The following is a 57,671-nucleotide window of genomic DNA, read 5'->3' as shown; positions in this document are numbered from 1 at the left end:
GCCGTCCGGGCGAGGTCGTGCCGGATCTGTCGGGCGCGCTTCGCCGGCAACAGCCGGACGCGGGGCGTCTGGCCGTTGCCGGCCGCGCCGCTTGCTTGTCCTAGGGGAGGGATATCGTTGGCGAGTCGCCCGCACAGGGACTACGACACTCCGCTTGGGTTCACCCAGCAGGACACGATCGGCGTGCACATGCCGAGCATGCTCGAAATTGGGTGACCGGCGAAAACACCACGGCCTTCGGGCCGCCGCCCTTTGACGAGCAAGGACACCCCTGACTGATGGCAGTCACCCAGCAGGAGATCGAGAGCCGGTTGTGGGACGCCGCCGATGAGTTGCGCGTGGCGATGCCTGAAGCGCAGTACTCCTCGGTCGTCTTCCCGCTGATGTTCTGGAAGTACCTGTCGGACACCTGGGAGCACCGTCACCAGGAGTTCTTGGCTGAAAACGAGGGCCTGGACGGTCTCTCTGTCGAGGAAGCCCGCGAGATCGAGTATCGCGACTACCAGTCGTTCGATATCCCGCTCATCCACCCCGGCACCGTCCAGGAGCGTCGAGCCTCCTGGGCGTCGATCCTCGGCACCATCACCCAGCCAGGTATTGGTCAGCGGGTCCGCGCCTCCCTGCAAGCCATCGAGACGGCTAATCCTGACAAGTTCTCCCGCATCTTCGGGTCCATGACCTGGGCCTCCGAAGAGGTGCTGTCAGGCGAGGTGTTGGCGGCGGTCATGCAGGCAATGGACCGCACCCCGAAGATGCACGAGGGCAACATGTCCTACGACGTGCTCGGTGGGGCGTACGAGTACCTGTTGAAGCGGTTCTCGGACGGGTCCGGCACCCGCGCCGGCCAGTTCTTCACCCCGCGCGAGGTCGTCGAGCTGATCGTTGAGGTCCTGGACCCCAAGGGCTTCGAGTCGGTGTACGACCCGACATGTGGGTCGGGCGGCATGCTCATCGCCTCCGCGAATCTCCTGAAGACCCACAACAAGCGTGGCTACACGCTCAAGCTGTACGGGCAGGAGGCCGTGCCGGACACTGCGGGTGTGGCACGCATGAACCTCTTCATGCACAACCTCACCCAGTTCCAGGTCGAGGTCGGCGACACCCTGAAGGACCCGCGCTTCAAGAACCTGGATGGATCCGTCGCACAGTTCGATGTGATCCTCGCCAACCCGCCGTACAGCCTGAAGTGGAAGCCCTGGGCCAACGACCCGCGCGCCCTCGGCGGAGTCTCCCCGCAGGCGTCTGCGGACTGGGCGTTCGTGCAGCACATGATTGCCAGCATGGACCCGAAGAGGGGTCGAGTCGGCGTCGTCCTGCCGCACGGCGTCCTCTTCCGCGGCGGCCAGGAAGCAGCCATTCGTCAACGTGTCCTGGACGACGACCTGCTCGAAGCGGTCATCGGCCTGCCTGCCAACCTCTTCTACAACACCAGCATCCCCACGGCGATCCTGGTGTTTCGTGCACGTGGCACCAAGGACCTGGAGCGGCAGGATGGTGTGCTGTTCATTGATGCCTCCAAGCGGTTCGCCAAGGCCAAGAATCGCAACATCCTCACCGACGTTGACATCGCCGACGTCGTGACCGCCTACAACGCGAAATTCGACGTCGACGGCAACCCTATTGACCCCAGTGGAGAAGGTGGACTCGCGGCGCGATTCGTCCCCGCCACGGAGATCGTGGCGAACGAGTACGACCTCAACATCGGCAGGTACATCAAGCAGGCCGCGGCCGAGCAGGAAGACCTGGGCACCCTCATCGACGCCTACAACATCGCCCGTTCCGAACGGCAGAAGACCGAGGCCCGAATGCTCGCGGTGCTCGCCGCCGCCGGGATCGAGGGCTTCGATGAGTGACCCGACGAGCAGTGATCGCGCTGCCCACGTGCAGGAGGGTTGGGTTCGGGCGCCACTGGCACGGTTCCTCACGCTGAATGTGGAAACCGTGGATGTGGACCCGGAACAGACGTACCCAACCGTGGGGGTGCTGAACAGGGGGCGAGGGCTGCTCTATCGCGATCCTGTCGCGGGGAGTTCGACCTCCTACAAGAAGCTCAACCGGATCGGTCCAAGAGCACTCGTCTACAGTCGCCTCAAGGCGTTTGAGGGCGCGATCACCGTCACGCCCGATGACCTGCCGGAATCTTTCGCTTCGCAGGAGTTCCCGACTTTCGCCTTCTCGTCCGATGCAGATCCCGACTTCTTTCGCATTCTCGCCACGACGCAGCGTATGTGGAATGCCCTCCAGGGGGCTTCTAAGGGGATGGGTGGCAGGCGTGAGCGGGTGAAGCCCGCTGACTTTCTCAACATCAGCATGGACATTCCGCCACTGCCGGTACAGGAGCGGATCGTTGAGGTCATTGGCGCGGTCGACGCTCAGATCACCGCACTCGACGCCGAGGCGGACGTGCTCGATGAGCTTTGGTGGGCGCTCGGACGGGAGATGGCGGCAACGGTTGCCGGCGAGGCGACGGTCCCACTGGCGTCGTTCTGCGACATCTCGGGAGGTCTCACCAAGAACAAGAAGGACCTTGAGCAGCTGGACCTTGTGGAGGTGCCGTACCTGCGCGTGGCAAATGTCCATCGACACCACCTGAATTTGTCTGAGGTGGCGACGATCCAGACTACCCAGGCTAAAGCAGAAAAACTCCGGCTGCTGCCGGGCGACGTCCTGATGAACGAGGGTGGGGACAAGGACAAGCTTGGTCGGGGACACGTATGGGAGGATCAGATTCCCGACTGCATCCACCAGAACCACGTTTTCAGGGTCCGGGTCACCGATCAACGTTTCGACCCATATTTCGTGTCGGGTTGGGGTAACACCTTCGGTCAGAAGTGGTTCGAGACATTCGGCACCCAGACGACAGGGATCGCCTCCATCAACCGCGCGACCCTCAGCAGATTTCCCATCCCGGATGTCCCGTTGTCCGTCCAGCAGGACTGGGCGGGGCGTCTTGGGGCCGTCGTGGAGACGTTGGACTCCCTCCGAGGTCAGGCAGGCAGTCTCCGAGCAGCCCGCGCAAGCCTGGTGTCGGGGCTACTGGATCGCACCATCGACATTGAGTCCGCCGAGTTGGAGGTCTGAGCCGTGGCGAAGGGTATTCGCGAGCGTGAGTTCCAGAACCTGATGATCCAGTGGTCGATCCCGATAGGCTGGGGCTTCACCGCGGGCAGGTCGCTGCCGCGCGAGACGACGCAGACGGTGATCATCGGCCAGCTGCGGGATGCCATCGTCCGGCTCAACCCTGGGGTGATCGACGGGTTCGACGTGGACGCGGTCGTCGAGGAGATCGTTGCCACGGTCAATGCCGTCGAAGGCGGGCTGGTGCGGGCCAACGAGCAGGTGTTACGCATGCTGCGTGGGCGTAAGGAGTTCCGGGACGGCGACGGCGTGTGGCACGCCCTGAAGGTCATTGATCTCGAGCACCCGACCGCCAACACGCTGGTTGTGTCCGACGAGGTGACCATAACTGTCCCCGGCAAGACCTCCCGCCGGTTCGACCTCGTGTACTGGGTGAACGGCCTGCCCCTGGTAGTGGTAGAGGTGAAGTCCCCGACCGCGGAGTCCGGGTGGATCGACGCCGCCCACGAGATCAACAACGTGTACGCAGCCGAGTACCCGTGGTTCTTTACCCCCAATGTCTTCGCTGTTGCCTCTGACGGGCGGAAGATTCGGTTCGGTGCCGCCGGCGCGCCGACGAACCTGTGGCAGCCGTTCCGGTCCACTGCCGACGATGAGAACCTGTCGGGGCAGGACGACGTGAAGCGCTCCGTCGAGCTGCTACTCAACCCGGCCACCGTCCTGGACGTGCTGGCGAACTTCGCCCTCTTCGATACCTCCGGGGGCGGGGTCGACAAGAAGTACCTGCCCCGCTATCCGCAGATGGAAGCCGCCCACCTGATCCACGAGCGAGTCCTAGCTGGCGGCCAGAAGGGTCTGATCTGGCACCATCAAGGCAGCGGGAAGACGCTGCTGATGGTGTTCGCCGCCTCGCTGCTACTGGCCGACACCCGCACCGAGTCACCCACGATCATCCTGCTCTCGGACCGGACTCAGCTCGTCCGACAGACCTCCGGGGTGTTCACCTCCGCGATGGGGGACGCTTACTTCCACAAGCCCGCGACCAGCCAGGAGTTGCGTTCCCTGCTGGCCGACGACGTGCGCGGCGTCATCTCCACGACTGTCCACAAGTTCGCCGATGCCGGCAAGAACCTGTCGACCCGGAGCAACATCATCGTGCTGGTCGACGAGGCACACCGCACCCAGTCCGCCAAGGAGAAGTCCCTGGCCGGGCAGATGCGCGCAGCGTTGCCGCACGCGAAGTTCTTCGGTATGACCGGTACCCCCGTCAGGAACCTCGCCACCGACACCTTCACCCTCTTCGGCGAGGAGACCGACCATGGAAGGGTGCTACACCGGTACTCGGTGTCCCGGTCCCTACTGGACGAGGCGACTGTCCCGGTCATGCTGGACGCCCGCCCGGTCCTTTTCGAGATCGAAGATCAGGCGTTGCAAGCTGAGTTCGACCAGTTTGCCGACGACTTCGACCTCGACGACCCCGACCGTGAGGCCCTGTCCCGCAAATTTGGGCGTCTCACCTCGGTGTTCGCCAACCCCGACCGTATCCACGCAGTCTGCCAGGACATCGTGGACCACTACCTGGCCGGCGCCTACCGCAACGGTCTTAAGGCCCAGGTCGTCGCCTACAACCGCGAGCTGGCTGTGGCGTACAGGGACAAGATCAACGAGCTGCTGGCCGGCTTCGAGGTGTCGCAGGTGCTCGCCGAGGTCGGGAAGCACGACCGGATCACCGCGGAGGTGAACATCTCCGTCTCGGACGCCAAGAACGAAAACCCCGCCATGCGGCCATTCCAGCTCTCAGAAACCGAGGAGGAGGAGCAGAAGCGGCGGTTCCTCAGCCCGGACGGCCCGCTGTGCTTCCTGGTGGTGACCTCGAAGCTGATGACTGGATTCGACGCCCCCAACGAGGGTGTCCTCTACCTGGACAAGCCACTGAAGGCCCACACCTTGTTCCAGACGATCACCCGCCCGAACCGCACCTGGGTGTCCCCGAGCGGGTTCATGAAGACCTCCGGCGTGGTCGTGGACTACATTGGGCTGGCCGAAGAGGTCCAGCGGGCCGTTGCCGACCCCACCTCGGAGGGGGCCGGGAAAGGGGGCGGTTTCGTCACCGACCCGTCCGAGCTGGTCGCTGAGTTCCGCACCACCTTCGCCCGCATCGAAGACCTTCTCGTGGACGTGGACGGCTTGGACCTCACCGTCCACGGATACGAGTCTGTGCGAGCCATCAACGTCTTCCTGGACGCCAATCGTGGCGCCGCCGAGGTGTTTGCCAAGGACTACCGGCTCCTGGCCCGCCTCTACCCGCTCATCAGTACTGATAAGCGGGTCACCAAGTACCGAGACGGCTTCGGGCTGTTCGGATCCGTGTACACGACCCTATTCAAGAAGTCCTCGGACGAAGAGAGGAAAGAACGGCTGGCAGAGCTGGGGCCGATGGTCCTGGAGATCATCAACGCCCATGTCCACTCTTTCAACGTGGTCGCCTCCCAGGAGGAAGCCCTCGTCCTGGACGCCCAGGGCATCGTCATACTCAAGGAGCTGCTGGCCCTCGTCCGCCCCAAGCCCGACAAGGACGACGAGGACAACACGCCGTCTGCCGCGGAGATCCTAGACCGCATCAAGGCCGCCCTCGACAAGGGCGTCGAACCAGGATCTGCGAAGTACACCGCCCTTGCAGAGCGGATCAAGCAGCTGCGGGATCGGATCATCCAGAACTCCCAAGACGCTCTGGAGTTCCTGTCCGAAGCACTCCGGATCGCCCGCGCTATCGTCAACGCCGAGAAGCACCCCGACAATGCCGTCGTCGTGCTGGACGACGACCACGTGGGTGTCCTGTCGCGGATCATCCACGATCACGCACCGACCGGCCTCACAGTCACAGAGAGGAACCTGGCCGAGGAGATCGACCTGGTGGTCACTCGCACCCTCGCCCAGTCATGGGACAACGCCGACGCTCGCAACCGAGGCGCCCGCCGGGCCACCGCCGCGGTCTTCCGCCGGTACATGCTGAAGCCGGTGGGGGAACCGTATGACTCCACCGTTGCCTACATCGAAGCCCACTACCTCGTGGACTGACAGATGCGCGGAGGCCCGGCAACTTGTGGTGGTTGCCGGGCCTCCGCGCGCCGCTCGAGCCCGAAACTGGCGTGACAGACCTCACCCCGACTTACGTGCCTCTCACGCGCCTCTCACGGCAGGGGGTCAAGGGGTCGCAGGTTCAAATCCTGTCGTCCCGACCGGCATTTTCGCAGGTCGTAGGCCATTTCCACCGTGGGGCCTGTTCAGTAAAGCCCCTACTCGGCATCGACGAAACCCGCCCACGCTGGCTGGAGACCTGAAACCCCATGTGCGAAGTCCGGGGTTAAAGCTGGACCAGGACGAGGCCAGCGGCGTACTGAGCAATGCTGCTGGGTACGGCGCCGGCCAGGGCGCGCTCGACGTAGCTGGGCAGCTCGGAGCGTAGGCCACGGTGGACATGACGGATGAAGGTGGAGCGGGTGAAGTCGAGGCGCGAGGACAGCTGCCAGGGACTCATATATTCGACCCTGTCCTTGGGCACGCCGTCGCTGGCCTGGTAGCGACGCATAGCGTCGTAAAGCATCTTTGCGACCTTGCGGGCGCCAGACTGGTCCTCCATCAAGAAGGGCCGCAGATCGCGACGGATTCCCTTCAGGTCGAGGTCCGTATAGGTGATGGTCTGGGGGTCGGGCCCAGGATCCGTCAGGCGGACTAGCGGGAGAGCCTGGTGGAAGACGTCGGCACCGTCAACGCCGCCAACAGGCAGGCGCGTCATGAGGGATCGTCCCACCTGCTGCCGGTTGTCATGCAGGACCGGCAACGCGGGGAGAAGGGTGACTGCGGCGCCTTCGCGCCGGTTGCACGGGGCGTCCTGATGGCCGAAGGAACAGACGAGCTCGTGGCGGTAGGCGGAGTCCCCGGCGTAGAGACTGACGGCGGCGGGGACCTGGAGCTCGTCTGCCGCCGCGAGAAGCCGGGTCAGCTGCTTGTCGAGCTTGCCCCGGTTGTCTGACCCGACCCGCCATGAGCTCCCCCGCTTCTTGAGGCTCTTGGCTTGGATTAGGCATCCGAAGGATTGGCCGTCTGGATCGGACCACCACCAGAGATAGTCGGCGCCGATCAACGTTTCCTGAGGGCGGTTGAATTTCACGTACCGCACTTCCGGAAACATCTGCTCGCACAGCTCATGGGTGACGTGTTCTTCTTCCCAGAAATGACCATGTGCGATCTGAGTTGCCATCTTGCTCTCAGCGTGGTCCGTTCCCCGGAGGAACGCGAGGTGGGCGGCCGACAGGGGGCCAGCGGCATCGGGAGTACTCATCGGTCGTACGTCTCCAACGGGCGGACTAGCAGGAAGCGTTCATGATCCCCTAAGCCCACTAAGCTGGTGACAGCTCGGCTGATTCGCAGGCACGGGGCGTCGCACGGAAGTCCGAATTGGGTCCTCCGCCAATTCCCTGATGCGAGCTGGCTGGCGGACGGCGGCTCGGCTTCGTCTACGGCCGGCCGGTCTCGTCGGGCCGCCAGTTGGCCAGCAGTACGCTGACCGAGAGGCCAGACTCTTCGGCGTCGAGGTAGGCGGTCGGCATGAGACTGCCAGCGTCGGAGATGAGATGTTCGGCGACCAGGCTCGGGAGAAGCAGGGCGACGGCGGCGGTGTCCCAGTTGGCGGCGATCTGGTAGGTCGCGATGATGCCGGCCTCCCAGTCGGTGAGCGGATCGCGGCTCTCGGCGCTGTACGGGTCGTAGTGCAGCGTGGGCAGTTTGACGGCAACCATGCGGCGGGGCGACCGACCGTGGTGGGCGACGACAACGCGGGCAGCGCCGATCCATTCGGCGGTGAGCCGCTCAAGGGCAGTGACAGCTTCGTCGCGCCCCTTGCGGCGCCGCTTCATAGCGTCGTGGAGAACGAAGTACGCAGCGAAGTGATCGTCTTCGAGGGCCTTCCAGGACGTGGCTGCCGAGTCCTGCCACTCCGACCAGGCCCGCCGGAGAGTCTGGTCCGCATCTGAGCCCAGGATGGCGAACTCGGGCCCTACATTGAGCTCCGGGGAGGGAAGGGCGCGGATGGCCGCGGTGTCGAGGAGCGCCTGCGGACGCAGGAGTCGGGCAAGGGCGTGCCGCTCACGTTCGATCTCAACCGCAAGCGCGTGCTGAAGGGGTTCGGCGAAGCTGCGGAGCCATGGGTGTGCGGCAACTGCTTCGGCGCTCTCGATCATGTAGCCGTGGAGGTAGCGCCAGTGGCCGCGGTGGCGTTCGCGGATGAGACGCGCGTGCTTGAACCGTTCCCACTCCTTGTCGTCGGCGTCCTCTTCCGTCTCCTTCTCTTCGTCGTCAGGTGTTCCGGCGCGCTCCTTCGGGTACTCGCCGGTGGCAAGGGCCGCTGCCGCGTCCTGCTCTTCGGCCTCGTCGAAGTCCGTGTCCGGAGAGGGCTCCGGGCCGATGTACGACTCCAGTCGCCTGATGGTTCGAACGGCATCGACGAACCCGACGAGAGGACTGTCGGCCGGTAGAGGCCAGCGGCAGTTGGCGCAGAGTCGAGGTGTCGCGTCGTGCAGCGCGGTCGTGACCTCGTGGACGGATGCGGCTGAGCGGAGGGCGCCGCAGGTCTGCTCCCCATGGAGCTTGCCCGTGCCGGAGGCTGGGGTGAAGCAGGTAATGGGGTTCTCGTAGAGAGGGCCGAGTGGAGTGTTTGCAGCGATGAGCTGGCCGAGAGCCATGCTGTAGACGGGGGAGTTGGACGGCATGGGAGCAGGCTAGCGAGCACCCCCGACAGCCTGGTCGAGTTCGGTCGAAGTTGTGCGGCAGGAGGTGGTGGATCGGGTGTGCTGCCGACTGCGAGCGACGCAGGGTCGCCTGGCCCGGACGCCAGCTGCGATGCACGCGGCGGAACGATAAGGGAGCACTCTGCGGAAGCTGAACGAGGGCTACACTGGGGGTGTGAGGCAAATCACTCCTGAGATCCCCCTTGCGAACTGCCTCTCACGCGCCTCTCACGGACTGGGCGTCATGAGGTGCCATCAGGCGTCATGCGGGGCGGACGAGGTAGGCCCTGACCTGCGGGATTCGGACTGATAAACACCAGTCGGACACCCTTTCGACCGCTGGGGGTCAAGGGGTCGCAGGTTCAAATCCTGTCGTCCCGACATGAGTCGGAAAGGCCGTTGGCCGGGAGAAATCCCAGGTCAGCGGCCTTTTTGCTGATGGCGTGTTGGCGGATCAGGCCCGAGCCAAGGACCCTCTGGCGATCTTGCTGGGGACCAGCTGGGGACCAGAGCCAAGGAGTCGCGGTCACGATTCACCCCTGAGTCGCATCGGCATGGCCTCCGCGTTCGGGGTTTGTGCCCGTATTGCCCCGATTGCTGCTGACGCACTGTCGTGTCTTGGGTGCGGTGGAGAGTCTGATGGTGACGCGCCTTGACCCGCCAGGCTCTCCAGTCAAGTGCGGTAGCGGGTGGCAAATCGGCGCAAACCGGTCAAAGTTCCGACCTTGCGGATCAGGGACGGCGAGGCTGTGCATCGCCACGTGGATGGTCAGACGATCCGCTGTGTCGAAAGTAGCGCCGAATTCCGCAGGTGGGCGATGGGCGTCTGGGATCGGTTTCTGTCCTGTCGCCTCATGACGAGCCCGGATATGACGATGTGCCGGGGGTGCTCCTATGCCGAGCACTTCAGAAGGGGGTAGGGCGGCAATCCTGTGCGTGCCGCTGCTGGTCGGGCATCCGACTGATGCCTCACTTCGGGTATGTGCAATTCGATCTCGGTGATGCAGGTGCTGTTTGTCGAAACCCGACAGGGCGGTGGCATGGTCCAGGGTCGAGGCCGGCTGGTCGTGTGCGGCGCAATCGCCGAGGCTGTGCTTGACGTGGTGATGCCATGATGGTGTTATTGCTGCATGCTGTACTCGTCGCCTTTGCTGGGAGAAACGGATCTTCGGATCCTCGCCGAGATTGAGGAGATGCGGGACCGTCTGCGGTTGCATCTGCGCACCTCACGACGGTGGGAGGGGCAGCTGCGGCGCAATCTGACCGCGCGCGCGATCGCAGGGTCGAACACCATCGAGGGTTACGCTGCGAGCGTCTCCGATGTCGAGGACATCATGGTCGGTGAGGCGCCGATCGACGCGAACGAGACCGTGACTGCCGAGATCGACGGCTACCGTCAGGCGATGACCTACATCCAGCGCCTCGCCGAGGCCGGTGATGACTTCGCCTACAGCAAGGGCTTGTTGAACGCGCTGCACTTCATGATGCAGGGTCACCACCTGCTGAAGCGGCCCGGTTGGTGGCGCAGCGGCCCGGTCTACGTGACTTCGGCGGAGGATCCGACCATCGCCGCGTACACCGCTCCGGGTGCCGAGCAGGTGCCGGCCTTGACCGGGGAGCTGGTGGGCTGGCTCAACGAGGGCGACTTGGAAGCGCCGGGGCTGGTTCGAGCATCGATGGCGCACCTGAACCTCGTGGCGATCCACCCGTGGTCCGACGGCAACGGGCGCATGTCCCGCGCCTTGCATACCCTGGTGCTGGCCCGAGAAGGGATCATGGCTCCCGAGTTCTCCAGCATCGAGGAGTGGCTCGGGCGAGCTCGCAACACCTACCGCTACTACGACGTCCTGGCCGAGGTCGGCGGCCCCGTCTGGACCCCCGAGCGCGACACCCTCCCGTGGGTGCGGTTCTGCCTGCGTGCCCACCACCAGCAGGCCCAGACCGTCGAGCGGCAGGTGCAGACCACCCGTGAGGTCTGGTCGGCTCTCGATGAGGCGCTCGAGCAGCGCGGTTGGCCCGACCGCATGCTCTACGGTCTCTACCCCGCCGCAATGGGCAACCGAGTCCGCCGCGCCACCTATCAGACGGATGCCGGCCTCAGCGAACAGCAGGCCCAGCGTGACATCCGCGAACTCGTGCGCGCTGGCTGGCTGCTGGCCAAGGGCGAGGCCCAAGGACGCTACTACACCGCTGGTCCTGACCTGCCGGAGGAAATCACCCGCGGAGTCCGCGAGCCCAGGCCGCTGCGCGACCCATTCGCGTAGTCGTGGTGAGCTGGTTATCTTGCACTCGCCAGTGTGTTCGGCGCTGGGCTGGCCTCAGTCAACGCCCTTGATGCGTCGACAAGCGCGGCCAAGCGGGAGGGTGCCTCGGCCGACAGGCGCGTACTCGGCGAGGTTCACCACTCTGATCCGGCTGGGACGGAAGTGGGCAAAATTCGACGACCACAATCCGACCACCAGTCCCGATTTCAGTGGCTGACCTGGGACGACCCCTTTCTTGTACTTCCAAGTGCGCTCACCGTCGCCACGTTCGGCCCCGGGGTGTCGGTCGCGTAGGGCAGGCTGGTGTCGTGAGCTACGCGGTCACTGTGGACACCAGCCAGCCCAACGGCACTCCCGAACTCGACGAGTTGCAGCGCGCAGGCGTCATCCATCTCCTGCGCGAGGCGTTCGACGCGGTCGAGGCCATCGAGGGAGAGGACGGAGAGGTTGTCGAAATCACCGATACGTTCATCGGAGTCCACCCCGAGGGTGCGCTGCTGAAGGTGTTCGTCGACGCGGTATCCCTGGAGAACGCCGAAGCGGCTGTCGGAGCCCTGGTCGCCGAATTGCTGGAGGGTTGTGAGCCGTTGGCCGAGTGGTTGATCAACTCGTGCGAGGTCCAACTGCACGTCGACTCAGCAAAGGAGAGCCTGGAGGCAGCCGGAGGTCCTGACGCGCCCGCGCCCGACCTAGCCGCCCGCGCTGCTGCCCACCGCAAGTCCCGCCAGGAGCCTGTGTCGCAGACCGGGACGACTGAGGAGGAGCGGGAGGAGATGCGAGCGAGGCTGCAGGCGCTCGCGCCGCAGCTCGCCGGTGCCGGCCCCGCGACTTTCGGGTACCTGACCGCTGAGGATCTGGAGGATGAGGATGGGGAGGAGTTCGACGAGGAGTTCAACGTCGCACGCGAGGACGCCGAACTCGCGGCCGGTGCCCTCTTCTACTCCATCGACATCCTGCTGGACGAGCTCTTCGAGGATCTCGACACCCTCGGCGACAGCCCCAGCGTTGCGCACTGCGACGGTGGACTGCTCCAACTGGAAGAACTTCCGCCCCAGTTCGCGCACTTGTACACGCCGCTGTTCGCGCGCCAGCTGCTGGTCACAGCCGTTGACCTGACCGGCCGCCTGAGCCGGCCGGGGTTCGCTCAGCTGAGCAGCGTTGCCGAGGAACTGCTGCTGCGGCTGTTGCTGGAGACCACCGAGGTGACCCTCGACCTTCACGGCTTGCTGGACGACGGCGCCAAGGAAGCGCTCGGCTCCTTTCGCGAGAACGTGTACGAGGACCTGGACCACGAATGGCTCTACGAGCTAGCCATGGACGGGTTCGACCAGAGTCCTGGGGCCGAGGCGCTGGGCGTCGCTCCGATGAGTGTGGATGCCTGGTTCACGCCGTTCAACGCTGAGCGATCAGTCCACCCCTATGCCAGCAACTGCAGCAGCGACGAGTAGCTGGCTTGGTGGTGTGGGACACCGGGCGGATATGTGTGAGGCGCACGCCCCGGGTGACACCGGGTCCACCAGCGCCATTGCGTCCCGCTTGAGCTTCCCCGAGTTACCTCGCAGTACCCACGAGGACATCCTCTCCACGGGTCCCAAGATCCGCTTCGCAGGAGCGTCCACAATCCGGGGTAAGCCCGGGCGGCGGCCTTGCGCCCAGTACATGCTCTATGCATGAGGAAGGCGACCCGATGCCAGACGTTGATCCCGCGGTCTTGACCGCGCTCGACAATGCCTCGAGCGGCTTCATATCAAACCGGCAGGTTGCAGTCTCGCTCGACCCCGAAGCCGCAGGCTCGCCGAAAGCTGCCGATCACTTCGAGGCCTTGCGGGCGGCCCTGCTCTTCGAGCGTCAGGACGGATCGCTGACGGGCATGTACCAGGGCGATCCAGAGGACCCCTGGCCGACCGACCCGAAGATGGTTCCCAGTGAGACCCAAGAACTATGGGCCCTCTACGCCGAACAAGCAGCGCATCCGGGCATCCGTGGTCATCTTCTCGACCTCTTGCGCGCATGCGGCCACGGCCGCCGACATCTCCACGCGCAAGGGGCGATCGCCGGCTACCGAGAGGGAGCCGCGATTTTCTGGGCCGCTGACGAGCAGCCCGCCGGGCAGGTGAGGGCTGTTCACGCCGTCACCGACGCCTTGGACCTGGCACTCACTTGGGGGCAGACCGATCTCCGAGACCGTGTGGTCCGGGACATGGTGGCCATGGTGGAGGAGATCTTGGACGGCCCAGAACAGCGTGGTGGTCTGCTCCATGCGCTCCTGGAGCCGCTTCAGCAGGAGGGCTCGGTCGAGGCAAAGGTCTCCGAACTGCTGGACCGCGCGATCGGACACGTCAGCGACCCCCATCTGAAGGTCGCCTTCCTCAGGATGAAGCGGTCACGGGCCAGGGACGCTGAGACCGCAAAGGCGATCGAACAACAGATCGTCGAGATCATGCTGCAGCATGCCGAGGCGGCCTCTGGTGCCCTCAAGCCCATGCTGCTCAGCGACGCCGCCACCGCAGCCCGGAACTTCGGGTTGGGCGACCTCCATGACGAAGCGGTTTTGAAGATGCAGTCGATCAACACACAGGACCTCGGCCTCGTCCGACTCGGCGGGCGTGTCGAGCAGCTCAAGGAGCTGACCGACCTCTACTTGGCCCGCATCGAGGGAGCCCCGACGCTCAAGGAGGCCCTCTGGGCGGTCGTCCTCCCGGATTCACCACCGGCAGGCGGCGGTGCCACGGCCAAACGCGCTGCTACGGTGCTCGCCGAGTCGGCCCCCTTCGTAGCCGCCATCGCGAGCGGCCGGCTTAACCCCAACGGTCCGGTGCCGGTCTCGGCAGAGGGGGTAGATGGTCGCACCGCGATCCAGGCCAGGTACCACCTCCTGGCCATGGACATGGAAGGCCTCCGGATCGAAGCGCAACTCGACCGGATCCGCGAACGATTCAACCCGGACGAAGAAGAACTGATCGACGTCTTCACACCCAACCAGCTGGCTCCGGATTGGCGCCTGCGGATGCTCGCCCACGCCTTCCAATACTTCTGGCTCCACGAAGACGACGCGGCAATCCATCTGGCTCTGCCACAGGTCGAAGGCCTGCTACGTGAGATCCTGCGAAGTCGTGGTGTGACCGTCATCCAGGTCCCGAAGGGAGACACACCCGGCGGAGTGAGCCAACTCGGAAGACTCATCACAGACATGCGCGAGGCTGGCTTCACCGAGGACTGGGTACGCTCGATCCGGTTGCTCCTCACCGACGGAGAGCAGGGTATGAACCTGCGCAACGACGTTCTCCACGGCCTTACCGTGTGTCCTCCCCGCCACCGGATCGCCCTCGTCCTCCAGGCCGCGCTCCTACTGCTGAGAGAGGTCCACATGGCAGGAGATCTTGGAGCGGGAGAGCCTTCCGCGACCTGACCCGCACCCGACCGGGAGGACGAAGGGCTCGGGACGGCGAACACGAAGAAGGCTAGGGCCGTTGCACAGAGCGGCGACATGCGGTTGCCGGGCGCATCGGTCGGCGAAGATTAGGCGGCGGCGGCCCTACCTGAAACCTGGCCCTCATGAGGCGGTAGGACAACGCTCGGTGCGTGGAGGCGCCCAGGCCCTGGCTGAAGGGGCTGGGCGGCCGAGGCGACGTTGACACTGACCCCGCTGAACGCTCGCCCGTGGTACACGGACGACCCCGATGACGGATGACGGGCCAGACAGCACCTTTTCGCGCACTGGAGGGCCAGCCGTGTAGTGACGAGTGCCTCGCGCAGGCCCTCCCGGCTGAGGTCCGGCACCGACTGGAAGTACCGCATCGTCGCCGTGGTTGATCTGACAGTGGGTGGTGTGAAGGCGCACGATCCGAACGGAGGATGCGTTCTTCCGCCCGTACACGCCCTGGCGCGCGCCCCGAGACAAATGCCTATGGTGCGTTGTCAGTCCTGCGGGAACGGCGAGCCGGAGGGGAAGAATACACGTTGGCCCACGCAGCCGAGATACTTCGAGAACTGGCCCAACCATCCAACGCCGCAGCGCACTCCACGCCCAGACTCCTCGGGCAGGTGGAAGCGGCCGCGGCGAAGGACGACAAGGAGCGCGAGGAGAACGACCTCGAACCCCTCCGCCGCAAGCCCGACCTCCAACCTGTACCGGCACGAGAATTGGGCGCCGCAGTCCAGTTGGCGCCGTGGCAGGTCCTGCACAGCCTCGCCCGGGCGATCGCACTGTCGCGCCGCGGTGCGGGGCGCGGGCTGGCCGAACACTGGGGGTGTCTGAAGTACACCCAGGCCCTGACCGGCGCCCCTGGCACGTTCATGGCCCTGTCGGCCGAGGGGCGCGATACCGCGGAGTACTACAAGAAGACCCAGTCCGACGAGCTCGCCATGGGTTTCGGCCTCGCACTGGCCCGGCACGTGCTGATCCGGCGCCACCCGGACCACAGCGTCTCCATCGTTCCCTCGGACACGGTGCTGCGGGCGGGGTGGGCGCTGGCCGCGCGGGACGTGACCAAGAAGGATCCCCGGCAGACGATCGGCTACCGGTACCGGCCGCAGTTCTTCGCCGAGGTGTGGAAGCCCGGCCGTCCTTCGCGCGTGTATCCGATCGTGTGCAAGGGCAACCACAGCGGGACGTCCGTGTCCCACACGCAACTCCTTTCCGCCGCCGTCCACACCGAGGGCGTACACATCGGCGGATGGGCCGACACGCCCGCCCTGGTGTTCAGTACCGAACTCCCGGTGGAAGGTCCGATGACCGTGCACGCACTCCATGCTCCCGGCAACGGCGGCAAGCTCGCCGGACCGGGGGTGATCCTGCGCGATCTGGACGCGGTGCTGGAGCAGGACAACTTCTTCCCCGGCATCCAGCCGTCGGCGGAAGGCGACGAGACACCCGAACCGGAGCCGGGTATCCACGTCAGGGCCGAGCACTTCGCCTGGTTCCAGCACTCCATCGCCCGCACTTCCGCAGCCGCTCTGGCCGCGTTCGCGGGCGATGCGGGAACCATCGCCCGATACCTGACCCAGCGCCAGGGCAGGGAGCGGTTCACCGGCGTGGCGCACGCGGCGCTGGGCAGCGTCCAGGATGCCAAGGCGACCCTCCACGGCATCCCGTTCGTCGGCACCGACCACGTGCTCCGGCTGAACGGGACACGCGTCGAGGCCTTCTCGGGTGTCGAGGCCGACCTCTTCGGTCACCTCGCAGGCGGTCGCTTCGCCCAGTACCGCGAGGAAGCCCACGACCGCCGAGCCGACTGGCCCGCCGACACCTGGGACTCAGAGTGGGGCGGCCCGGTGTCCGTCCACCCGGACGGCTCCGTCCTGGCCATCCGCATCCTGGTGCCCTGAGCGTAGGCGCCGACACCTGTCGCGGGGCCTCGCGTGATTGCGCGAGGCCCCGTACGTTCGAGCGATGGCGATGGCGATGGCGATGGCCATGAGCCCTCGGCCCCGATGCCCGCAAAGGCTGTACTGGCCGCGAGAGCAAGCAACTTCGGGACAGGCGTCACCATCCACTGGAACAATCTCGCGTATGGCGACTGCAGCGGGCTCGGCCGACGGCACCTGGGACGGCCTTCTCCAACAGGGAACCGGCCCAGTACAGGAGTCCTTTCTGGACCTCGTCAGGACGACCCGCCACTACCTCGGCTACTCGCCGAACGTAGTGTGGGGCAATCTCCAAACACCCCAGTACGCCGAAGCCATGCTGCGCCTGGTCGTCGACTTCCACGGCATCCCTGACGACATCGAGGCCGGCGTTGCAGCCCGGACCGCCCGCGCTCAGTTCATCGGACAGGAAGGCCGGACGTACCACGTCCTCCTCGGGGAACAGGCCCTGCTGACCAACATCGGAGGCCCCGAGGTGATGCACGGTCAGCTGCGCAGGCTGACCGACGCGCTCTCCCTGCCCGGGCTCACGCTCGGGATCGTGCCCGCCAGGGCCCGGCTGCTGGTCTACCCGGGGGACGGGTTCTCCATCTTCGACGACCGCCGGGTGGAGGTGGAGGGCTTCCGCGGTGGCGAGACCATCACCGCTCCGGAGCGCCTCGCGGTGTTCCGCAAGGCCTTCGACCGCCTCCAGCCATCCGCAGTATACGGCGCGGCCGCACGCGACCTTATCGAGACCGCACTCGGTGGAACCTGACAGCCGCAGCGCGACGGACGCTGGGCAAGACGAGACCCCGGCTTCCTCCCGAGAAGAGCGACAGCGCGCGACTACGCTTCCCGGCCGCGTCACGATCGCGCTCGGGAACGGCGACCAAGGACTGGAGACTGGAATGACGTCGCAGGGCGGCGGCACCACGCAGGGCGAGAGTGATCGGACGGGACTCGCCTTGCTCGTCGCCGTACTCGTTGTGGCCGCAGCTCTGTGGCAGGGGGCGATCTGGGCCTGGGCCAACCCGCTCGCCGCAGTGGTCGTACTGGTCCGCGCTGCGGTGGTGATCGTCGGGCTGCGCTGGACGCTCATCCGTACAGGCCTGGACCGCCCACTACGTCGATTCCTCACCCCACTGTGGGCCCTGGTCCGCACAGGCATCACCACCCGCGTCGTGCTCGCCCGCACCTCTGCGGCCGACGCGATCACCGACCGCCTCGACCAGTGGGCACAGCGGCCGCTGCGCCCAGCGACGCCGCCTGAGCCGGCCGCCTCCTACGAGTTCCGTCCCATCGGCTACACCCTCGAGTAGTTCGACGGATCATCACCTGACCGGTTCGAGGAGATGTGCCGCGAGCTTCTCGAACGGGACGGCTTCACCGATGCGGTGAAAGTGGGCGGAACCGGCGACCTGGGGGCCGACGTCATCGCCCGCGACATGGTGAGCCGACGGGTCGTGGTGCAGTGCAAGCGGTACGCGAAGCCGATCGGCTCCGGGGACGTTCAGACGTTCAACGGCACCGCCCGGCCAGAGCATCGGGCCGCTGTTCCGATCATGGTGAGCTTGAACGGCTTCACGGCACCGGCCGTCGCCTTCGCGGAGAAGCACCAGCTCCACCTCATCGACCGCGAGCGCCTCGCCCGCTGGGGCGCCGGCCACCACCTCTACGACGTCCTGGGAATCAGCCGCACGGACAGGTAGCCCCCAGAGCTCACCCGCGAAACGGGCTCGGAGACACTTCGTGGGACCACCGGGCAGCGCTGGACAAGCGCCTCCGCTCCCCGAACGCATGAGCCGATGAGGAGACGCCGAACGTGACGAGGATCAGCCCGCGTCGGCGAATCGAGCGGGCGGGAGTCAACGCGCTGCGTGCCCTGCTGGAAGACCACGATCACCTGGTCCAGGAGATCGACGGCGGCGCTGATCACGGAGAAGACCTCTACGTTGCCATCGTCCGAGACGGCAGGCGCACAGGGCATGTCGTCGCTGTACAGGTCAAGAGCGGCAAGAAGTATCGGAGGGCCAGCGGCTACGCCATTCCGGTAGAGGACCATCGCGAAGACTGGACGCAGAGCCAGATCCCCGTCATCGGGGTGGTCTACGACCTCGACGAGCGACGGCTGTTCTGGATCAACCTCACCAAGGAGCTCCGCGATGGCAGCGCGGCCAGCTGGATCCAGATCCCTCGTGAAAACGAGCTGAGCCATAAGACGATCTGCCATTTCATCGCCAGCTTCGAGGCGTTTGGCAAGGCCCCGCAGTCGCAAACGCAACCTGCCAGTACCGGTCGGAGTGATCGGGAAGGCGGTTCGCAACAGGGTGCTCGGTTGTCCAGCGGACTCGATGGAGGGAGCGGGGCGAGAAGCGTCAGCCGGCCGCGCAGCCAGGCGTTGGAAGAGCAGCAGAACGGAGGCGCTGTTATCGAGCCCGCCGCACCGGCCAGGGGCCAGACGATGTCCGCGGCGGTCGTGACACCACCAGACCTCCCTCGCCCCCAGCAGGGCCTGATCACCGTCAAAGGCGTGCTCGGGAGCATCAACTTCGACGGCGAGACCGTCACCATCCGCAAAGACGGCTACGGCCCACGCATGAAAGGCATCCAGTCGCTTCCCGTCGGGGAGATCGACCACGTCATCGTCAAACCCGCCACAGCCATGTTCCACGGCTACATCCAACTCGTCGTACCAGCCCATCCACCCGCGTCAGATCGGCGCCTGAGCACAACTAGCGGTCGACCGCATCGGGAAGACCCGGATTCCATGTCGTACCCTCGCCGCGTCAACCGTGAGATCGAACTCCTCAAGATGGAGATCGAAAGCGCCATCGCTCGAGCCAAGCGCGCGCAGAACTCATGACGGGCAGGCCAGGCCTGCGTCTGACCGGCGGCTGGGCTCCGCCACCGCCGGCCAGGTGCCCGAACTTGTGCGCGCCGACTGGGCGATTGACAGGGGCGAGGCCCAAAGCCGCCACTACACCTCGGGTTTGGACCTGCCAGAGAAGATCACCCGCAGAGCGCGGGAGCCCTGGCCGTTGCGCGACCCGTAGGCGTAGGTGCGACGGAGGAGCTGGCCGAGGGCCCGCTGGCTGCTTATGCCGCTGCCTGCAGGGCGATGTCGCAGGCTGCCGGGTGAGTGTGTTGTACCCACTGGGCATCGGCGTGGTTGAGGGTGGCGGCGAGGGCTTCGACGGCGTCGCCGGCGGAGTCCTTGAGGAGGTGGCCGTAGAGGTCGACGGTGATGGCGAGATTGGAGTGGCGCAGGGTCTTGGAGACGACGGCCAGCGGGACGCTGGCGGCGATCACGATGCTGGCCGCGGTGTGTCTCAGGTCGTGAAGGCCGATCTTGGGCAGCCCGATCCCGGCGGCGCGCTTGCGCAGTTGGGTACCCATTGCGGGCGCAGGGGCTACTGAACTTGATCGGGTGATGTCGGGGCTGTTCGCCTGACAGGCGCTGGACGGCTCCGGTAGTTCTGGCCTGTGAGATACGCGCAGGGCGGCGGCTTGACCGACGCCGAGAGGGCCGCGCGGGAGTGGATCCGGCTGGAGGCAGTCGTTCGCTTCGAGGGCGGGGAGAAGAACCGGGAGATCGCTGCCGTGTTGCGGGTGAGCGAGCGGTCCGTTGAACGCTGGCGCCGGCAGTGGCGGGAGCTGGGAGCGAATGGGGTCCAGTCCAAGGGATCGCCTGGGCGTCCGGGGCTGAGTGATGGGCAAATCGCGCGGCTTGAAAAGGAGTTGGAGCGCGGCCCGCTGGCCCACGGCTGGGAGGACCAGCGCTGGACGTTGGTCCGGGTGAAGACGTTGATCGGTCGGATGTTCCACGTCAACTACACCGTGGAAGGGACCTGGCGCCTGCTCAAGCGCCACGGTTGGTCGTGGCAGCAGCCGACCCGGGGGGCGATCGAACGCGACGACGCCGCTGTCGAGTTGTGGAGGAAGGAGGTGTGGCTCCAGGTAAAAGCGCCGCGGCGGCTCGGGGAGCCTGGCTGGTCTTCGAGGACGAGGCCGGACAGACACTGAGGCCGCCGCGCGCCAGGGCCTGGGGCCGAGTCGGGTGCACGCCGGTGGTGCGGGTGCGGGGCGGAGGCTCCGGACGGATATCCATGGCCGGGATGAGCTGCTACAAGCAGGGCGAACGTTCCCGGCTGATCTACCGAGTCCGCCTGCACCGAGGACGTAAGGGCGAACGCAAGAGCTTCAGCTGGCAGGACTACCGCGACCTCATCCTCCGGGCTCGCATACAGCTCGGCGGCCCGATCGTGCTCGTCTGGGACAACTTGTCCGTCCACCTTGTGCCGCCGATGAAGGAGTTCATCGCGGCGAACGAGGACTGGCTGACGGTCTTCCAACTGCCCTCGTACGCCCCGGACCTCAACCCGCAGGAAGGCATCTGGTCGCTGGTCAAGCGGACCATCGGCAACCTTGCCGTGGCCAACCTCAACCACCTGACCAAGAGCGTGAAGCGGAGTCTGAAGAAGATCCAGTACCGACCGCACCTGATCGACGGATGCCTCGCCCAGGCCGGACTGATCATGGACGACTGACCACCACGCGGCCCGACATCACCCATTCAACTTCAGTAACCGTCCGAGCGGGCGAAGACCAGGTCTTCGAGCCGACCGTCGGGGTGGGTGGCCATCTGGCGGGTTGCCTGGTGGTGGAGGGCGGCCGTGACTCAGGGGAGAGCCTGATCCAGGCGCGGCTGGCTTCGGTCTTGGGTTCGCTGAGGTGGATCTTCCCGTTGTTCACGGCCGTCAGGGTCCAGCGGACGTAGAGCTGGCGGTCCATGAGGTGCACGTCCGACCAGTGCAGGGCGAGGACCTCGCCCCGGCGTATGCCGGTGCCGAGCATGACCTCGAACAGGTCGGTGAGCCGGTCGGCGTAGTGCTCCGTGTTGTGCCGCAGGAACGCGGCGGACTGGTCGGGGGTCCAGCAGACGCGCTCGGCGGCGCAGAGCTTGGCGGGCACGGAGTGCTTGGCCGGGTTGTAGCGCAGCCGCCACGTCCGCACCGCGTGGTTCAGGGCGTTGCGCAGCATGGCCACCGCGTGGTGAACGGTGGTGTGTCCGCGGCCGGCGGCGAGCTGCGCGCTCAGCCAGGCGTCGATGTGTTTGGGCCGCAGGTCGACGAGCAGCATCCCGCCGAACGCGGGAACCAGGTCACGCTCGATGCACGCCCGATAGCCCGTCCAGGTGTTCGGGGCCAGCGCTGGCCGCGTCGACTCCAGCCACTCGTACAGGAACAGCCCGACGCGCAGCGTCCGGCCCTCGTACACACCCCGGTACTCGGCATCCAGCACCCGCGCTATCTTCCGGGCCGCCTCTCTGGCCGACTGGCGAACCCACCCCGCCGCCGAGTCCGGCGCTTGCCATCCTCCCGGGCCAGGTCCACCGCATACTCCACCGGCCATGCGTGGTGCCGGCGGCCAGCCGCGGACACCACGAACCCAACGGCTTCCCGCTGTTGCCGTCCTTGCACCCGTACCTGCGGTACACCCGACCGCGGTTGGGACGCTGCGCCATGGGCTCCTCCTCGAACCAAGTGGTGATGGCGTGTCCAGAGTCGCAGGAGTGATGGGTGTGGCGTCAGAGCATGCGGGGCGGAGCATGGAGCACCCGCAAGAACGACCGGCCGGGACACGCGTCGGCGACACGCCGTGAGGGTGAGCACGGAGCACGTTCGGTGGGTAGGTCAGCTTGATCGCGCAGCGTCGGCTCGCGCGGGGTCGCTGTTCGGAAGAGCCACCGCGGACGAGGAGAGGGCGGTCGGCGTATGCCGATGCCGGGGCCAAAGCGGCGGTAGCCAATGGCGCGAGGGTGTTGGCCAGCGAACTCGCAGCTCACACCGCCACTGTCGTGGGCGTGCGATAGCGTCCGGATGGAGACTGGGCTGAGGGGGATCGGTGAACGACAGTGCGTTTGCAGTCGAGTTGCGGGAGCACTCGCTGACCTTGCTCGCGGAGTGGCGGGGGCTGGAGCACACACAGGCGGCGGAGCAGTTGCGAGCAGCCTCGTTCAGCGCCGCCCGGGACTACGCCGGTCGCTTCCTGCTGGAGCTCCTGCAGAACGGGCACGACGCGCACCCGAGGCAGCGGCCCGATGGCCGGGTGCATGTTCTCCTCGACGAGGACGACGGCGAGTTCGGCACCCTTTTGGTCGGCAACGGTGGCACCCCGTTCACCTGGGACACGGTCAAGTCGGTGTGCAAGCTGGCGAGGAGTGGCAAGGAGATCGGCGAGGGCATCGGCAACAAGGGGATCGGGTTCCGGAGCCTCCTGCAGATCACGGACGCACCGGAGATCTACAGCGCCCGCAGCGCGGGGTCCGGCCCGGCGGTGCTGGACGGCTACTGCTTCCGGTTCGCGCTGGAGGAGGAGCTGACGGTTCTGCTGGGCGACCGGGAGGCGGCGCGGCGAGAGGCGAAGAGGCTGCCGCCGTTCCAGATTCCCTACCCGGTGGCTGAGGTGCCGGAGGCCTGCGCGCAGCTGGCCGAGGCGGGGAGCGTGACCGTGGTCCGGATCCCGCTGCGCCATGCGGCCGCGCTCGACGAAGTGCGGTGCCGTCTGGAGGAGTTGGCTGCCGTCAAGGCCCCGGTGATGCTCTTCCTGGACCGGTTGTCCCACCTGGTGCTGGAGCGGCGCGTCGCGGGTGTGGTGGAGACCGTCAGCGAGTTGACCCGCGTCGAGCGGCCGCTGGCGTTGGTCGGCCCTTCGCTGGCTGCTGCCGTTTCGTTCGCCGAGGTCGATCTCGGTCCGGCCGGGTGCTTTGTGATCGCGCGTCACACCGTGGACGAGCAACGGCTGCGATCCACCATCAAGGCGGCGGTCGACCTGGGCCGGCTGGACGAGTCCTGGCTGGAATGGGAAGAGCCGGCCGTGGTGGAGGTGGCGCTGCCGGTGGCGGCCGCCAGGCCGAGGCGAGGGCAGACCTTCACTTTCCTGCCGCTGGGAGAAGGAGTCCTGGCGCCCTTCCCCGGCCATCTCAGCGCCCCCTTCTACACCAAGATGGACCGCACCGACCTGGACCACGAACATCCCCTGAACAGGTTGCTGTCCGAAGTGGCGGCCGAGACCTGTCTGGCGGCGTCGGCGCGCCTGCGGGCGTTGCCGGAGCTGCGGATGCGGCAGATGGCGGTGGACCTGGTGAGCTGGGAGACGACGGGCAAGTACGCGGGACTGCTGTCGGCGGCGGCCCCGCGCGTGCACGGCCGTGAGCTGGGCGAGGTGCCCGTCGTGCCGACGGTGCGGAGCGAGGGTGCCCTGCCGGAGGAGGGCTGGACGACACCGAGGGGTGCGACGCTCTGGCCGGATCGCGAACTCGCCCTGCTCGTACCGGAGAAGGCACACGCGACCGGGATCGCCGTGGTGGATCCGGAGGTCGGCGCCGAGCGGATCAGGCGGCTGGCGTCGGTGTGCCGAGCGGTGCAGTGCCAGCTGGATCCCCCGCGGTCGGTGCTGGCGGACATGGTGGAACGGATCGTGGCCACCTTGCCGCTGCCCCGGGCCGGCGAATCCGTCCGCGACTGGGACGCCCTGTACGCCGACCTCGCCACGCTCTTCGAATACGACGGAGAGGTACTGCGCGGCCGGATGATCCTGCTGGCCGAGGACGGGACACTGCGGAGCGCGAACGGCGGTGGCGACAACGGAAAGCCGGGGCAGCGACGACAGGCGTTCTTCCAGCCCGGGCCCGCCGCACGCGGCGACAAGGGGACCCCCGTAGTGCCCGCGGTGCTCGGCAAACGGCTCTTCTGCCTGCACCCCGACCTGAACTGGGCCGAGAACGACGACGACAGGCACCGGCAGCGGGCCCGGTTCTTCCTGCAGTCGGCCGGCCTGGTCCGGCCGTTCGACCCCAAGGGCCTGCTGGAACACGTCAGGCTGGCCCTGGCCGGCAGCACTGACCAGAAGCTGCGCCTGCAGGCCCTCCGGTTCGTCTTCCGGCTGTGGCGCTCGAAGCAGCTCACGGGAGAGTCGGGGCTGTCCTCGGTGGGGCTGTACGTGCCCTCGGCGGACGGGACGCTGATCAGGGCCTCGGGAGCGGCCTTCGGCACAGGATGGACGGGTACCACCGGGGACGACCTGGCGATGGTGGTGGCGGATGGGCGCGAACTGTCGTCCGCGCTCCGCTGGATCGCCCAGCGCCTGATCGCGTCGCCGGACACGATGGTGAAGCGCGGCGAGACCCTCGACGAGTGGCGCGACTTCCTGACCGCCCTCGGGGTTACCGACGGACTGATACCCGTCTTCACGTCAGGGGCCGAGCGCCGGGCCAAGGGCGGCAATCTGACGGCGCCCCACCTGATCAGGATGGCGAAAGTCCCGAGGGGTGTCGACGCACAGTGGCTGGCGCACATAGGGCGATCGCGGTCGGACGCGTGGTATCCGCAGACGCCCTACGACGGTGGCCATGCCTTCCGACTGCCGGGCCAGGAGGTCGTGGGGCGGCTCGGTGAGGCCGCCCGCTTGGCGTACGCCCGACTTGTGCTGCGCGGGCTGGCGGCGTGGAGGCCGGATCATTTCAGGACGGTCTGGACGAGTGACAGTAGCCGCAGGACGGACCACGAGTACGTACCGACGCCGCTGGAAGCCTTCGTCCACGGGCAGCCCTGGCTACCGGTGCGGGGAGCCGGTGGCGTGGTGCGCTGGGTGCGCCCGGCCGAGGCCTGGTACTGCCCGCCCGGGGCGGAGGAGGAGCCCGCGTTCATGCCGACGGTCGACCGGCGGCTGTGTCACCTGCTGGAGTCGAAGGCGGTCCGGGACCGTCTGGGCGAGGCCGACCTGTGCATCTGGGGAGAGCCCGAGCACAGTGCGCGCCTGATCGCGGAACTCGGTCGGTTCCTGGAGGACGGCGCGATCCGGAGCGACGACTGGCCTTTGGCTCAGCGGGCCAACGAGCGGGCCTGGAACGAGCTCGTCGCACAGCCCGGCCCCGAGCTCCCGTACGACGCCGTCCTGCTCGCCGAAGCGGGCGAGCGGATGGTGGCCGTCTCCCTCGACGAACTCGCCGACGACAGCGCGGCGGCGTACGTCACCGGCGACCGCGACAGCCTCGCCGCCCGCCTGATCCGCGAGATGGAACAGCCGTTGCTCGTGCTCCCGGGCATCGCCCGGCAGGTCTGCGACCTGCTCGAAGAGATCTGCCCCGGCGCGTTCCGGGCCGTGGACTCCCTGGAGTTCTCGGCCACCGTTGACGGCGAGCTGGTGGACCCGGCGGCCATGGGCGAACCGCTGGTCGACGAATTCCCCTGGCTGACCCTGGCGGTGGCAGCACTCGCCGACCACGATCCGCACAAACCCCGGCCGAGCGACACCGCCCTCACCGAGCTGACGGGCGCGCTCCGTGCGGTGCGACTGCACCGCTACACCGGCTGGGAGGTCACCCTCGACGAGGAGCCTGTCACCGTACCGGACCGGCTGGACGGAGTGCTGCCGCTGTCCGACCCCAAGCACCCGCTGCTGCTGACGCGGGAGGGCGACCGGAGCTGGCGCGAGGTCGCCCGGTTCGCGGTCGCCATGGCCGACCTGATCGGACACCGCAGTCTCGGCGACCGGCTGCAGTTGGCCGCGCTGAAGCTCGGGGATGCCCACGCCGACCTGAGCGAACCGGCGGAGCCGGAACTCGCCCGGGCCCTCGGCCTCTCCGTCCACCAGCTCGAACAGACCGGGCGCCGGATCGACGGCGCTGTCGGAGGTGTCCTGCAGCGCGGCTACCCGGTGCTCGTCCACTTGCTCGGCCGGGCGAAGGCAGACGAACTGACGGACCCGACACCACGCGACACCCAGGACCTCACGACCGCACTGCGCACCTGCGAGAACGAACTCATGTTGACGGCTGAGCAGTTCGTCGGCGAGGCCCGCGCGGCCAGGTCGACCGACGAACTCAGGGCGGCGCTCGGGATCGACTTCGCTGCGCTGAACCACACCCTGGCCACGTTGGCTCCGCGCTACCAACCGATCAGCCGCGGCGAGGCACACGAGGAGGCGCTCCGGACGTTCGTGGACCTTCACCGCAAGGAGCTGCTGAACCGGCTCCGCTGGTCTGCGCTGGAGGAGTTCGACGCCCGGCGGCCGCTGAGCGACTGGCCGGAGCTCCGCACCCTCGACTGGGTCACCGCGCCCTCGGCCTGGGCCTTGACCGTCGAGATCGCCGACACCGCGCTGTTGCGGGCACAGGTCGAAGAGGCACTCGCCGTGCGGCTGGGCGGGCCGGCACCGGAAGAGGGGGACCCGCTGCCACCGAGCGACTACGCGCGCGGCCGGAACAAGAGCGTGATCGCGGGCCTGGCCGAGGACCTCGTCGCCCTGGTGACGGCGTCCGGTCGGACGCTCCCCGCGGCACTGGCGGCCGCCGTCCCGGCGGAGGAGATCACCACCCGGTTGGAGGCGGCCGGTGCGCTCGACTTCCGAGTGCTGGGCCCGGACGACGTTGTCGCCTGGCTGGCCGCGCTCGGGCAGTGGCCGGCTGACCTGCCCCGCACGGCGGACCTCGATCGGCACGGGCTCACCCCGGAGAACCTGGACGAGGCCCGGACCGTCACGAACCGGGCCCGCGCGGCGCGCGAGCGCGCCCGCAGGCTCATCTCGGTGGGAGACCGGGAACTCGACGTCCACTCCGGCGACTTCACCGAACTCAACGCTGTACTGCGCGCAGCACTGGACGCCAGGCCCGAGCTGGTCGGCGGCCACCACCACTTCGCCCGCCTCACCCCAATCAGGCCGCGGAACAGGGGAAGCCGAACCGGGAACCGCCCGGGCGGCACCCGAGGCCGGGCGGACAGTGGACTGTCCCAGGCCCAGCGGACGGCGATTGGATACGCGGGCGAGTGGTACGCCTACCACTGGCTGTGCCGCCAGTACCCCGGCACCGATGAGAGCAGCTGGGTCTCCACCAATCGTCGCGGCGCGTTCCCCGGCTCACCCGGGGACGATGGCCTCGGCTTCGACTTCCGGATCGGTTCCGGAAAGCACCCGCTGATGTTCGAGGTCAAGGCTACACAGGGACAGGGCGGGCAGATCGAACTGGGGGAGAGTGAAGTCCGAGCGGCCCAGCAGCACGCCGGCCATGACGACCGGTGGCGGCTGCTGGTGATCACCTCGGTCCTCGATTCCGAACAGCTTCAGGTGCACATGCTCCCCAATCCCTTCGGGGCGCGGGGGCGCGGGTACTACCGGGAAGAGGGGGGCGCGCTGCGCTTCACCTACCACTTGTGAGCCAGCCAGGAGAGGCACGCGATCGACCAGCGCACAGGCTGGCAACACGCCTTGGGGGTGATCACTGAGTCCGTTCGGTAGGTAGGGCGGCTTGCTCGCGCGGCATCGGCCCGCATGAGCGCTGTTTCAAAGGAGCGTACGCAGACCGGAGGCAGCGGTCGGCCATGGGTTGTCAGGCTCGTACAACCCGCAGCATGCGTGCTGCGGCGACGGTGGGTCCTGGACTGGCTCCCGGCACGTGCCACGGCGGGCGCCGAGAATTTCAGCGAAGCCGAATTGAATAGATGGAGTCGGGATGCCGCAGCTATTTTCTGAATGAGGAACGGTTTGAGCCGGACTGATTTTTCTCCGTGGTGCTGGCCCCATTTTCGGTGGCTTCCCGGGCGATCGTCGGGAATCGCTGGATTGATAGCTGGAGTGGCGCTACCCTGGAGCCGTGAACGCCACCCGGACCCTCCGTCAAGCTCCTGAGCTGGGGACCAGCTGGGGACCGCACGTCATGCGCGCTACCGCGCGAGGTGCGCGAAACGCGCTCATCTGCACACGCATGACGTGTGCGCGAGCGCATTTCAGGCAGCAATAGAGGAGCCATTCCTGACTGGGGATCAAGGGGTCGCAGGTTCAAATCCTGTCGTCCCGACAGTGAAGTCGGTTGTGAGAGCGGGTACTTGGGAAACCAGGTGCCCGCTCTTGCTGGTTTTCGGAGCCTGTTTTTGGTCCCGAGTGGTCCCAGAATGGTCCCCAGGTTTGGCCACGGGTGCGTCGCCACCCGTTGCCCCAGTGGCTGGTATGCGGATTGTTCTTCGATCTCAAGGTGAAGTGCGAGACCTCCTTGCTGTTTTGCTGGAGCGAGGCGTGGTGGCGCACTTGACCTTCGGTCAAGTGCGCCGGGCGTCGGTCAAGTGGGTCAAACTGGTTCATGTCGGGGTATTTCTAAGGCCTTTCTGGCGCCTACTGTTTGCCGTGGTGTGACTCGGGCAGCATCGGAGCGGCTTGTCAGCGGCCATTTCGAGGCGATGGCAGTTACGGTGTGTTACCAGCGGCGGGTGATCTGGCCGTCGCGTTGGAGTTTCTCGAGGTGATGAGTGAGGGCTTGGCCGGCTTCCAGGATCCGGAGCACGTCGGGGTGGAAGTAGCGCTGGGTGGTGGTGATGAGCCGGTGGCCTGCGATTTCCTTGAGGATGTGCGGAAGGAATCCGGCGTCGGCCATCCAAGTGAGCCCGGTGTGGCGCAGATCGTGGCGTCGTAGGTGCTCGTAGCCGAGGTCGCTGGTGACCTCGTCCCAGTGCGTGGCGTCGCGTAGGACGGCGGTGCTGAGGCGGCCGCCGCGCGGGCCGGTGTAGAGGCGGGCGTCGGGGTCGCCGCGGGTGGCCTGCAGTCGGCGGGCGATGAGCGGGCGCAGCGGCTCGATGATTGGGATGAAGCGGGCGATCCGGCCTTTGGTGTGCTTGTCGACCAGGCCGCCTGGTGCGGGGGTGGTCTGTCGGCGGCAGGTCAGGAGCCACTTGTCAGTGTCGACGTCGCGGGCCCGAACTCCAGAGACTTCTCCGATGCGGGTGGCGGTACAGGCACTGTGGACGACGACGTCGCCCCAGCCGCGATAGTGGTTGTACGAGGCTTCGACCAGAGCGTCGGCGAGTTCGGTGAGGGCGTCCCAGTCGCGCAGTGCGAGGGTGCGGGGGTCTCGCAGTTCATCCTCGGCCTGCTGGAACTGGTGCTGCCAGCCGGTGATGTGGGCGGGATTGCGGTCGAGAAGGCCATCCGCGATGGCCTGCTCGAAGATGCGAGAAAGCATGGCGAGGGTGTTCTTGATCGTGGAGCGGCTGCAGCCGTCGGCGATCCAGCCGAAGACTGCGGCAGTGATGAGGGCGGTGGTGATCAGGCGGAGGGGGAGGCGCCCGAGCTCGGGCTTGATCCGAAGGTGCCAACCCGCGAGGTAGGGGACGTGTGTGGTGGTTTCCAGGCCGACCAGGATGGCCGAGAGGCGGAGGTTGACGTAGTCGTCCAGCGGCATGGAGGCCAGGGACGGGAGGACAGTGCTGCCGGTGGCATCGGCCAGGATAGTAAGCCATTGAGTGACCAGTGTCGGGTCGAGCCCATTGTGGACGGCTCCTGCGAGGAAGCTGGCCCAGGCGTGCGTCTGGGCCGGGGTGACCTGGGCGGACGGCAAGCGGCGGCCGCTAAGTGGTGAAGTGCGGTGTTGCGAGCGTCGGGCGCTCGCCGGAGCCGGAAGGCCGGCGGCGGTGATCTCGCTGAACGGATCCAGGGCAGCTGATTCCCAAGGGTTTATTGAAGTACTCATGCACCATGGTTGCGCCAAGCCTCCTTGACTGCTTGATGCCGTCATGGTGTCATTGCTTCATGCTCTATGGTATGCCGTCGCTGCAGGACAACGACCAGTCCGTCCTCGCGGAGATCGACGAGATGCGGGACCGGTTGCGTATCCATCTGCGTACCTCCCGTCGCTGGGAGGGGCAGCTGCGGCGCAACCTCACGGCGCGGGCGATCGCCGGATCGAACACGATCGAGGGCTACGCCGCGAGCGTGTCGGACGTCGAGGACATCATGGTGGGCGAGGCGCCGATCGATGCGAACGACACCGTCACGGCCGAGATCGAGGGCTATCGGCAGGCGATGACCTACATCCAGCGCCTCGCCGAAGCGGGTGATGACTTCGCCTACAGCAAGGGCCTGCTCAACTCGCTGCACTTCATGATGCAGGGCCACCACCTGCTCAAGCGGCCCGGCTGGTGGCGCACCGGCCCGGTCTACGTCACCTCGGCCGAGGACCCCACCATCGCTGCCTACACCGCCCCGGATGCCCAGCAGTTGGCCGACCTGACCGGCGAGTTGGTGGAGTGGCTGAACGAGGGGAACCTCGACGCGCCGGGGCTGGTCCGGGCATCGATGGCGCACCTGAACCTGGTGTCGATCCACCCGTGGTCTGACGGCAACGGGCGGATGTCCCGGGCCCTGCACACCCTTGTCCTGGCCCGCGAAGGGATCATGGCACCGGAGTTCTCCAGCATTGAGGAATGGCTCGGTCGCGCCCGCAACACCTACCGCTACTACGACATCCTCGCGGAGGTCGGCGGCCCCGTCTGGACTCCCGAACGCGACACCCTGCCCTGGGTCAGGTTCTGCCTGCGCGCCCACCACCAACAGGCCCAGAGCGTCGAACGCCAGGTCAACACCACCCGAGACGTCTGGACCGCCCTCGACGAAGCCGTCGAGCAGCGCGGCTGGCCCGATCGCATGCTCTACGCCCTCTACCCCGCGGCCATGGGCAACCGCCTGCGCCGCGCCACCTACCAGGCCGACGCCGAACTCAGCGAACAGCAGGCCCAACGCGACATCCGTGAACTCGTCCGCGCCGGCTGGCTTGCAGCCCAAGGCGAGGCCCAGGGCCGCTACTACACCGCTGGCCCCGACCTGCCCGAGGAGATCACCCGTGGGGTACGCGAGCCCCGGCCGCTGCGTGACCCCTACGCATAAGGCCGAGCCGGAGAGCAGCGCGGACGCGCCGAGCCGGATTCGGCATCGCGCCGCTTCGCGTCGACTGCTCGGCAGCGGTAGATTTGACTAAGTCAACGGACTTCCTCGGAGAAATGCTGTCCAGCGCCTTCGCCCTCGGAATCCAGCCCGACCGCCCCAGGACGAGGAAGCATGGACCCTCACGACGACCCGGTGACGCTCAACCTCGCCCGCATCGCTCGGCTCGCCGGCGTCGGTCGGGCCGCAGTGAGCAACTGGCGTCGTCGCTATCCCGACTTCCCGCGATCCGTCGGTGGCACCGACGCCAGTCCCGCCTTCGCGCTGGGTGAGGTCGAAACATGGCTGCTGCGCCACAAGAAGATCGAGGATGCCCCTCGGGATCTGAGCCGGCTTTGGCCGAAGGTCGAGGACCTAGGCGACCGGGAGGGCATGGCGCAGGTGGTGGCCGCGGTCGGTGAACGACTGACGGAGCCCGCGCTGCGTCCACCGGCCGCCGCTCCGGAGCCGGACGGAACGACACGAGCGCTCGTGGCGGAGCTGTTGGAAGCGGTGCGCGACCAGTCCGCCGTTGAGGTGTTCTCGGACCTGATGGAGCGCTGGCACGGTGTCCACGTCCGCCAGGTGCCCGCCACTCCCGAACCGCTGGCGCGAGCTGCTGCGGTCCTTGCCGCCGGAGTGCGTGGTGCCTCCCCGGTGCGCGACGTCCTGGATCCGGCGTGCGGGCTCGGGACCTTCCTGCTGGCCGCCGCCGACCAGTGGTCCGGGCAGCGGCAGGCTCCGGCGCTGTTGGGCGTGGACGGGGATCCCGCGCAGGCCCGGCTCGCCCGGGTCCGGCTCAAGCTGGGGTATCCCGGGAACGAGTCGGACGCCCAGTGTGCCGACGTCCTCCGTGCTGCCGTCCGACCACCGCTCCCCGTCGATGTGGTGTTGTGCTACCCGCCCTCCAATGAACGTGACTGGGGTCGCAGCGAACTCATGTCCGACCCCCGTTGGACGTACGGGTTGCCTCCGGTCGCGGAGCCCGAACTCGCTTGGATCCAGCACTGCTTGTCCGTGCTGGCGGCTGACGGGGTCGCCGTCGTGGTCCTGCCGCCGGCGGTGGCGGCGCGTCGGGCCGGGCGCCGCATCCGAGCTGGCCTGGTGCGGGCCGGAGTCCTACGGGCGGTAGTTGCACTGCCAGTCGGAAGTGCCCCGCCGTACGGTGTCGGTCTGCACCTGTGGGTGCTCACGAAGGACGGGCAGCCCGGCAGCTCCGTAGTGTTCGTCGATGGCTCGGACTGCCGTGCGACCTCGTCCAGCGGGCGGGGCACCGTCACCAACTGGGACGGCTTGCGAGAGCGGGCGCTCGCCGCGCTGCGGGGGGAGGAGCCGCCCGGCACGGCGCAGGTCCCGGCCGAGGACCTGTTGGACGGCGAGACGGACCTGACCCCGTCCCGGCACACGACGGTGCGGCGAGCCGCCGGTCCGGGGGAACTGCGCCGGGCTTGGGCGGACTGGGACGGCGCCCTGGTGGACCTGACCGACGCGGCCCGGGTCCTGAGTTCGTACCGTGCTGTCGCCACCGACCCCGACGGAGCGGACTTCAGCCTGGTGGCCGACTGGGAACGGTCCGGCGTGCTGCGGGTCGTGTCGGGGCGGACGCCTGCGCAGGCGCAGTTCCGGCAGGGGCCGGCTCCGCGGGACGGGCTGCGCGTCGTTACGGCCTGGCGGTCGGAGTGGGACGAGACCCCGTGGCTCCCCACCGAACAGGCCCTGGAACTGGAGGCCGCGGGACAGGCAGAGCTGACCGGGTTCGGCGACGTCGTGGTGGTCACGGCCGCCGGCGACTTCGACGCCTGGGTGGAGACCGCGGGTCCACGCCTGCTCACCGCCCAGACGGTCGCCCTGCGCCCCGACCCGGAGCTACTGGATCCGTTCTTCCTCGCCGCCTGCCTGCGAGCTCCCGGGAACGGGCGGGGCGCGGCCAGCCACGCGTCCACCACGTCCCGGGTGGACGTGCGGCGGCTGCGCGTTCTGCGGGCACCGTACGAGCGGCAGCGGGCGGTCGGCGAGGCGTACCGGCAGTACGTCCGGTTCCAGGCCGCGCTCGCCGGGCTCGGTGAGAGGGGCGAGCAGCTGGGAACGGTGCTGGCGGCCCTGCTGGGGGAGGGCGGGCTGAGCGGGGGATGATCCCCGCACAGCTGGTCAGTTCTGGCCGGGCAGCCTGCCCAGCAGGTCGGTGACCTCCCGACGGAGCCGCGCTGCCTCCGGGGCGGCCGGCTCCCCTTCCAGCAGCTCCCTGATGGACAGCCCTGCTTCCAGGCACAGCTCCGCGCACGGCGGGCCCGGCTGCCCGTCGGTGGCGGCCAGCAGGATTTCGGTCTCCGCCAGCCAGCGCGGTGCCAGGGTCGCACCGCTCGCGCCGGCCGCCACCTCCGTGCAGAGCACACCGAATCGCGCGCTCGCCAGGCGCTCGCGGTGCTCCCGGTCGAGTGGGCCGTCGGCCAGTCGATACTCGATGGACCGGTAGGCCTGCCGTGCCGTCACCTCCTCGCCGCGCAGCACGTGTGCGCGGGCGACGAGGAGGTGGGCGTCGGCGACCAGCAGGTCGCCCGGCCACCGGCGGTCCGCCTTGGGCAGGAGCAGACCCAACTCGTGCACGGCGTGATCGGGTGCACCGTTCGCGACCTCGTGGCCGGCGGCTTCGAGCAGTGCGCGCAGCCCGGAACGGGTGAGCCCGCCGACCGGCGGCCGCCGCACCTGTGGTCGCTGTCCAAAGACGGCACGCGTGGCCGGCTCCGCCGTGACGGATCCGCTGTCGTCCCGCCGGTAGGGCAGGGTCGGGTCGGGGGAGAGTGTGGGCTGTGGGGCCGGACCACCGGGACGGGGCAGGTGGGCGCGCCAGACGGCAAGTGCCTCGGACACGGTAGGGCGGTCCAGGGGATCCTTTGCCAGTAGCCGGTCGGTGATCTCGACGATCGCGACCGGCAGTTCCGGGACGAGCGCACTGAGCAGTGGCGGGCGCTCCTCGCGGTGCCTGCGCATCAGTTCGATGTCGTCGCCGGTGAAGACGGGTGCGCCGCTGATCATGCGGAAGGCGATGCAGCCGACGCTGTAGAGGTCGGCGGCCCCCGTGGGGTTGCGCTCGCCGCGATGGAGTTCGGGAGCCATGTAGCCGAAGGTCCCCGGGGTGTAGTCCTTGGTGTAGCGGGTGGCTTCCGGCGCGAGCGGGAGGGCGATGCCGAAGTCGACCAGATACAGTCGGCCGCTCCCGTGTTCCAGGAGGATGTTCGGCGGCTTGACGTCGCGATGGACGACGTCTTCGGAGTGGATGCGGTCGAGGACCTCCAGGAGGGGCACGATGACCGAGGCCACTGCCGGTAGGCCGGGCCGATTGCGTTCGAGGAACGTGCGCAGGTCGAGGCCGTCGACATAGTCGGTGACGAAGTACCAGCGCGAGCCGGTGAGATGCTGGTGCACCAGGCGGGGGACGCCCTGGCCACCGAACTGCCGATGCAGCCGGCACTCCCGTTCGAACCGCCCGCGGTCCGCGCGCGTGGGTTGGCGCACCCCACTGCCCGTCCGGTCGTCCCGCAACTGCAGGAACTTGATCGCGACCTGCTGTCCGGTCCGCAGATCGTCCGCCTTGTAGACGACCCCCATCCCGCCCCGCGTCCCGTCGTCGCACCGGACGAACCTGTCTGCCAGCTTCTCGTCCGCAGGCCACGGCTCCCGCACTGCGTCCCCTCCCCGCTTCATTCGCGTGAGGGAGACGATACAGCATGTAACCGATACGTTGACTCTGTTCACATTGTGCCTCATAGTGTTGCTCCCGTCACCACGCTGTGAGGAGTCCGCTCTGTGCTGCCCTGGATGAGCCCATCTGGCATGGTGGGTGCCGGTCGCATCGTCCGTATTCCGGTCCGCCACCTGCGCGACAGCCCGTCCGCCTGCCCGATGGGCCGGGCGCTGGACGTGCGGCGTGATGTCGCGGTACGTGGGAGCGCACCCGCGTACGCGCCGGTCACGGACTTCCCGTTCAAGCCCTGGTGGCAACTGGTCGACCAGGTCGAGTTCCACGGCGCCGCCGACGTCGACGCGGCGCTCACCGCGTGCGGGCGCGCCCTGTCCCGGTCGCTGCCGCAGCACGTCGAGTACGCCGCCGGTGCCGCCACCGCCTACCGTGCGGCCTGGTTGGCCGAACAGGCGGCACGTGACGGAGGTTCGATACCCCGCACCCTGCCCGTCGCCCCTCAGTGGATGGCGCTCCGGACAGCGTTCGAAGTCCCCGATGCCCGCGGCGTCACCCACTACGAGCGCACCGCCTGGGGCCGGCAGTACGCCTCCCCCGACGGCAGTGTGCGGGAGTTGGTGATCCCCAGTCTGGGGCCTGCCAAGGAGGTGCTGCCGTTGGCCGAACTGTCCGCCGTGGCATCGGTGATGCTCTGCGGCCGCCCGGTGCGGGACGCGTTCGCCACGCCGGCCGAGTCCGTTCCGGACCTGCCCCCGTCTCCTCAGCGGATGCGGATCTTCTCCGCAGGTCTCGCGGACGGGCGTCTTGTCCTGCTGCGGGCGGCGGAGACCGGCGTCGAGGCCGACTGGACGGCGGCCCAGGTGCAGTCGCTGCACGATGCCCAGGTCGCCCCGCGGCTCGCCCGTGCCCTGGACGGTCGCGAGCTCAAGCCGGGCTCCGACTGCGTGCGGTGCAAGGGCTTCACGGCCTGCCCGGCGGTGCTCCGCGCTCCCGGCGTGCTCGTCGCGCCGCCACCGAGCCGGACGCGCAAGCGCCGCAGTGTGTCCGTCAGCGACCTGCGGGCGCACCACGACTGTCCGGCCCGCTACCACCTGACCCGGGTGCTCAAGCTCAGGGACGGCAGGACGGAGAACGAGGCGCTGCGCCGGGGGCGGGCCGTGGACGCCTGGCTGAACGAGCGCCATGCCGACCCGCTCGGCCGCCCCTGCCACGAGGTGCCGCTGCCAGAGAATCTGGACGGCCTCTCGGAGGAGGAACTGCCGCGTGCCATCGCCATGGTGCGGTCACACCGGCGGCACTGCCCGTTGAACATGCCCGCGGCCGGCAGGCTCAGGCCGCAGTACCGGTTGGCCGTCCACGACCCGCGGTCCGACGTGCTCGTGGTCGCCGACTGCGACCTGCTGTACGAGGAGCGCGGTGGTGTCGTGCTCCGCGAGACCAAGACGGCGTCCCGCGCACCGTCCAGCACCGTGGATCTGCTGGAGAAGTACCCGCAACTGGCCCTCGGCGTGCTGCTGCTGCATTCCGGTGTGCTGGGTGGCGACGCCCGCCGCTCCAGGGTGGAACTGGAGACGCTGCGGCCGGACGGGCCTTCGCTGGAGGAGTTCTCCCCTCGTGATGCGGCCACGCTGGAACGGGCCCGGGCCGTGCTGGCCGGCTACTCGGTACCGTGGGCCGCCGACAGCCGTTACGAAGCGCTGCCCAGGGCCGGCTACGCCTGCACGGACTGCGAGGCCTTGTCCTGGTGCGCGACCGGCCGGGAGCGGGCAGCGGGTGCCGTGCGGGTGACGGGGCGCCGTGAACTTGGGAAGCCCTGATGCGTTCGACCGGATCCGGTCCGGCCCCGGATGACCTCTCCACCGCCGCCGTTGACGACTGGGCGGCCCACGACGGCGTCCCGATGCTGGCCACCGTGGCCCGCGCCCTGTGCGTCCTGGAGCACCTCGACGGTCTGGAGGCCTTCCGCCTCCCGTACCCGCCGGTGGTCCAACTCGCGCTGGACCGCTCCGCTGTGGCCTTCCTGCGAAACGACGCCCGGCCGCCCGCGTCGCTCGCCGAACTCGTCCAGCGCTGCGCCCACATTCCGTTGGAGGACTGGCCGTTGCGGCTCCCCGCGGACGCTGCCGGCCCCGACGACCTGCTCATCGATCCGGTCTCCTGGCGCCCCACCCAGCTCTGCCACGAGTGGGGCGACTGGGAGGCGCACGCCCAGGATCCGGCGGTGTCGCACCGCGACCGGCTGGTGATCCACGGGGCACTGGAGCGCTGCCAGGCCTACGGGGAGGAGTCCGCCTACGCCGAGTTCCGTCGGCTGCTGGTGCAGCGGCCGGTGCTCACCACGGCTGAACACTTCGCCCTGCACCGCGACTTCGCGCTTGAACCGGTGTGGGACCTGATCGACCTGATCTATCCCGAGGTGCCGCGTGCGCTGAGCCGGAACGGACAGTTCGCGGTGTGCGGCCGGTGCGGCACGCTGCTGACCCCGGTCTCCGGTGGCGAGTGGTGGTGTGAGCGTGACCGCTGCCGGCGACTGGGCGATCCGTCGGTCGGCCGTTGGATCGATGCCGAACAGGCCGGGGTCGTTCACCAGTTGGAGCGGCCGTTGCGGCGCCATGTGACCGGCCCCGGCCTCGCCGAGGTGGACCTGGAACGTGGACTGACCGCTCTCGGCCTGACGGTGACCATGTGGCCCGGGTTCGATGCCTACGACCTGCTGGTGGTCTTCCCCGACGGCCACCGCTGGGCCATCGACGTCAAGGACTGGGCGCACCCCGGATTCCTGGGCCGCGCGGCCCGTCCCGTACCACGGCGACCCCCGTACGACGAGGCCTTCTGGGTGGTCCCCGCGTACCGGGTCCGGGAACGGCCCGACTACCGACAGACCTTCGAGCGTTCACGTCCCGCCTCGGCCCGCGGACTGCTTCTGGTGACCGACGAGGAGCTGGTGAACGCCGCACGGAAACGGTTGCGTGACATCGGCACGACCACCCGTGAGGAGACCGACCATGCGTGACGAGCGCAGCGCCTACGCCGAGGTGGTTGCCGCACTGGGGCCGGAGTGGGCCGGCGCGGGCGCCCCCGACGGGTTCACACCGCTCGACCTGTGCCGAGTCGAACTCGGTCTACGGCTGTTGGAGCGGCTGTCGCCGGACACTCCGGCCGAGAACGCCTACGCCCTGTTCAGCGGCTACCCGTTCGCCACCCGTGCCGGATTCGCGGACCGTCCGTGGCAGCGCACCGCGCTCGCCGCGGCCCGGTACCTGCTCTGGCCACTGCGTCGGCGCGCCTGGCGACAGGCGCTGGAGGCCTACCGCCTGCTGCCCGATCGACTGCGGGCCTATGCGCTGCCGCCACTGGACTCCGCGCGGCCGCCGCGACCACAGCTGCCCATGGTCGCGGCGGGCCGCGTGCGGGTCTACGACCGCGCCCTCGCCGCGGTGCCCGGCCTGATCGCGCGCGACCTGGACGACGCGCCCGCCGGCACGAGTGCCTTCCAGGAGCGCCGGCGGATCGCCTCGGTGACCATCCCGGAGGAACTGGTCAAGCCCGCCGGGCCCGGACACGACCTGGCCGCGGGCAGGCCGGGTGGCGGCGCGCCCCTGACCGTGCCCCGCGCGGAGCTCTACGCGACGGCCCGGTGGATGGACGCGCGGGAGCGGGAAGCCGAGGTCGAGAGCCCGGGCCACTGGGTGCGTCGTCTCGACGGCCTGCGGTTCGCCGTGCGGGACCGGACCGGTACGGACTTCGCCGAGACGGAGGCGCTCACCCTGGACGGCCTGACTCAGTTGGTCGGCATGGTGGGCGCGGGCAAGAGCACCTTCATGTCCCTGGTCGCCGTCTGGGCGGCGCGCCGGGAGACGCCGCTGCGCACCACGCTGGTGGTCGGTGACGTCGCCGAACAACTGCGGCTCTGCGCCCAGTTCGACGCCCTGGGGATCCCGGTGGCCCCGGTACTCGGCATCACCACGCGGGAGCTGCACGTCCAGCGGCTGCACCGGCGGCTGGCGTCCCGCGGCTTCCACAGCATTCTCGACCAGGAGGACCCCGGCTTCGATCTGCTCAGCACCGTCTGCCTGGTGAGCGGTCTGCGAGGGGCGGAAGGCGGCCCGCTGGAGTACCGTGACGCGCCCTGCAACCGGCTGCACCCCGAACCGACGGCCCGACGGCGTCCGGAACCGGCGACCGCCGCGCCGCTGCGGGCGTGGTCGCCCGAGGGACCGGCGCCGCAGGAGCCGCCGCGGCAGTCCGCCCCGGAGAAGCTGTCCGGGAAGCCGCACGCCTGCCCGATGTGGGGTGGCTGCCCGCGCCACACCGCTGCCCGGAGCCAGGTGGACGCCCTGGTCTGGGTGGCGAATCCGCAGAGTCTGGTCCAGAGTCAGGTGGCCGTCCAGCTCAACGACGAGCGGCTGCGCCAGCTGGAACTCGCCTGCCTGCGCAGCGATCTGATCTTCGTGGACGAGGCGGACAACGTCCAGATGAGCCTGGACCGGCTGTTCGTCCCGTCCGGCACGCTGGTGCGGCCGGACACGGACTCCTGGCTGGACCAGGTGAACCGCTACAAGATCGAGGAGCTGAGCCGGCGCGGCCGACTGCCGCTGACCGACGGGCAGGTGGCCGAATGGAACCGCGCCCTGGGCGGCGTCACGCTCGCCGTCGACCCGCTGTGCACACTGCTGATCAAGGACGAGGAGTTGCGGACCTGGGCGGAACCGTCCTACTTCAGCCCCTGGACCCTCCAGCAGAAACTCCTCGACGGCCTCTTCCGGGACCTGGGCCGGATCCACCGGGAGGCCGACCGCGACGCCGGGGCGGACGGCGCGGCCGTGCCGGGGGACGAGGAGTACGACAGCGCGGGCCCCGATGACGAAACCCAGCTGTACGAGGGATACGACGACGTGGAGCAGACCTCCGCGCCGGCCCCCCATCTCACCCTCTCCCCGGCCCGGCGAGAGCTGGAATCCGCCTGGGACGAGTTCCGTGACGACCCGTTCGGCGAGGGGGACGGCGTGGACCAGCTGGCCGCGTCGCTGGTGCGGGCGGCGCGGGCTCTGCTGCACCACCTGGCCGCAGGACGCACCCGGACGCGGATGCGACGTCTGGCCGACGTCTTGGTCAGCCGGGTGGAGGAGGAGGTGTTGCGGCAGCGGGCCGAGGAGGGGCTGCCGGCCTCGGCGGTCCGCGCCCAGGCGCTGCCGTCGGCGTGGTGGGACGCCCTGGTCCTGCGGATCTCGTTCCTGTTGTTGCTGAGCATCCTGCACCATCGGCTGGAGCGGCTCACCTTCCTCTGGCCGCAGGTGGAGGCGGCCCTGCGGCTCGACTCCCAGGGCAGGGAACTGGCCCGACGGGTGCCGCTGGACTACGCGCCCCTGGTGCCCGAGGCCCCGATGGGCAACGTGCTCGGCTACCAGTACCTGCCGGACGGGGAGGAGCGGGACGACGCGGGACGACGCGGCGGGACCCTGCGGTTCTTCCGGTGCGCCGGTGTCGGCCGCGAACTGCTGCTCTCCCTGCACACCATCGGCGCCGACCCGGGCACCGGGCGGGGCGGACCGCACGTGGTGCTGATGTCGGGAACGAGTTGGGCCGGCGAGTCCACCCGGGCACACATCCGCGTCCCGGTCTCCGTGGTGCTGAAGCCGTCGGACGAGGCCTTGGCGGCGGTTGCCGGGACCAGCTTCGCCACCCGTTTCCTCTACGACCGGGAGGGCCGGGCGATGAGCCTGTCGGGCACGCCTCCCCGCAGCCGGATCGCCCAGGCCGCCGCGATGGCCCACCGGTTGGGCGAGCCCGGGCCGGGCGGCAGCTCGGTGCTGGCGCAGGAGATCAGCCGCATCCCCGAACTGTCCCGCCGCAGGGCGCTGTTGCTGGTCGGCAGCTACCGTGAGGCGCACGCGGTGGCCGACACCCTGAACCAACTCGATGCCTGGCGCGGGAAGGTCCGGGTGCTGGTGCCGGACGACGAGGAGCGGGACCCGGAGGCGGCGGGCACGGCTCCGGGCCTGGACGAGGAGCAACTCGTCGTGGTGCGTCGGGGCGATGTGGCGCGGTTCGCCGAGGACGCCGATGCGGAGGTGCTGGTGGCACCGCTGCTGGCGGTCGAACGCGGCCACAACATCCTCAACGAACAGGGCGAAGCCGCCTTCGGTGTCGCGCTGTTCATGGTGCGGCCGCACCCGCGTCCGGACGATCTGGACCTGTCGGTGTTCGCCGTCAACGACTGGCTGAGCCGGATGCTGCGGGACCAACCCCGCCCGGACGGCCTGGAGGGCCCCCACACTCTGACCGAACTGTGGGAGAAGGCCGGCTCCCTGGACGAGGCGGCGCGCACCCTGCGCTTCCACGGCCGCCGGGAGTGGCGTCGACTGCTCACCCGCCGCTACGCGTACCGGGCGCTGCCCACCTGGGAGAAGCGGGCGTTCGCCTGGGACCAACTCGTCACGCTCTGGCAGGTCATCGGCCGGTTGGTCCGTGGCGGGGTGCCGGCCCGGGTGGTCTTCGTCGACGCGGCCTTCGCGCCGGCCCTGGCCCGTCGGTTGGCGCCGGGCCCGGTGAAACCCGGGCGCGTCGAGACCGGGTCGTCGTCCGCGGTGACCGCGCCGGACGGCCTGCTCCAGGCACTCGGTTCGGTGCTCGGACCCTATCTGAGCACCCCCCCGGGAGCGGTCTCGGACTCCGACCCGGCGGCGCCGGCCCTGGTCCGCCTGCTCTACAAGCCGTTCTACGACGCGCTGCGCACCATGACGCACCGCTGAACACCCGCCGTCCCGCGCCGGCCCGTCCTTTCCCAGCCCGACAGGAGCTCCACGTGCCACCCCTCTACCGCAACGCCCGGACCACCGCGTGGATCCCGGCCGCCCCCGACGCGTCGTTCACGGCGCCGTACCGCGTCATGCCGTTCCCCGAACGCTGGCGTGACGCGGTCCTGGAGCTGTGCAACGCCTCGGTGGTCGCGGCGGGCAAGGAGCCGTGGCGGACGGTCCCCACCCGGCGGTTGGAACAGGTACTGCAGGCGTTCGCCCCCGATGTCCTGGTGCTGCCCCGCCCTTACGGGGACCGTGGGCCAGGGGAGCCCGATCCGTGGCTCTGCGTGCCCGCGGGCGTCCCCGACCCGTTGCCGCCGGAGGTCCTGGACACGCTGGTCGCCCACTGGCTGCGTGATCTGCGTCCCGAGCGGGAGTACCGCGGTCTGCTCAAGGACGCCCTGGCCGAGCTGACGGCGCATCCGCCGCGCTGGGAGATGCTGACTCAGGAACTGCTACCGAGGGAGACGACCGCGGGTGGTACCGCGCGTCCGGCGTCCGTGCAGTTCGCGCTCAGCCCGGACTGGCTCGCCCGTCAGGTACTCGCTCTCGGTTCCTACCCGTACGGGTCCGGACAGCTGACCTTCCGTGCGATGCCGCGCGGCGCCCGTGACCAAGGTGCGCAGCTCGTCTCACAGCCCCTGTGCCACCCCGGCGAGGGAGGCAAGCCGGACGCCTGGTGGTCGGTGGTGCTGTCGATCACCCTGCAGACCACGCCGTTCGATCCGCTGCCCCGGTTCCACCTGCACTGGTCGGTGCGGCGTTGGGCCACCCGGGTCGGCGCGAAGACGGGACGGCTGCGGCTGCCGTGGGCATCGGCCACGACCGTGCTGCTGCGCCCGCGAGTGCCGTTCCTGCCGGGAACCCCGCGGAGCGAGCGGTTCGCCGTCGCCCGACTCGAGCGGTACCGAGCCGAGAACGGTGACTTCGGCGACCGGTGGAAGGACGGCGGCCCGGCACGGATGCTCACCGGCCTGCCGTTGGGCGAGCCGTTCCCGGACGCCGACGACATCCTCACCGACCCGGTCTCGTGGCTGCGCGACGACATGCGGGCGGCGATTCTCTACCGGACGGCGATGGGAAGCCACGACGTCGGTGCCGGATTCATGACGCAGCAGATCTCCCAGCTCACGGCCTGGGCGGAGCAGGCGCTCCCGAATGGGCTGCGCCGGGCTCCCGACCTGACCTTGCTGGATCGCGGGACCCCGCTCAACGCTCCCCGCACCAACGGGCCCAAGGACGGGAAGCAGGCCGAGGAGGAAGCACAGCGGGCACGGCGCCGGCTGAGCTGCGCCTACGCACTGGACGCTCTGCCGGAGATGGAGCGGGAGGGCGGCGTTCCGGTGCTGGAGGCGCGGCTGCTGTGGCAGTCGCCCCGGCTGCGGGACGCAGCGCTCGCTTCGCTGGCCGAACACCTCGGCATCAAGGGTGACGGCGGCTCGTACACCGCCGCGCAGTACGAGGCGGCGACTCCGGGTGAGCCGGTCGTCCATGAGTGGTCCGCGCCGGAGCTGACGGTGCGCGTCCGCTGCCTGCGTCCGCTGGTCGTCACGGGTGAGCGGACGGCCGAAAGCCTGGTCGATCCACTGGACCTGCCGAAGGGTGCCCGGTCCGGGAACACCGACGTCGCGGCGGCCGTCGACCTCCGCAGGAGGCGCATCGCCGAGTGGCTCGCGGCCGACCGGACCTCGGCCGGGCCCGCACTGGCGTTGGTGGAGATCGGTCGGCCGGAGAGCTTCGGTGACAAGCTGTCTGATCCGAAGTTCGCCCTGCGACTCGGATGCGCCCAGGCCGGGTACGTCACGCAGTTCACGACCGTGCCCGTGGAGGCCGGTGGTCCGGACGGCAAGGGCGGTCGCGCGGAGACCGACACGAGTCTGGGACACCGCACTCGCAACGCCTGGGACGACGGCCTGCGTCAACTCGGCGCACGCACCGTACCGTTAGGACAGGTTGGCGAGGGCTTGCCGGCGGGGCTCCGGTACGCGGCCCTGTGGATGGTCCGCAAGAACCGCACCACACGCAATCGATGGGCCGCGTACGTTCCGGTGGGCGTACTGATCACCCCGGATCCGGCGGGCACCGGGGCGGCCCGGGTCGAGGGCTGGGATCCGGACGCCCATGACGGCGCGGGCGGTTGGGTGCCCTACCCGGTGATGCTCACGCGCCTCACCCGCCGTGCCGAGGTTCATCCGCTGCTGCCCGGTCCGCGCCAGGCCGCCGACGCGCCGGCGGCGGAGTCCCCGGCGGAGCAGGAGGCGACCGGCCGCCCGTCCCCGTGGCAGAACCGGGAACAGCAGCGCCGTGAAGCAGCCGAGTGGCTGCACCAGTTGAGGTCCTCGCTGCGCGCCGAGCCGACCGTGCTCTTCGCCGAGGCACACAACGCACGGCAGCACTGGACCTGGCTCCAGGACGGTCGCGTGGAGCGTGACCGGATCCAGGACGGTCTCGCTCCGGCCAGGCACCTCGACCCCGACATGCGGCTGGTCAGGGTGCGGGCCGGCGCGCGGGGTGAGACACCGCAGTGGTGGGGGCTGGCCAAGGGGGGCAAGCCCAACGGCATCCAGCAGGGCGTCTGGCAGCCTGGCGAAGCCCCGGACGGAGCGCGGGTGTTCCACAGCACGACCGCGAAGCCGGTGACGGCCAAGCACGCGGCCGTCACCGCCGACAAGCTCTCGACCCGCCCGATCCTGCAGGGCAAGCGCAAGGGCGAGCCGACCATCGACACCGACCAGAACGCTTGGCTGCCCGGCTTGTTGGAGATCGCCGTCCTCGGTTGCCACGAGAAGGACGGCGACGATCCCCGTGCCTTCGCCCTGCTCACCCACCTCCTGCGCCAGTCCCCGGACTACACCCAGGCGACGGCGCTGCCGCTCCCGCTCCACCTGGCCGGACTTGCGCAGGAGTACGTCCTGCCTACACCGAAGTCCGGCGACGCGGCCGACGAGGAAGGCGCGGCCGCTGAGGCGTGGATGGGATCCGGTTCATCGGCCGAGCCTGCCGCTGACCCGGATCCCGAGGATCAGCCACTGCCGGACCTGGAGGAGCCGGACGGTTTGGAGGTGGAGGGCGACGGTCAGCTCTCCCTCTTTGAGGCGTAGCCCATCGGCACCCAGGGGGCACCGTCGCCTGTTCCCAGCTTCTCCCCGCACAACCCGGACGGGCCGCTCCCGGATGTTGCTGACCGCTGCGAGCACATCGTCGAAGTCGCTTTCGCCTGGGAGGGGCACAGTGCGAGAGGAGGCATGACCGGGTTCCGGTCCTTCGACAAGCTCCGTGCGGTAGGAGGTGCGGATGCCGTCGAGAGCGTGAACCGGAACCCGTCGTCGGCTCAGCGGGACGCGGGCGGTTTCGGCCACGGGGTTCCGTGCGCCGCGGCGTCGAGGACCTCGCCGAGGCGGAGCCAGGCGGTGGGGCCGGCGTGGCTGATCGGGCTGTCGGCGAAGCGCTGCCAGGCCGGAGGGTCGTTGCCGAGCGCGGTGTTCACCAGGGCGAGGACGGCAGGGTGGGTGCTGCTGCGGTAGCGGGGGCCACCGACGGTGAGTGCCGTCCAGGCGGGGAGGGCGAGGACGGTTTCGCGGTCGCAGTCGGGCAGCGCGAGGACGTGCCGGGCCCAGGACTCGCGGTCGTTGGGGCCGCCGCCGAGCCTGCGGCGCAGGTCGTGGGTGAGGGCAGGCAGGGCCTGCTGCGGGGCGGAGTGCCGGGCGAGGACGTCGGGGAAGGCCGGTTCGCTCCGGTAGCCGCCTCGCTGGGCGCAGGACAGCAGGGCCTTCTCGACCAGCTGGTCGTTGCCGGTGTGCTGGTCCAAGTAGGTGGTTAGGACGGCGGATTCGACGACGGAGAGCTGACGTACTGTCACATCGGCGGGGTCGCCGAGCGCGGCGCGGCGGGTGGCGGCCGACTGGGGGATCGGGTCGGCGACGATCCGGGTGATGTCGGTGAGCAGCTTCGTGAACTGCTGGTGGTCGTCGTAGTCCTGGTGGCTGTAGGAGCGGGGGCGGCTCGGGCCGCGCCGGGCGTCGCGGACGATGCGCTGGACGGCGGCCCTCGTCCCGGCCGTCACCTCGGGGAGGTGCACCAGCATGGCGTGCACCCAACGGAGGTCGGCGGCCCGGCTGATTCCGTAGTGCTCCCGCGGCTGCCAGGTGTGCAGGGCCTGTTCGGCGACGAGCGCGAACCGGCGCGCCAGATCGGAGAGTTCGTCCGGCGGGGTGCGCCACGGGTAGGGGTCGCCGCCGTAGGGCGGCTTCGCCTCGGCGGGGTCGAGGATGAGCTTCCACCGGCCGTCCGCGGCGTGTTCCACCCAGGAAACCGCCACGCCACAGCCTTCCTTGGCCTCGTGGAGGGCGTCCTTCCCCATATAGAGGCTGAGCCTCCTGCGTCCCCTGTCGTCGAGCGAGGCCAATTCGGTGGCGAACTGCTCCCGGACGAATTCCTCGGAGGCCCCGTCGACCAGAGCCCGGCAGATCCGCGTCGTCAGCATGACGGCGTCGAATCCGGCCAGGTCGGCCAGCGCGATCCGACGGAGCAACTCGGGCTCCACCAGCCACGGTAGGCCACCGAGCAACTGCTCCCTCACGGTGGAGCTCGCCCTAGCTCCGTCCGTGGCCGCCACGAAGCGGGCGTGACGGTCCGGTTGTTGCTCCAGCACTGTCCGCCACATGCGCCCCCATGCTTCGCACTCCGCCCAGAACCTATCGAACTCTTCTGTGAAGTTCTCGCCATCCGCGTGCACCTGCTCCGGCGCGCTGGGAAGCAGCGCGACCGCGGCGTCGAAGACACGGTCGTCGAGGCGTCCGGTCCGGAGTACTTCCTGCGCCGGCGTGCGGTCCTTCAGCATGGCGGACGTGAAGTGCGGCGGCTGCGGTACCCGCCGGTGGAGTTCGGCAGCCACCGCGGCGGTCAGCGTCGGCGGACGGTCGGTGGTGCTGAGCATGCCGAGTCGGTAGGCGGAGCAACCGCGCAGGGCGTCCGCCAGCAGCTCCATGTCAAAGTCCGGGTGTCCCAGGGCAAGGGCGGCCAGTTCGACGGTTGTGCTCGCGCGATAGTCGGACTCCTCCTGCCGCAGCCCCTCCGCCACGGCGGTCGTCAGCATCCAGGCCGGTGCGCTTGTCCGGAACGGCCCGCGCAGGAGGGCCGCCAGCAACTCTCCCACCTGCCGGTCGTCGTGGCGATCCTTTGCCTGCTGAGCCGCCATCAGCGCCGCAGCCGAACCAGGTTCGGCACCGGCCGCGACGGCGGTCAGGAACTCCACAGGCAACCGGTTGCCGATGGCGGACATCGCTCTCCCTTTCCGAGACGGATCAGCGCCACCATCCTGCAGCATCGCTCGGACACATCGGGCTGCCGGACGCGATCGCACCAAGCCCCGAAGACCGGCCCGCCAATCCGGCTGGACTGCCCCCCGAGGTCATGTACGGTATTCGGCAGCACCCGGTCCGGGCCGCCGACAGCATCGGTGGAACCAGCCGCAGCAACGACTTCACCCGTCCGGGGACTCGCCAGCAGCGCGTCCACCAGCGGAACTCCTCATCCCAGAGCGCACTGCGCCCGCCTTTCCGGAGTCTCCGTATGCCTGAGCGTCAACTCATTGCTGTACCAATCGACTTCCTGTGCGAACACACTCCAAGCAAGAGCCGCGTCCTGGTGCGCGTCGGCCACGACCGCGGCCCCGACTCCCTGCAGGCCGTTCTCACCTGCCGCCAGGCGGAACTGGCCGACCGCGCGGCCTGGTTGCTCCTCCAAGCGCTGAAGTCCACCCCGGACACGTGGGCGGTGAATCGCGTGGACGAATTCTGTCGGCAACTGCCCGACGCGCCGGCGGCCTCCCTGCGGCAGGCCGTGACCCGGGCGCTCTCCCGTGCCTGGCCCATCGACCCGGGGTCGCTTGCCATCTGGCCTGAGCAACAGGGGAACCAGGCCGCAGCCGAGTCGGACGAACCCGATCGGGATGACAGGGCGGTGCCTACAGCCTTTGGGGCCGGTCCGCGCCTGCGCGACCTTCCCGGCCAGGTGATCAGGGTGGCTGTGCTCCGGGAGTTCCACATCCGCAACCGAAACGCGGTGCTGGAAGCGGCGCGCGCCCAAGGCTGGACGCCCGGACCGGCCGAGGAGCTGTACGCCAACGATCCGCACGACGTGATCGGCGCCGTCATGTGGCTCACCGACGAGGACATCGAGATCGCTGGCGCCGACTCCCTCACCGGTCGTGGGCAAGGAGGCTTCCTGCGCCGGGACAAGGGGGACGAGGTCGCCCGTTGGAGCCGGAACGTCGTCGTCGATTTCGGCCCCGGCTCGTCCCTGCTCATGGCCGGCCGGTCCGAAGAGCCCGCCCAGGACGAAGTACCCGACTTCGCCTCGCTGTTCGCAACGGAGCCCGTGCACTGCGACGACCCCGAGTGCGAGGACGAGTCCTGCCTGTGGAGCCTGACCCCGCGCACCGCGGACATTCTCCACGGAGCGCTGTGCGAACTCGCCGACGAGGCGTACGAGGACGCCGAAGAACTCGGCGACGGTCGGCTGATGCCGGACGTACACGAGGGAACCTGGGGCGTGTTCGCCCGGCTGCCGAAACCCACCTTCGCCATGGACCACCGATGGCGGCGCAGGTTCGCCCGTGCCGTGGACGACCTCACCGACGACCTGGAACACGGCCACTGGCCCCAACCGACCTGCACCGCCGAGGAAATGGCCCTGCACCTCGCCCTCGACGACGCCGGCAGCCAGTGCGGCGAACTCGCCGTGGACAAGTCGTCCGGCCACGCCGAGTTGCCCGTTCACCGGGACGACTACGACTTCAGTGCCTGCACCAGCATGTTCTTCCAGGACACCGATGTGCTCATGCTCTACAGCTCCCGATACGCCGGCATCGAGGGTCCCGACACCAACCAGTGGTTGGGCCCCGGAGAGCTGCGTCCGGCCGTGTGGTTCGAACCGTTCGACAACGTCGACGCCCGCGATCCCCGGCGGGGCTTCCGCCGCTGACCCGAGGACGGCGCGCCAGGCGCCTGTATCCGAACATGCCGTTGCGGCAACCTACTCCAGCCGTGAGGAGTGGGTTGCCGGTGCCCGCGGCTACGCTCACGGGCCGAGACCGACAGGGGAGTAACGTGCTCGAGAACGCTCTGACCGCAGATGTCGCACTCGGGCCCTTCACGGGCAAGCCGATCACCGTTCATTCGGCCACGAGCAAGAACGCCAAGTTCCACGCCACGCGGTCATGCAGCATGCTGCGCACTCGGGATGTCGTCACCGCCCAGGTGCCGCTGAATGCGGAGACGATCAGGCGGATGTGCGCGCAGTGTGACCGATGCAGCCGTTGGGCCCGGCCCGGGACTGGACTCGGCATCTTCCTGCGCGCGCTCAGCGGTTCGGGGCTGTTGTACCAGCTCCACGCCTACACCGGGCCCGACCAGGACGAGGATTGGGCGGACGACGAAGTGCGGGCTGCCGCGGCCCTGCTGCGTTCCACCCCCGAGACCGACCCGGAGGACGAGGAACCGGACGCGCAGGCGCGCGAGGATGCCGAATACCTCCGGGGCAGGGTGCGCGAGGCATGGAGCGGCGCCGTCAAGAGCCTGCACCTGACCGAGGCCGCCCTCTCGATGTACGACTGGCTCGGTGAATGGGCCGAGCCCGCGCTCGCAGCGAAACGACAGTACCTGGAGACCGACCCTGCGCACGCAGGCGGCGCTCTTCGTCCCGGAGAGCGGCTTGCTGGAGGCAGCAGCGGCCGGCTCCCTGGGAAAGCCCGAATTCCCGGTCGACGACCCGGCGTTCGCCGTCCGCGGCAACCGCACGGAGGTCGCAAAGTCCCTCGAATCCCTGTGGTCCGACTGGCAGCACCGGGCCTCTGGCAGCTGCAGCCCGGGGGACGAGCGCTGGCGGGCCGTGTACGAGATCACGGGGCGGCTACGCTCCCACCGCAAGGGCTACGACCAGCTCTGCTCCGCCGTGGACGAGTTGGTCGCCTCCTGGGAGGGCCTGGCACGGGCGGCCGCTGAGGACGCCGGAGCGGAGCGGACCCGACAGGTGATTGTCCGCCTGGCGGAAGCCGTCGACGACTCCTCGGCAGGGTACGACCGGGGCTTCCTCGCGGACCTCGACGAGTGGAGCACCGGCGTACTCGTGACCTACCTCACCGACGCCGACTGGGGCCGCCGCACCCTCACGCTGAACGTCCCGCGGCTCGTCGCGGACCGGCTCCTCACCTCCAGGTCCCCCTTCACCGAGTGCGGCCTTTGGCGTCCTGACCGTGCCGAACCTCGGAAGCCGGCCGTCCGCCTCACCCCTGGCGTCTTCGACGACACCCCGGTGTTCGATCGGCTGCCGATCCACGCGGAACACCTGCGCGCACTGAACGCGGCCCCGGTGGGAGTTGACGAACTGTGCCTGGTCTTCTCCCCGGGAGCGGGATCCGAAGTACTGCCCCTGTCGACGCTCGAGACACGAGTGGCCGCAGGATGGAACGGGACCGTGATCGCCCGCGCCTCCGATCTGCCCCAGAGCGTCATCGAACCGTGGATCGAGGAGATCGGCCCCCGGCCCACCGACGGCGAACGCATCTGGCCGCCTGCGGTCCAGAACCCGTACGACCCGCGTTTCGGCGCGGACCTCGGCTACGCCGACGGCGCCTGCATGACGGCCTGGCTCGGGTACGACGAGCGCTTCAAGGAACCCGACCTGCGCTGCCTGGCCATGGCCCGCGGAGCCGGAGACCTGCGGACACTTGACGGCGGCCGTGATCGCGAGGGCCGCCGCCGGACGGTCTCCACCTCGGTGTGGCACGGCCTGCTCGCCGGTGCCGACCGCCTCGACCTCCAACCCTTCCGCGCCCCCGGCACCGACCGCTGGCGTGACGGCAGTGGAATTCCCTTGGGTGTCCTCGCCGACGTACAGGTCTACACGACTGACGCGGACCCCGGGTGGCAGCGCAAGGGCCACTCCCCGTTCTGCCAGCACGCCAGGGAACGCGGCGTCGAGAAGAACGACGACCTGCTGCGCGTCGCGGACCTGCTCGCGCGCAGCGACTTCGACTGGTGCAGCAAGTGCCACGGCTACGCGATCCGGCGGTTCACCGACACCCAGCTCTCCTACTACCGGGCCGCGCACCAACTCCACGACATCGCCGAGGAACTCCGCCAGGACCCGGACAGGCCGCTCCGGATGGACGGAGAACTCCTGGCGGAACGCCTTACCGGACTGGCCAGCTGGCAACCGGAGGGCGAGGACTACTGGAACGCACCAGAGTCGTGGCGCTGGCACGAGATCGTCCGCGAGCTCCGCACCCGCCTGGCGACCCGAGGCCGGACAAGCTGACCGGTCCGTGCCGTAGCGGTGGAAGGGCTGATTCGTCCCCCTCCGCCGTTACGGTGAGTAGTCCCGGCTCTGGGACCATTTTGGGACCAGCTGTTTTGGCCGCTGGTGGACGCATGCGGACGCACCTGGACGGAATTGGACATCTCTGGCCGTTGTCACAGTTGGGCCTCCGTCAGCTCGGGTAAACCATGCCAGCGGCTCCTGTCGTCCAATTCCCGTTCCTGTAAGCTAAGTTTATAGCTGACTTGGGATCGGTCAGGCAGATGGACGGTTGGTTGGTTAGCGAAGGTATTTGACTTGGGGGTCAAGGGGTCGCAGGTTCAAATCCTGTCGTCCCGACTTGCAAAACTGCAGGTCGTAGGCCGTTTCCGCTTCTGGCGGGAGCGGCCTTTTTTGATGTTCTGTCGGCTGGTGGCCGCAGGGTGGTCGCCGGGCCACGTCGGCCAGGTGGCGTTCGGTTCGATTTCCTGTGGCGCCTGATGGGCTGCCAGGCGGCGGTGGGGGCGCGGGTTCTGGTGCCATGGGCGCCGGGCGCGGCAGGTGGGCTCGCCGAGGACTGCGCGGTCGGCGATGGTGAGGGTCCAGGCGATGGCGTCGGCCCGCGGCGCGGGCGGCGAGTCGGGTGAGTCCCGCGTAGATGTTCGCGGTGGTCGACAGGGTGCGGTGGCGCAGGGTCTTGGAGACGACCGGCAAGGCGACGCCTGCGGCCATGGCGAAGCTGGCGGCGAGGTGGCGCAGGTCGTGCAGATGGAAGTGGTCGAGGACGTTCTTGGGGTGGAGCGGGCGGCCGTGGCGGTGGAAGACGTAGCCGGCGGCGGGGGTGATCTGGCCGAAAGCGCGTGAGCCGGCGCGGTCCTCAAGGGCGGCGGCGACACGGTCGGACAGGGCGACCCAGGCGCGGCTGCCCTTGGTCTTGGGGGCGGTCAGCAGGAGCTGGTTGTTGTCGATTGCGGAGAGCGTGGCTCGGACGAAGAGGGTGCGCTCGGGCAGGTGGACGTCGTCCCAGCGCGGCGCGAGGACTTCGCCTTTGCGCATGCCGGTGCCGATCATCAGCTCGGCGAGGTCGGCGAACATCGGGTCGGTGACGTGGGTGAAGCGCAGGAAGTGGGCCGCCTGTTCTTCCGTCCACAGGTGTCGTTCGGCCGGGGCGGGCCTGGAGATGAGCGGGGGTTTGGCAGGGTTGCGGGGGCGGCGTTCGCCGGTGACGGCGTCGCTGAGGGCGCTGGAGAGGGTGGCCATGATGCGGTGGACGGTGACTCTGCCTCGGCCGTGGTGGAGCTGGTCGGTGACGAAGACGCTCAGGTGGTGGCGGGTGAGGTCGTCGAGGGGGATGGTGCCGAGGGCGGGGATGAGGTCCTGGGTGATGTAGGCGCGGTAGCGGGCGATGGTGGTGGGCTTGAGGTGGAGTTCCTTCTCGGTGAGCCAGGTGGTGAGGTATTCGGCGGTGGTCTGGCGTGGGTCGATGATCACGCAGGCGGGCAGGGACTGGTTGAGGCGTCGCAGGGCGATGCGAGCGTCGAGTTCGTCGGGGAAGCCGGATCGGCGGATGGTGTGGCGGTGGCCGTCGACAGGTGGGGAGTCGACGGCGAAGGACCAGCTGCCGTGACGGGGGTCGGTGGCGAGGTGGGGGGCAGTGGGTGCCGAGTTGGCGGTGGTGGTCGTCGCGGCAGCCGCAGCGCCGGTAGACGCGTCCCCGGTCCCGGTTGTCGGAGGGATTCGGTGAGCAGCGCATGGTGATCGCCTCGAAGGATCGCGCGCGAGTCGTCCTTCTCCCAGTCTGCCTCCGCGGGGCGATCACCGTGCGACCGTGAGCTCATGGAAAGGGCTGTGACCTGCGGATCTCCCTTGACCGTAGACAAAGGGAGATCCGGCTGACCGACGGGCGTCGGCGGCCGGCCAGCCTTGGTGGGGTAGGCGGTCAGGTGAGCCGGTCGCTGTTGGCGGCGGCGGTTTCGCGGACGAGCTGGGCGAAGCGTTCACGGCTTCGCTGCTGGTGCTGCTCGGCCTGCTCGTCGTCCCAGTCCTCGGCATCTGCGTTGAGGCTGTCTTCGTCGTCGAGTTCGTCGTACTCGCTTCGACCGCCCAGCTGGGGGTTGGGCAGGGAAAGCTGCCAGATCTGCTTGCCGTATGACCGTATTCCAGCAGGTCAAGGGCCTTGCAGCGATCACCTGACCTGTCATCGGAGGCTGAGTCTCGCCCATGGCCGTGCGGCCTGGAACGGCTGCTTCCTTTCTCCGCCTGCGGCCCGACAGCGCTACCGGGCCACCGAAGCGGGCAACGGGCCGGCTCTCGTGTCAGAAGGCGCGGCACCCGCGAGATAGGTGGCATTCAGTTACCAACTGAGACTTTGAGTGATGATATCGGGTGGTTCTGATCCCGTTGCTCCTTCCGGGGCGGCTTGTTCCGGGCCGGGCGACCCCTGATCTCGCCGTGTTCGAAGGAGAAGCTCATGCGGGATGCAGCGGTCGGGGACGGGGACTTCGCCGACGAGGCCGGCGTCAGGACGCGGGAGCCGGCGGCCGGTTCCGGGGGCCTGGACGGCGAGGCCGTCAACGACGGTGCCGGCGGTGAGTACGAACTGCTCCCGCCTTCGCAGGACCGGCAGCCGCCCGCACCGGCCGAGGAGGACTATCCCGACGCCCGCCCCCGCTGCGGGCCGTGGAGCAGAGCGCGCCGGCGGAGGCCGAGACGATGCTGTCGGCTGCCGCGGCGATCCAGCCGGACCGGCTGCTGCGGACCTGGATGTCCCGGCTCCCGGACACCCTGGACCTGGCCGACCTGATGATTCCCGGCACGCACGAGTCGTGCGCCCGGGGCAAGCCGGTCAGGTGGGCCAACTGCCAGACGAAGGACCTCGACTGGCAGCTCTACAACGGGGTCCGGTTCCTCGACCTGCGCTGCCGCCGTGTCGGCTCGGGGTCGAATATGAGCTTCACGCTCCACCATGGCGACTACTACCTCGACATGATGCTCGGCGACGCCCTGAACCACCTCTGGGGCTTCCTGCAGTGGCATCCCACCGAGACCCTCCTGCTGCGGATCTCCCAGACGAAGTCCGACGCCTCCGCGGCCGACTTCCGGCGCACCTTCGAAACCAACTACCTGCCCAACTGGCGCAACCTGTTCCATATCTCCCCGTCGATCCCGAACCTGAGAAGCGTCCGCGGCAAGGTCGTCCTGATGACCGGCTGGCCCTACATCGGCGGCCTGGCACTGAGCAGCACCGCGGTGTTCGACACCCAGGACGAGTGGAACGCACCCATGATGGATCGCAAGAAGGCCGAGGTGACGGGCCACATGAACCGCGCGGCCAGCGCCACCGCTCCCCGGCGCAAGATCTACATGAACTACACCAGCGCCAACGACAAGCCGCCCTTCGGCGCGACCCCCTGGAGCTACGCCGAGAAGCTCAACCCGCACACCCTCGCCCAGGTCAACGCCCGGCCGGGCAAGTGCCTGGGCATCGTTCCGATGGACTACATCAACCGCCACAATGGCAGCACCAACGGCGACCACGTCGACCTGCCCCGCGCCCCCGTCAACCGCAACGCCGTCCGCCAGTACCAGACGCTGACGATGAAGCCCTCCGGAGAAGTCGTCTGCGAGCCCTACAGCGCGGCCGCGACGCAGAGCTTCTACCTGGTCGACCAGAACGACGGATCCGTCGGCATCCGCCACCAGGGAACCAACAGGGCGCTGTCCCTGAGGCACGACGGCATCGTCCTGGGCGAGCCGTACGTGGGATCGCAGCACCAGAGCTTCCGCATCATCGAGCACGGTGACGGCTCCCGAGGTGTCCGGGGCCACTACAACAACCTCGGCCTGACCCTCGTCACCGACACCGGCCAAGTGCACGGATCCCCCAACACCACGGGCATCAACATCACCAAACAGGCGGACGGATCAACCGGCTTCCGCCACTACTACAACTGACCCTCTCTGCAGACCGGACCACCACCCACACACCGGGCCGCCCGCGGCGGACGCCCGCACCGACCGACGTGATCTGTGCGGGCGCCCCACCGCGTCGCGCGAGGCCGTACAGCTGGCTTACCGTCACTCGCTGGTCGGCGCTGCGTAGCTTCCGTTGACGCGGGCCGCGGTGGATCCGGGCTGTCCCGTGGTTCGGCCGGAGGCGCGCGCTTGGAGGTAGGCGGTCCAGTCGGTGGCCGCGCGGGAGCGCCAGCTGGTGACGGTGTTCAGGTGGAGGCCGAGCATGGGGGCCAGGGCCGCCGGGGCATGTCCTGGGCGAGCTGCGCAAGGGCGGTTGCCCGGGGCCGGTCGGCTGGGGACGCCGTGGGCGGTGAGGCGGCGGGCCAGGGCGCCGCCGGTGATGTGCTGGCTGGGCTTGGCCGAGGGGAAGCGCCAGCGGCTCGGGTGGTTCGCGACGCCGAGCGATGAACGCGCGGGGCTCTGTGGGAAGCCGCGGGCCGGTGCTCTACGCGTCCTGCAGGACAACTTCGTCGAGCACCGTGGCGGCATGCTCGGCCCGCTGGGCGTCAGCCTGGTTGAGGGCGGTGGCGAGGGCGTCGACGGCCTGCTCGGCGGAGTCTTTGAGGAGGTGGCCGTAGAGGTCGGTGGTGATGGCGAGGTTGGCGTGGCGCAGGGTCTTGGACCGTCGAGCCGGCCGAGCCCGCGCCGCAGACGATCACGTCAACTCGGCCCGTGCGTCTCGCCCACCCGCGGCGAGGGCGGCCCTGCGTCACCTGTCGTTGCCGTTCGTCCACGGCGCTCGCTCCTCTGCCAGGGCCCGTAGGATCGGGCCGTTGGCGTGGTTGTCCCCGCTGAGCGGAGCGGCCGACCCTGGTCGGGCGGGCAGTTCGGCGCTCCTGACCCGTGGCCGGCTCACGGGGTAATGCGGGGCTGTCCGCTGGAGGCGCGGAGGCCGCCGTCGACAGGGAGCTGAGCACCAGTCACGTACCGCGCGTCCGCTCCGGCGAGGAAGGCGACCACGGAGGCGATCTCCTCGGGGAGGGCGACGCGGCCGAGCGGGATGCGCTCGGCGAAGGCCCTGACCACTGGCGATTCGGCGGTCAGGCCCGCTGTGATGCCGGTGCCCAGTGTGAATCCCGGGTGGACCGCGTTGACGCGCACCTCGGGGGCGTGGTCCAGGGCCATGGCGCGGGTCAGGTTGACCACGGCGCCCTTGGCTGCGTTGTAGGCGGCCATGCCATAGTCGCCGCCCAGGCCGCCGGTGGAGCCCACGTTGACGATGCATCCGTGCGCGGCCCGCAGCGGCCCGAGTGCGGCCCGGCTCGCGTGGAAGACCGCGTCCAGGTTGAGGGCCATCGCGGCGCGCCAGGCGTCGGGGGTCACGGCGTCGACGGCGCCGAAGGCGGGCGCGCCCGCGTTGTTGACCAGGACGTCCAGCCGACCGAGTTCGCCGGCGATGTCGGCGAACAGCGCGTCTACCTGGTCGGGCACGGTGAGGTCGGCGGTCCGTACGAGCGCCTTGACACCCTTGGGTGCCCCGGCGGCCGTGTGCTCCAGCTTCTCCCGGGTCCGTCCGACCAGGACGACCGTCGCGCCCTCGGCGGCGAAGCGGTGGGTGATCGCCGCCCCGATCCCCGACCCGGCTCCGGTCACCACCACGACCCGTCCGGTGTCCGTGCTCACAATGCCCTCCTCGGTGCAGCCCGCGCGAACCTGCCTTGCTCCTGGCAGGCCGGGAACCCGGCCTCCCACGACGACATTCACCTTAGGAGGGGTGTGCGCCTGTACGCTTGGACGTGAGAGCCACATCGCGGGGACTTCAGCGCCAGCCCGGGGAGGCGACGGTGACGGGGACGAGCGGGCCGGGCAGTGGCGGGAGTTTCTCGGCCGACGTGACCGCCCCGGGCGCGCCGGAGCACGGGTTCGACCGGTTCCGGCAGGGCTGGGAGAAACAGGTCGGCGAGGCCTACCCCGCACCCGCCTTCACACCGGGGGCCGCAGGAGAGTTCAGGATCAGCGCCCGCGCCGTCCTGGTCCACCAGTCCGTGCTGGCCGACGTGCACAGCCACTCGCTGGCCGGTACCAACGGCAGCGCCCTCGACCAGGGCGACGACATGGTCCTGTTCCACGCGGTCACGCACAACGTCTGGGACTTCACCCGGCGCCGGGAGGGCCGACTCACCGTTCCAGCCGGGGACTTCATGCTCCAGCGCAGCGGACCGCCGACCTTCGAGGCCGCCCGGCAGGCCAGAGCGACGGTACTGATCCTGCCCGCCCGAGGCCTCGGCCCGCTCATCGGCGACCGGCTGGTCACCGGCTCCTCGGCCAAGGCCGAGACGCGGTTGCTGCTGGGGCACGCACGGCTCCTCTCCCAGACCGCGGGGGGCCTCTCCCCGGGCGGCGCGCAGGCCGCCCACCTGGCCCTGATCGAGCTGGTCCGGGGCGTGCTTCGGCAACGGCCCGACGCCACCGAGCCCGCCCACGCGCCCGCCCTGGCCCAGGCCGCCCGGGAGCTCGCGGACGTCCGCCTCGCCGATCCGCAGCTCTCTCCCGCCCTCGTGGCCAGGGAACTCGCCGTCTCCGTCCGGACCCTGCACCGGGCGTTCGAGGGCGGCGAGGAGACCGTCGCTGGCTACATCCGCCGTCGCAGGCTCGAACAGGCCAGGGCTGCGCTGTTGTCGGCGATCGGCCGGCCCAGCAT

34 protein-coding genes and 1 pseudogene (1 of these 35 running past the window's edge) are annotated in these 57,671 nt (G+C 68.9%); 25 read left to right on the top strand and 10 right to left on the bottom strand.

The annotated features are described in order from the left end of the window. From ACIQVZ_RS13140 to ACIQVZ_RS13125, 4 genes are all read left to right on the top strand, one after another. Nucleotides 1-216, top strand: partial view of a hypothetical protein gene (locus ACIQVZ_RS13140; RefSeq protein ID WP_402449543.1) — the 3' end only. 228 nt of this gene lie to the left of the window's left edge; 216 of the gene's 444 nt are visible here — the last part of the coding sequence; its start codon lies off the left edge, out of view; its stop codon occupies nt 214-216. A gap of 62 nt (nt 217-278) precedes the next feature. Further along, the gene (locus ACIQVZ_RS13135; RefSeq protein ID WP_402449541.1) at nt 279-1,853 is read left to right on the top strand and encodes an N-6 DNA methylase; all 1,575 of its coding nucleotides are present in this window, start codon (nt 279-281) and stop codon (nt 1,851-1,853) included. Then, on the top strand, nt 1,846-3,081 hold the full coding sequence (locus ACIQVZ_RS13130) for a hypothetical protein (protein WP_402449538.1): 1,236 nt from the start codon (nt 1,846-1,848) through the stop codon (nt 3,079-3,081). Before ACIQVZ_RS13135 ends, ACIQVZ_RS13130 begins: the two co-directional genes overlap by 8 nt. Nucleotides 3,082-3,084: 3 nt before the next feature. After that, complete coding sequence (locus ACIQVZ_RS13125) at nt 3,085-6,156, top strand: type I restriction endonuclease subunit R (protein WP_402449536.1); 3,072 nt, start codon at nt 3,085-3,087, stop codon at nt 6,154-6,156. Nucleotides 6,157-6,442: 286 nt separating this feature from the next. Here ACIQVZ_RS13125 and ACIQVZ_RS13120 read toward each other — a convergent pair whose 3' ends face one another. After that, a complete protein-coding gene (locus ACIQVZ_RS13120; protein WP_402449533.1) occupies nt 6,443-7,339 on the bottom strand; it encodes a hypothetical protein in 897 nt (298 codons plus the stop codon). 256 nt (nt 7,340-7,595) lie between these two features. Beyond that, complete coding sequence (locus tag ACIQVZ_RS13115) at nt 7,596-8,846, bottom strand: hypothetical protein (RefSeq protein ID WP_402449531.1); 1,251 nt, start codon at nt 8,844-8,846, stop codon at nt 7,596-7,598. A gap of 1,148 nt (nt 8,847-9,994) precedes the next feature. Between ACIQVZ_RS13115 and ACIQVZ_RS13110 the strand changes: the two genes are divergently transcribed. The 8 genes and pseudogenes from ACIQVZ_RS13110 (at nt 9,995) to ACIQVZ_RS13075 (ending at nt 19,340) form a co-directional block, all read left to right on the top strand. After that, on the top strand, nt 9,995-11,128 hold the full coding sequence (locus ACIQVZ_RS13110) for a Fic family protein (RefSeq protein WP_402449529.1): 1,134 nt from the start codon (nt 9,995-9,997) through the stop codon (nt 11,126-11,128). A 308-nt stretch (nt 11,129-11,436) separates the two neighbouring features. Then, nucleotides 11,437-12,576 (top strand): hypothetical protein, encoded by a 1,140-nt coding sequence (locus tag ACIQVZ_RS13105; RefSeq protein ID WP_402449527.1) that lies wholly within the window; start codon nt 11,437-11,439, stop codon nt 12,574-12,576. A 239-nt stretch (nt 12,577-12,815) separates the two neighbouring features. Continuing rightward, on the top strand, nt 12,816-14,537 hold the full coding sequence (locus tag ACIQVZ_RS13100; protein ID WP_402449526.1) for a hypothetical protein: 1,722 nt from the start codon (nt 12,816-12,818) through the stop codon (nt 14,535-14,537). 635 nt (nt 14,538-15,172) lie between these two features. Further along, nucleotides 15,173-16,456, top strand: coding sequence for a hypothetical protein (locus ACIQVZ_RS13095; protein ID WP_402449523.1), 1,284 nt, complete (start codon nt 15,173-15,175; stop codon nt 16,454-16,456). 184 nt (nt 16,457-16,640) lie between these two features. Then, nucleotides 16,641-17,252 (top strand): DUF5753 domain-containing protein, encoded by a 612-nt coding sequence (locus tag ACIQVZ_RS13090; protein ID WP_402449521.1) that lies wholly within the window; start codon nt 16,641-16,643, stop codon nt 17,250-17,252. 133 nt (nt 17,253-17,385) lie between these two features. Beyond that, nucleotides 17,386-17,796: a hypothetical protein gene (locus ACIQVZ_RS13085; protein ID WP_402449518.1), complete on the top strand. Its 411-nt coding sequence runs from the start codon at nt 17,386-17,388 to the stop codon at nt 17,794-17,796. A 21-nt stretch (nt 17,797-17,817) separates the two neighbouring features. Next, nucleotides 17,818-18,186 (top strand): annotated as a pseudogene (locus tag ACIQVZ_RS13080) (restriction endonuclease); the annotation flags it as partial. Nucleotides 18,187-18,299: 113 nt separating this feature from the next. Beyond that, nucleotides 18,300-19,340, top strand: a complete 1,041-nt coding sequence (locus tag ACIQVZ_RS13075; protein WP_402449515.1) for a DUF4365 domain-containing protein — start codon at nt 18,300-18,302, stop codon at nt 19,338-19,340. A gap of 233 nt (nt 19,341-19,573) precedes the next feature. Here the strand turns inward: ACIQVZ_RS13075 and ACIQVZ_RS13070 are convergent, their stop codons facing one another. Then, nucleotides 19,574-19,873 (bottom strand): tyrosine-type recombinase/integrase, encoded by a 300-nt coding sequence (locus ACIQVZ_RS13070; RefSeq protein ID WP_402449513.1) that lies wholly within the window; start codon nt 19,871-19,873, stop codon nt 19,574-19,576. A gap of 87 nt (nt 19,874-19,960) precedes the next feature. On the opposite strand from ACIQVZ_RS13070, the gene ACIQVZ_RS13065 reads away from it, so the two are divergent. Further along, a complete protein-coding gene (locus tag ACIQVZ_RS13065; protein WP_402449511.1) occupies nt 19,961-20,500 on the top strand; it encodes a winged helix-turn-helix domain-containing protein in 540 nt (179 codons plus the stop codon). Continuing rightward, nucleotides 20,467-21,024, top strand: a complete 558-nt coding sequence (locus ACIQVZ_RS13060; protein ID WP_402449833.1) for a transposase — start codon at nt 20,467-20,469, stop codon at nt 21,022-21,024. Before ACIQVZ_RS13065 ends, ACIQVZ_RS13060 begins: the two co-directional genes overlap by 34 nt. On the opposite strand, the gene xerC is transcribed toward ACIQVZ_RS13060, so the two are convergent. Further along, nucleotides 21,011-21,778 (bottom strand): tyrosine recombinase XerC, encoded by a 768-nt coding sequence (xerC, locus tag ACIQVZ_RS13055; RefSeq protein WP_402449508.1) that lies wholly within the window; start codon nt 21,776-21,778, stop codon nt 21,011-21,013. The two genes, ACIQVZ_RS13060 and xerC, sit on opposite strands and share 14 nt — an antisense overlap. 603 nt (nt 21,779-22,381) lie before the next feature. Here xerC and ACIQVZ_RS13050 point away from each other — a divergent pair. Then, nucleotides 22,382-27,691: a sacsin N-terminal ATP-binding-like domain-containing protein gene (locus tag ACIQVZ_RS13050; protein WP_402449506.1), complete on the top strand. Its 5,310-nt coding sequence runs from the start codon at nt 22,382-22,384 to the stop codon at nt 27,689-27,691. A gap of 1,033 nt (nt 27,692-28,724) precedes the next feature. Here ACIQVZ_RS13050 and ACIQVZ_RS13045 read toward each other — a convergent pair. Next, nucleotides 28,725-29,861, bottom strand: coding sequence for a tyrosine-type recombinase/integrase (locus ACIQVZ_RS13045; RefSeq protein ID WP_402449503.1), 1,137 nt, complete (start codon nt 29,859-29,861; stop codon nt 28,725-28,727). Between the two features lie 203 nt (nt 29,862-30,064). Here ACIQVZ_RS13045 and ACIQVZ_RS13040 point away from each other — a divergent pair, with 203 nt between their 5' ends. Next, nucleotides 30,065-31,186, top strand: coding sequence for a Fic family protein (locus ACIQVZ_RS13040; protein WP_402449501.1), 1,122 nt, complete (start codon nt 30,065-30,067; stop codon nt 31,184-31,186). Nucleotides 31,187-31,357: 171 nt separating this feature from the next. Beyond that, nucleotides 31,358-33,355 carry a class I SAM-dependent DNA methyltransferase gene (locus ACIQVZ_RS13035; RefSeq protein WP_402449498.1) on the top strand — a complete coding sequence of 666 codons (1,998 nt, stop codon included), beginning with the start codon at nt 31,358-31,360 and terminating at the stop codon, nt 33,353-33,355. A 15-nt stretch (nt 33,356-33,370) separates the two neighbouring features. Here ACIQVZ_RS13035 and ACIQVZ_RS13030 read toward each other — a convergent pair whose 3' ends face one another. Continuing rightward, nucleotides 33,371-34,975 carry a serine/threonine-protein kinase gene (locus tag ACIQVZ_RS13030; RefSeq protein WP_402449495.1) on the bottom strand — a complete coding sequence of 535 codons (1,605 nt, stop codon included), beginning with the start codon at nt 34,973-34,975 and terminating at the stop codon, nt 33,371-33,373. 63 nt (nt 34,976-35,038) lie between these two features. Here ACIQVZ_RS13030 and ACIQVZ_RS13025 point away from each other — a divergent pair, with 63 nt between their 5' ends. Genes ACIQVZ_RS13025 through ACIQVZ_RS13010 form a run of 4 tightly spaced genes read left to right on the top strand, consistent with a single transcriptional unit; the run spans nt 35,039 to nt 44,820 of the window. After that, the gene (locus tag ACIQVZ_RS13025; protein ID WP_402449494.1) at nt 35,039-36,736 is read left to right on the top strand and encodes a PD-(D/E)XK nuclease family protein; all 1,698 of its coding nucleotides are present in this window, start codon (nt 35,039-35,041) and stop codon (nt 36,734-36,736) included. Next, on the top strand, nt 36,736-37,932 hold the full coding sequence (locus tag ACIQVZ_RS13020) for a Fis family transcriptional regulator (RefSeq protein ID WP_402449492.1): 1,197 nt from the start codon (nt 36,736-36,738) through the stop codon (nt 37,930-37,932). The genes ACIQVZ_RS13025 and ACIQVZ_RS13020 overlap by 1 nt, the downstream gene beginning before the upstream one ends. Then, on the top strand, nt 37,925-41,671 hold the full coding sequence (locus ACIQVZ_RS13015; protein WP_402449489.1) for a hypothetical protein: 3,747 nt from the start codon (nt 37,925-37,927) through the stop codon (nt 41,669-41,671). The genes ACIQVZ_RS13020 and ACIQVZ_RS13015 overlap by 8 nt, the downstream gene beginning before the upstream one ends. 53 nt (nt 41,672-41,724) lie before the next feature. After that, nucleotides 41,725-44,820, top strand: a complete 3,096-nt coding sequence (locus tag ACIQVZ_RS13010) for a pPIWI_RE module domain-containing protein (protein WP_402449488.1) — start codon at nt 41,725-41,727, stop codon at nt 44,818-44,820. Nucleotides 44,821-45,050: 230 nt separating this feature from the next. Here the strand turns inward: ACIQVZ_RS13010 and ACIQVZ_RS13005 are convergent, their stop codons facing one another. Beyond that, on the bottom strand, nt 45,051-47,000 hold the full coding sequence (locus ACIQVZ_RS13005) for a hypothetical protein (RefSeq protein WP_402449486.1): 1,950 nt from the start codon (nt 46,998-47,000) through the stop codon (nt 45,051-45,053). Nucleotides 47,001-47,740: 740 nt separating this feature from the next. Here ACIQVZ_RS13005 and ACIQVZ_RS13000 point away from each other — a divergent pair. Together ACIQVZ_RS13000 and ACIQVZ_RS12995 are read left to right on the top strand one after the other, a co-directional pair. Further along, entirely contained in the window at nt 47,741-48,703 is a 963-nt protein-coding gene (locus tag ACIQVZ_RS13000; RefSeq protein ID WP_402449484.1) for a hypothetical protein, read from the top strand. 729 nt (nt 48,704-49,432) lie between these two features. Beyond that, nucleotides 49,433-51,037 carry a hypothetical protein gene (locus ACIQVZ_RS12995; RefSeq protein ID WP_402449482.1) on the top strand — a complete coding sequence of 535 codons (1,605 nt, stop codon included), beginning with the start codon at nt 49,433-49,435 and terminating at the stop codon, nt 51,035-51,037. 279 nt (nt 51,038-51,316) lie between these two features. Here ACIQVZ_RS12995 and ACIQVZ_RS12990 read toward each other — a convergent pair whose 3' ends face one another. After that, complete coding sequence (locus tag ACIQVZ_RS12990) at nt 51,317-52,507, bottom strand: tyrosine-type recombinase/integrase (RefSeq protein WP_402449480.1); 1,191 nt, start codon at nt 52,505-52,507, stop codon at nt 51,317-51,319. A 1,188-nt stretch (nt 52,508-53,695) separates the two neighbouring features. On the opposite strand from ACIQVZ_RS12990, the gene ACIQVZ_RS12985 reads away from it, so the two are divergent. Continuing rightward, on the top strand, nt 53,696-54,970 hold the full coding sequence (locus ACIQVZ_RS12985) for a phosphatidylinositol-specific phospholipase C domain-containing protein (RefSeq protein ID WP_402449478.1): 1,275 nt from the start codon (nt 53,696-53,698) through the stop codon (nt 54,968-54,970). A gap of 123 nt (nt 54,971-55,093) precedes the next feature. On the opposite strand, the gene ACIQVZ_RS12980 is transcribed toward ACIQVZ_RS12985, so the two are convergent. Then, on the bottom strand, nt 55,094-55,255 hold the full coding sequence (locus tag ACIQVZ_RS12980; protein WP_350887787.1) for a hypothetical protein: 162 nt from the start codon (nt 55,253-55,255) through the stop codon (nt 55,094-55,096). Nucleotides 55,256-55,882: 627 nt separating this feature from the next. Then, nucleotides 55,883-56,653 (bottom strand): SDR family NAD(P)-dependent oxidoreductase, encoded by a 771-nt coding sequence (locus ACIQVZ_RS12975; RefSeq protein ID WP_350887790.1) that lies wholly within the window; start codon nt 56,651-56,653, stop codon nt 55,883-55,885. A gap of 161 nt (nt 56,654-56,814) precedes the next feature. Here ACIQVZ_RS12975 and ACIQVZ_RS12970 point away from each other — a divergent pair. Next, nucleotides 56,815-57,671 (top strand): DNA-binding protein (locus ACIQVZ_RS12970; protein ID WP_402449475.1); only part of this gene is annotated, 857 nt, incomplete at its 3' end.

Origin of the sequence: Kitasatospora sp. NPDC098663, assembly GCF_044760075.1 — a bacterium.
Classification (GTDB): domain Bacteria; phylum Actinomycetota; class Actinomycetes; order Streptomycetales; family Streptomycetaceae; genus Kitasatospora.
The sequence above is the reverse complement of the archived record's forward strand: the minus strand, read 5'-3'. Positions and strand labels throughout refer to the sequence as shown.

Bases quoted from the DNA above. Each gene is read 5' to 3' on its own strand.
- ACIQVZ_RS13120 (WP_402449533.1), bottom strand. From the start codon at position 7,339: ATGGCAACTCAGATCGCACATGGTCATTTCTGGGAAGAAGAACACGTC.
- ACIQVZ_RS13020 (WP_402449492.1), top strand. From the start codon at position 36,736: ATGCGTTCGACCGGATCCGGTCCGGCCCCGGATGACCTCTCCACCGCC.
- ACIQVZ_RS13110 (WP_402449529.1), top strand. From the start codon at position 9,995: ATGCTGTACTCGTCGCCTTTGCTGGGAGAAACGGATCTTCGGATCCTC.
- ACIQVZ_RS13130 (WP_402449538.1), top strand. From the start codon at position 1,846: ATGAGTGACCCGACGAGCAGTGATCGCGCTGCCCACGTGCAGGAGGGT.
- ACIQVZ_RS13100 (WP_402449526.1), top strand. From the start codon at position 12,816: ATGCCAGACGTTGATCCCGCGGTCTTGACCGCGCTCGACAATGCCTCG.
- ACIQVZ_RS13135 (WP_402449541.1), top strand. From the start codon at position 279: ATGGCAGTCACCCAGCAGGAGATCGAGAGCCGGTTGTGGGACGCCGCC.
- ACIQVZ_RS13025 (WP_402449494.1), top strand. From the start codon at position 35,039: ATGAGCCCATCTGGCATGGTGGGTGCCGGTCGCATCGTCCGTATTCCG.
- ACIQVZ_RS13035 (WP_402449498.1), top strand. From the start codon at position 31,358: ATGGACCCTCACGACGACCCGGTGACGCTCAACCTCGCCCGCATCGCT.
- ACIQVZ_RS13115 (WP_402449531.1), bottom strand. From the start codon at position 8,846: ATGCCGTCCAACTCCCCCGTCTACAGCATGGCTCTCGGCCAGCTCATC.
- ACIQVZ_RS13040 (WP_402449501.1), top strand. From the start codon at position 30,065: ATGCCGTCGCTGCAGGACAACGACCAGTCCGTCCTCGCGGAGATCGAC.
- ACIQVZ_RS13015 (WP_402449489.1), top strand. From the start codon at position 37,925: ATGCGTGACGAGCGCAGCGCCTACGCCGAGGTGGTTGCCGCACTGGGG.
- ACIQVZ_RS13070 (WP_402449513.1), bottom strand. From the start codon at position 19,873: ATGGGTACCCAACTGCGCAAGCGCGCCGCCGGGATCGGGCTGCCCAAG.
- ACIQVZ_RS13085 (WP_402449518.1), top strand. From the start codon at position 17,386: ATGACGTCGCAGGGCGGCGGCACCACGCAGGGCGAGAGTGATCGGACG.
- ACIQVZ_RS13005 (WP_402449486.1), bottom strand. From the start codon at position 47,000: ATGTCCGCCATCGGCAACCGGTTGCCTGTGGAGTTCCTGACCGCCGTC.
- ACIQVZ_RS12980 (WP_350887787.1), bottom strand. From the start codon at position 55,255: ATGCTCGGCCTCCACCTGAACACCGTCACCAGCTGGCGCTCCCGCGCG.
- ACIQVZ_RS13090 (WP_402449521.1), top strand. From the start codon at position 16,641: ATGGCGACTGCAGCGGGCTCGGCCGACGGCACCTGGGACGGCCTTCTC.